51 protein-coding genes, 1 pseudogene and 2 riboswitches (1 of these 54 running past the window's edge) are annotated in these 55,997 nt (G+C 70.4%); of the genes and pseudogenes, 17 read left to right on the plus strand and 35 right to left on the minus strand.

Annotated features, from left to right (window positions below):
* The 6 genes from ACFYPC_RS29425 to ACFYPC_RS29450 form a co-directional block, all read right to left on the minus strand.
* Positions 1-217 (minus strand): SDR family NAD(P)-dependent oxidoreductase (locus ACFYPC_RS29425; RefSeq protein WP_391889085.1); only part of this gene is annotated, 217 nt, incomplete at its 3' end.
* 88 nt (positions 218-305) lie between these two features.
* Positions 306-1,433 carry an LLM class flavin-dependent oxidoreductase gene (locus ACFYPC_RS29430; RefSeq protein ID WP_388682277.1) on the minus strand — a complete coding sequence of 376 codons (1,128 nt, stop codon included), beginning with the start codon at positions 1,431-1,433 and terminating at the stop codon, positions 306-308.
* 14 nt (positions 1,434-1,447) lie between these two features.
* A complete protein-coding gene (locus ACFYPC_RS29435; RefSeq protein ID WP_388682279.1) occupies positions 1,448-2,650 on the minus strand; it encodes an LLM class flavin-dependent oxidoreductase in 1,203 nt (400 codons plus the stop codon).
* Positions 2,647-4,041: an NtaA/DmoA family FMN-dependent monooxygenase gene (locus ACFYPC_RS29440; protein ID WP_388682281.1), complete on the minus strand. Its 1,395-nt coding sequence runs from the start codon at positions 4,039-4,041 to the stop codon at positions 2,647-2,649. Before ACFYPC_RS29440 ends, ACFYPC_RS29435 begins: the two co-directional genes overlap by 4 nt.
* An 18-nt stretch (positions 4,042-4,059) precedes the next feature.
* On the minus strand, positions 4,060-5,307 hold the full coding sequence (locus tag ACFYPC_RS29445) for an LLM class flavin-dependent oxidoreductase (protein ID WP_388682284.1): 1,248 nt from the start codon (positions 5,305-5,307) through the stop codon (positions 4,060-4,062).
* 76 nt (positions 5,308-5,383) lie between these two features.
* Positions 5,384-5,500: a putative leader peptide gene (locus ACFYPC_RS29450; protein WP_388682287.1), complete on the minus strand. Its 117-nt coding sequence runs from the start codon at positions 5,498-5,500 to the stop codon at positions 5,384-5,386.
* 45 nt (positions 5,501-5,545) lie between these two features.
* A riboswitch (SAM riboswitch) is annotated at positions 5,546-5,659 on the minus strand.
* 217 nt (positions 5,660-5,876) lie between these two features.
* A riboswitch (SAM riboswitch) is annotated at positions 5,877-6,022 on the plus strand.
* A 36-nt stretch (positions 6,023-6,058) separates the two neighbouring features.
* On the opposite strand from ACFYPC_RS29450, the gene ACFYPC_RS29455 reads away from it, so the two are divergent.
* The gene (locus ACFYPC_RS29455; protein ID WP_365443830.1) at positions 6,059-6,124 is read left to right on the plus strand and encodes a putative leader peptide; all 66 of its coding nucleotides are present in this window, start codon (positions 6,059-6,061) and stop codon (positions 6,122-6,124) included.
* A 92-nt stretch (positions 6,125-6,216) separates the two neighbouring features.
* Positions 6,217-6,996, plus strand: coding sequence for a glutathione S-transferase family protein (locus ACFYPC_RS29460; protein WP_388682289.1), 780 nt, complete (start codon positions 6,217-6,219; stop codon positions 6,994-6,996).
* A 13-nt stretch (positions 6,997-7,009) separates the two neighbouring features.
* On the opposite strand, the gene ACFYPC_RS29465 is transcribed toward ACFYPC_RS29460, so the two are convergent.
* The 4 genes from ACFYPC_RS29465 to rpmF form a co-directional block, all read right to left on the minus strand.
* Entirely contained in the window at positions 7,010-7,720 is a 711-nt protein-coding gene (locus tag ACFYPC_RS29465; protein WP_388682292.1) for a peptidoglycan-binding protein, read from the minus strand.
* Positions 7,721-7,873: 153 nt separating this feature from the next.
* On the minus strand, positions 7,874-8,266 hold the full coding sequence (locus ACFYPC_RS29470; protein ID WP_388682294.1) for an SCO5389 family protein: 393 nt from the start codon (positions 8,264-8,266) through the stop codon (positions 7,874-7,876).
* 189 nt (positions 8,267-8,455) lie between these two features.
* Positions 8,456-9,418 carry an ATP-binding protein gene (locus ACFYPC_RS29475; protein WP_388682297.1) on the minus strand — a complete coding sequence of 321 codons (963 nt, stop codon included), beginning with the start codon at positions 9,416-9,418 and terminating at the stop codon, positions 8,456-8,458.
* A 1-nt stretch (position 9,419) separates the two neighbouring features.
* Entirely contained in the window at positions 9,420-9,590 is a 171-nt protein-coding gene (gene rpmF, locus ACFYPC_RS29480; RefSeq protein ID WP_365443787.1) for a 50S ribosomal protein L32, read from the minus strand.
* Positions 9,591-9,780: 190 nt separating this feature from the next.
* On the opposite strand from rpmF, the gene ACFYPC_RS29485 reads away from it, so the two are divergent.
* Positions 9,781-10,461 carry a DUF6445 family protein gene (locus ACFYPC_RS29485; RefSeq protein WP_388682300.1) on the plus strand — a complete coding sequence of 227 codons (681 nt, stop codon included), beginning with the start codon at positions 9,781-9,783 and terminating at the stop codon, positions 10,459-10,461.
* A 176-nt stretch (positions 10,462-10,637) separates the two neighbouring features.
* On the opposite strand, the gene ACFYPC_RS29490 is transcribed toward ACFYPC_RS29485, so the two are convergent.
* Together ACFYPC_RS29490 and ACFYPC_RS29495 are read right to left on the minus strand one after the other, a co-directional pair.
* Positions 10,638-11,360, minus strand: coding sequence for a transporter substrate-binding domain-containing protein (locus ACFYPC_RS29490; protein ID WP_388682309.1), 723 nt, complete (start codon positions 11,358-11,360; stop codon positions 10,638-10,640).
* 204 nt (positions 11,361-11,564) lie between these two features.
* Positions 11,565-12,503 (minus strand): LAETG motif-containing sortase-dependent surface protein, encoded by a 939-nt coding sequence (locus tag ACFYPC_RS29495; protein ID WP_391888677.1) that lies wholly within the window; start codon positions 12,501-12,503, stop codon positions 11,565-11,567.
* Between the two features lie 412 nt (positions 12,504-12,915).
* Here ACFYPC_RS29495 and ACFYPC_RS29500 point away from each other — a divergent pair, with 412 nt between their 5' ends.
* Positions 12,916-13,584: a TetR family transcriptional regulator gene (locus tag ACFYPC_RS29500; RefSeq protein WP_391889088.1), complete on the plus strand. Its 669-nt coding sequence runs from the start codon at positions 12,916-12,918 to the stop codon at positions 13,582-13,584.
* Positions 13,585-13,700: 116 nt separating this feature from the next.
* Positions 13,701-14,087 carry a Zn-ribbon domain-containing OB-fold protein gene (locus ACFYPC_RS29505; protein ID WP_391888680.1) on the plus strand — a complete coding sequence of 129 codons (387 nt, stop codon included), beginning with the start codon at positions 13,701-13,703 and terminating at the stop codon, positions 14,085-14,087.
* A 75-nt stretch (positions 14,088-14,162) separates the two neighbouring features.
* Here ACFYPC_RS29505 and ACFYPC_RS29510 read toward each other — a convergent pair whose 3' ends face one another.
* The gene (locus ACFYPC_RS29510; protein ID WP_391888683.1) at positions 14,163-14,549 is read right to left on the minus strand and encodes a PPOX class F420-dependent oxidoreductase; all 387 of its coding nucleotides are present in this window, start codon (positions 14,547-14,549) and stop codon (positions 14,163-14,165) included.
* A 56-nt stretch (positions 14,550-14,605) separates the two neighbouring features.
* Positions 14,606-15,244: an HAD family acid phosphatase gene (locus ACFYPC_RS29515; RefSeq protein WP_391888686.1), complete on the minus strand. Its 639-nt coding sequence runs from the start codon at positions 15,242-15,244 to the stop codon at positions 14,606-14,608.
* 244 nt (positions 15,245-15,488) lie between these two features.
* On the opposite strand from ACFYPC_RS29515, the gene ACFYPC_RS29520 reads away from it, so the two are divergent.
* Positions 15,489-16,835 carry an NAD(P)/FAD-dependent oxidoreductase gene (locus tag ACFYPC_RS29520; protein ID WP_391888688.1) on the plus strand — a complete coding sequence of 449 codons (1,347 nt, stop codon included), beginning with the start codon at positions 15,489-15,491 and terminating at the stop codon, positions 16,833-16,835.
* Between the two features lie 130 nt (positions 16,836-16,965).
* Entirely contained in the window at positions 16,966-18,345 is a 1,380-nt protein-coding gene (locus ACFYPC_RS29525; RefSeq protein ID WP_391888691.1) for a S1 family peptidase, read from the plus strand.
* A 148-nt stretch (positions 18,346-18,493) separates the two neighbouring features.
* Here ACFYPC_RS29525 and ACFYPC_RS29530 read toward each other — a convergent pair whose 3' ends face one another.
* Positions 18,494-18,682 (minus strand): hypothetical protein, encoded by a 189-nt coding sequence (locus ACFYPC_RS29530; protein ID WP_391888693.1) that lies wholly within the window; start codon positions 18,680-18,682, stop codon positions 18,494-18,496.
* Positions 18,683-18,783: 101 nt separating this feature from the next.
* Here ACFYPC_RS29530 and ACFYPC_RS29535 point away from each other — a divergent pair.
* Positions 18,784-18,921, plus strand: a pseudogene (locus tag ACFYPC_RS29535) (gfo/Idh/MocA family oxidoreductase); the annotation flags it as partial.
* A gap of 129 nt (positions 18,922-19,050) precedes the next feature.
* On the opposite strand, the gene ACFYPC_RS29540 reads toward ACFYPC_RS29535, so the two are convergent.
* The 12 genes from ACFYPC_RS29540 to ACFYPC_RS29595 form a co-directional block, all read right to left on the minus strand.
* On the minus strand, positions 19,051-19,746 hold the full coding sequence (locus tag ACFYPC_RS29540) for a L,D-transpeptidase (RefSeq protein WP_391888696.1): 696 nt from the start codon (positions 19,744-19,746) through the stop codon (positions 19,051-19,053).
* 307 nt (positions 19,747-20,053) lie between these two features.
* Positions 20,054-20,980 carry an SDR family oxidoreductase gene (locus tag ACFYPC_RS29545; RefSeq protein WP_391888698.1) on the minus strand — a complete coding sequence of 309 codons (927 nt, stop codon included), beginning with the start codon at positions 20,978-20,980 and terminating at the stop codon, positions 20,054-20,056.
* Between the two features lie 126 nt (positions 20,981-21,106).
* Positions 21,107-21,736: an MBL fold metallo-hydrolase gene (locus ACFYPC_RS29550; RefSeq protein WP_391888700.1), complete on the minus strand. Its 630-nt coding sequence runs from the start codon at positions 21,734-21,736 to the stop codon at positions 21,107-21,109.
* Positions 21,736-22,821 (minus strand): S-(hydroxymethyl)mycothiol dehydrogenase, encoded by a 1,086-nt coding sequence (locus tag ACFYPC_RS29555; RefSeq protein ID WP_391888703.1) that lies wholly within the window; start codon positions 22,819-22,821, stop codon positions 21,736-21,738. Before ACFYPC_RS29555 ends, ACFYPC_RS29550 begins: the two co-directional genes overlap by 1 nt.
* A gap of 85 nt (positions 22,822-22,906) precedes the next feature.
* Complete coding sequence (locus ACFYPC_RS29560) at positions 22,907-23,986, minus strand: MSMEG_0565 family glycosyltransferase (protein ID WP_391888706.1); 1,080 nt, start codon at positions 23,984-23,986, stop codon at positions 22,907-22,909.
* 100 nt (positions 23,987-24,086) lie between these two features.
* Positions 24,087-24,923 carry a carbon-nitrogen hydrolase family protein gene (locus ACFYPC_RS29565; protein WP_391888708.1) on the minus strand — a complete coding sequence of 279 codons (837 nt, stop codon included), beginning with the start codon at positions 24,921-24,923 and terminating at the stop codon, positions 24,087-24,089.
* Positions 24,920-25,825 carry a carbon-nitrogen hydrolase family protein gene (locus ACFYPC_RS29570; protein WP_391888711.1) on the minus strand — a complete coding sequence of 302 codons (906 nt, stop codon included), beginning with the start codon at positions 25,823-25,825 and terminating at the stop codon, positions 24,920-24,922. The genes ACFYPC_RS29565 and ACFYPC_RS29570 overlap by 4 nt, the downstream gene beginning before the upstream one ends.
* A complete protein-coding gene (locus ACFYPC_RS29575) occupies positions 25,822-27,261 on the minus strand; it encodes an MSMEG_0567/sll0787 family protein (RefSeq protein ID WP_391888714.1) in 1,440 nt (479 codons plus the stop codon). The genes ACFYPC_RS29570 and ACFYPC_RS29575 overlap by 4 nt, the downstream gene beginning before the upstream one ends.
* A 3-nt stretch (positions 27,262-27,264) precedes the next feature.
* The gene (locus ACFYPC_RS29580; protein ID WP_391888717.1) at positions 27,265-28,365 is read right to left on the minus strand and encodes an MSMEG_0568 family radical SAM protein; all 1,101 of its coding nucleotides are present in this window, start codon (positions 28,363-28,365) and stop codon (positions 27,265-27,267) included.
* Positions 28,366-28,375: 10 nt separating this feature from the next.
* On the minus strand, positions 28,376-28,897 hold the full coding sequence (locus ACFYPC_RS29585; protein ID WP_391888719.1) for an MSMEG_0572/Sll0783 family nitrogen starvation response protein: 522 nt from the start codon (positions 28,895-28,897) through the stop codon (positions 28,376-28,378).
* Positions 28,898-29,001: 104 nt separating this feature from the next.
* The gene (locus ACFYPC_RS29590; RefSeq protein WP_391888722.1) at positions 29,002-29,817 is read right to left on the minus strand and encodes an amidohydrolase family protein; all 816 of its coding nucleotides are present in this window, start codon (positions 29,815-29,817) and stop codon (positions 29,002-29,004) included.
* A gap of 10 nt (positions 29,818-29,827) precedes the next feature.
* Positions 29,828-31,135: an MSMEG_0569 family flavin-dependent oxidoreductase gene (locus ACFYPC_RS29595; protein ID WP_391888725.1), complete on the minus strand. Its 1,308-nt coding sequence runs from the start codon at positions 31,133-31,135 to the stop codon at positions 29,828-29,830.
* 297 nt (positions 31,136-31,432) lie between these two features.
* Between ACFYPC_RS29595 and ACFYPC_RS29600 the strand changes: the two genes are divergently transcribed.
* Complete coding sequence (locus tag ACFYPC_RS29600) at positions 31,433-33,187, plus strand: ABC transporter ATP-binding protein (RefSeq protein ID WP_391888738.1); 1,755 nt, start codon at positions 31,433-31,435, stop codon at positions 33,185-33,187.
* A gap of 50 nt (positions 33,188-33,237) precedes the next feature.
* Here the strand turns inward: ACFYPC_RS29600 and ACFYPC_RS29605 are convergent, their stop codons facing one another.
* Positions 33,238-34,698 (minus strand): aldehyde dehydrogenase family protein, encoded by a 1,461-nt coding sequence (locus tag ACFYPC_RS29605; protein WP_391888739.1) that lies wholly within the window; start codon positions 34,696-34,698, stop codon positions 33,238-33,240.
* A gap of 216 nt (positions 34,699-34,914) precedes the next feature.
* Positions 34,915-35,208, minus strand: a complete 294-nt coding sequence (locus tag ACFYPC_RS29610; protein WP_391888741.1) for a hypothetical protein — start codon at positions 35,206-35,208, stop codon at positions 34,915-34,917.
* A gap of 170 nt (positions 35,209-35,378) precedes the next feature.
* On the opposite strand from ACFYPC_RS29610, the gene ACFYPC_RS29615 reads away from it, so the two are divergent.
* Positions 35,379-35,744, plus strand: a complete 366-nt coding sequence (locus tag ACFYPC_RS29615; protein ID WP_391888743.1) for a nuclear transport factor 2 family protein — start codon at positions 35,379-35,381, stop codon at positions 35,742-35,744.
* 67 nt (positions 35,745-35,811) lie between these two features.
* On the opposite strand, the gene ACFYPC_RS29620 is transcribed toward ACFYPC_RS29615, so the two are convergent.
* The 3 genes from ACFYPC_RS29620 to ACFYPC_RS29630 form a co-directional block, all read right to left on the minus strand.
* On the minus strand, positions 35,812-36,741 hold the full coding sequence (locus tag ACFYPC_RS29620; RefSeq protein WP_391888746.1) for a carotenoid biosynthesis protein: 930 nt from the start codon (positions 36,739-36,741) through the stop codon (positions 35,812-35,814).
* Positions 36,738-37,406, minus strand: coding sequence for a TetR/AcrR family transcriptional regulator (locus ACFYPC_RS29625; RefSeq protein WP_391888749.1), 669 nt, complete (start codon positions 37,404-37,406; stop codon positions 36,738-36,740). The genes ACFYPC_RS29620 and ACFYPC_RS29625 overlap by 4 nt, the downstream gene beginning before the upstream one ends.
* A 191-nt stretch (positions 37,407-37,597) precedes the next feature.
* Positions 37,598-39,466 carry a cellulase family glycosylhydrolase gene (locus tag ACFYPC_RS29630; protein WP_391888751.1) on the minus strand — a complete coding sequence of 623 codons (1,869 nt, stop codon included), beginning with the start codon at positions 39,464-39,466 and terminating at the stop codon, positions 37,598-37,600.
* 373 nt (positions 39,467-39,839) lie between these two features.
* On the opposite strand from ACFYPC_RS29630, the gene ACFYPC_RS29635 reads away from it, so the two are divergent.
* Positions 39,840-40,967, plus strand: a complete 1,128-nt coding sequence (locus ACFYPC_RS29635; RefSeq protein ID WP_391888753.1) for an XdhC family protein — start codon at positions 39,840-39,842, stop codon at positions 40,965-40,967.
* A gap of 17 nt (positions 40,968-40,984) precedes the next feature.
* Here the strand turns inward: ACFYPC_RS29635 and ACFYPC_RS29640 are convergent, their stop codons facing one another.
* Both ACFYPC_RS29640 and ACFYPC_RS29645 read right to left on the minus strand, forming a co-directional pair.
* Positions 40,985-41,488, minus strand: coding sequence for a metallophosphoesterase family protein (locus ACFYPC_RS29640; RefSeq protein ID WP_391888755.1), 504 nt, complete (start codon positions 41,486-41,488; stop codon positions 40,985-40,987).
* Positions 41,489-41,583: 95 nt separating this feature from the next.
* Positions 41,584-43,986: a SpoIIE family protein phosphatase gene (locus ACFYPC_RS29645; RefSeq protein ID WP_391888757.1), complete on the minus strand. Its 2,403-nt coding sequence runs from the start codon at positions 43,984-43,986 to the stop codon at positions 41,584-41,586.
* Positions 43,987-44,204: 218 nt separating this feature from the next.
* On the opposite strand from ACFYPC_RS29645, the gene ACFYPC_RS29650 reads away from it, so the two are divergent.
* Positions 44,205-46,358, plus strand: coding sequence for a SpoIIE family protein phosphatase (locus ACFYPC_RS29650; protein WP_391888760.1), 2,154 nt, complete (start codon positions 44,205-44,207; stop codon positions 46,356-46,358).
* A 225-nt stretch (positions 46,359-46,583) separates the two neighbouring features.
* On the opposite strand, the gene ACFYPC_RS29655 is transcribed toward ACFYPC_RS29650, so the two are convergent.
* Positions 46,584-47,885, minus strand: coding sequence for a S1 family peptidase (locus ACFYPC_RS29655; protein ID WP_391888763.1), 1,302 nt, complete (start codon positions 47,883-47,885; stop codon positions 46,584-46,586).
* 674 nt (positions 47,886-48,559) lie between these two features.
* Between ACFYPC_RS29655 and ACFYPC_RS29660 the strand changes: the two genes are divergently transcribed.
* The 5 genes from ACFYPC_RS29660 to ACFYPC_RS29680 form a co-directional block, all read left to right on the plus strand.
* Complete coding sequence (locus ACFYPC_RS29660; protein ID WP_391888765.1) at positions 48,560-48,778, plus strand: type A2 lantipeptide; 219 nt, start codon at positions 48,560-48,562, stop codon at positions 48,776-48,778.
* 91 nt (positions 48,779-48,869) lie between these two features.
* Positions 48,870-49,679 (plus strand): HlyD family efflux transporter periplasmic adaptor subunit, encoded by an 810-nt coding sequence (locus ACFYPC_RS29665; protein WP_391888768.1) that lies wholly within the window; start codon positions 48,870-48,872, stop codon positions 49,677-49,679.
* On the plus strand, positions 49,676-51,898 hold the full coding sequence (locus ACFYPC_RS29670; RefSeq protein ID WP_391888770.1) for an NHLP family bacteriocin export ABC transporter peptidase/permease/ATPase subunit: 2,223 nt from the start codon (positions 49,676-49,678) through the stop codon (positions 51,896-51,898). Before ACFYPC_RS29665 ends, ACFYPC_RS29670 begins: the two co-directional genes overlap by 4 nt.
* Position 51,899: 1 nt before the next feature.
* Positions 51,900-54,716 carry an NHLP bacteriocin export ABC transporter permease/ATPase subunit gene (locus ACFYPC_RS29675; RefSeq protein WP_391888772.1) on the plus strand — a complete coding sequence of 939 codons (2,817 nt, stop codon included), beginning with the start codon at positions 51,900-51,902 and terminating at the stop codon, positions 54,714-54,716.
* Between the two features lie 255 nt (positions 54,717-54,971).
* Positions 54,972-55,997, plus strand: the 5' portion of a protein-coding gene (locus ACFYPC_RS29680; RefSeq protein WP_391888774.1) for an MFS transporter. The gene runs 474 nt beyond the window's last position; 1,026 of the gene's 1,500 nt are visible here — the first part of the coding sequence; the start codon lies at positions 54,972-54,974; its stop codon lies off the right edge, out of view.

The raw sequence follows: 55,997 nt of genomic DNA on the forward strand, positions 1-55,997 counted from the left end.
CCACCGCGTTGGCGAGTCCGGCGTTGTTGACCAGTCCGTACAGCCGGGTGCCGTCGCCGGTGAGGGTGGCGGCCAGGGCCGCGGCGGAGTCGGGGTCGGTGACGTCGAGCGGGTGGTAGTCCGCGGTGATGCCGTCGGCGCGCAGTTCGGCGGCGGCCTGCTGTCCGGTGGTGGCGTCGAGTTCGGCGATGACGACGCGGTGGCCGTCGTTGCCGATCCGGCGGGGGGGCGCCCCCGCCCCCGCGCCGGCCCCGCCCGGGCCGCCCCCCCGAGCGCCCCCCCCCCCACGCCCTGTGCGGGCCGTGTCACCTGCGCCGCCACTCCTCGGCCAGCAGCTCGTAGGAGCGCACCCGGTCGGCGTGGCCGTGGGTGATGGTGGTGATGAGCAACTCGTCGGCGCCGGTGGCCTCTTGGAGTTGCTCCAACTGGTCGGCAACCCTGGCCGGGGAGCCGACGAACTGGGTGTCGATGCGGTCCTGGACAAGTGACCGGTCCGCGTCGGTCCAGAGGTGGGCGCGCGCTTCCTCCGGCGTCGGGAACTCGATGGCGCCCTCGGCCGTACGGATGCTGCGAACCCACGCGCCATAGCCGGTGGCGAGTTCGCGGGCGGTGCTGTCGTCCTCGGCGACGACGACGTCCGCGGAGACACTGACGTACGGCTTGTCGAGTACCTCGGACGGCTGGAACGCCGCCCGGTACCCGTCCGCCGCCTCCAGCACCGTCCCCGGGCTGACGTGGTAGTTCGCCGCGAACCGCAGGCCGTTGCGGCCCGCGACCTCGGCGCTCTCTCCCCCGCTGCTGCCCAGGATCCACACCTGTACGTCGGCGCCCTCGCCCGGCACGACGTGCGCCTCGACGCCGTCCGTGGAGCGGTAGGTGCCTGCCAACAGCGCGAGGATGTCGTCGATCTGCTCGCCGTAGTCCTGCGACTCGGCGTTCGGCTGCTTGAGCAGCTTGATCTGGAGGGCGACGCGGGGTGAGCCGAGCAGGTGCTCGAAGGAGGACCGCGGTGGGATCCGCAGCCCGTTCGGGGCAAGGCCGTCGACGACCGGCGTGGCCGTCGGCAGCGGCTCGACGGGCCCTCCCGGCGGGCGCCCGCCGGAACGGCCGAGCCCCAGATCGAGGCGACCGGGGTGCAGCGCGTCGAGCAGGCCGAACTCCTCGACCGTGGACAGGGCGGTGCGGTGACCGAGCTGTACGGCACCGGAGCCGAGCCTGATCGTGGAGGTCGCGGAGGCGGTCAGGGCGAGGACGACCGCAGGTGAGGTGCCGGCCACGCCCGGGTTCAGGTGATGCTCGGCGAACCAGTAACGGGCGTATCCGAACCGCTCCGCCCGCTGGGCAAGGTCGATGGAGTTGCGCAGCGCCTGGCTCGCGGTGGAGCCGGACGAGATCGGGACGAGGTCGAGGACGCCGAGGGGGATGTCGGACATGAGAACGGTGCTCCTCAGCGGTCGGCGGACGCGGGTACGGACGCGGGTACGGAGTCGCGTGCTGACGCGGGTGCAGGGTCGGGTGCGGAGTCGGGTGTTGGCGCGGGTACGGCCTCAGGTGCTGACGCGGGCTCAGATGCACTCGTGCCCGCAGACGGTTCCGCGAACACCGGGCCCCACGCGAACGGCGGATCAGGAATCTCCCGTCGCAGCACGGGCGCGATGTCGGACTGGAAGAGTTCGAGGGAGGTGCGGTGCTGCGCCCCGGTCAGCCCGCTCGCGTCGGCGTGCAGGTGCAGCACGGTGTGCCCGAACTGCTCGTGGTAGCGGTGCACTTTCTCGATCACCTGCTGGGGGCTGCCGATCAGCGCCGAGCTGCGCTCCACGAAGTCCTCCAGGGTGCGGAACACCGGCTCCAGACCCAGCCTCTTCTGGAACGCCAACTGCCCCTCGAAGACCGGCCGGTAGGCGGCGATCGCCTGCTGCGACGTACGGGCGGCGTGGTAGCCCGCCGTTCCGGCACCCACCGCGATCTGCGCCGGGTCGTGGCCGTAGTGCTCCCAGCGCTCCCGGTAGTAGCGGATCAACTCGGCATACGGCTCTATGGGGTTGGTGACATTCGCCGAGAACAGCGGATCACCGAAGCGGGCGGCGAGGTCCACCGACTCCTTGCTGGTCGCGCTGCCGTGCCAGACCCGGACGGGCTGCTGGAACGGCCGGGGCCACACCTCGGCCTCGTGCAGCTCGGGGCGGAAGCGGGTCGCGGCGGTCACCTTGTCCTGCCGCCAGATCTGCCGGAACACCTCATAGCCCTCGGCGTTGCGATCCCACTGGTCCTCGGGCGTGACGTGGAACAGCAGGCGCTGGGCGGTGCCGTTGCCCTTGCCGATGATCAACTCCAGCCGCCCGCCGGACAGATGATCCAGGGTCGCGTAGTCCTCGTACGCGCGCACCGGGTCGAGGAGGCTGAGCGTGGTGACCGCCGTGAACAGACGGATCCGGGAGGTGAGCGCCGCGATGTGGCTGAGTACGACGGGCGGCGAGGAGGAGATGAACGGCCGCTCGTGCCGCTCCCCCACGCCGAAGCCGTCGAAGCCCAACTCCTCGGCCAGCAGCGCGTTGTCGATGACCTCACGAAATCGCGCGTTGGTCGGTTTCCGCACGCCGGTCACCGGGTCCGGCGCGTGCACGATCAGGGTGACGGCGAGGAACTTCATGACGCGGCCCGTTCGGTTCGCGCGTCGCCCCCGGCGTCGGGGTGGGCCAGGCCCAGGTGGTCGCGCAAGGTGGCGCCCTCGTACTCCGTGCGGAAGACGCCGCGTTCCTGGAGCAGCGGGACGACGGTGTCGGCGAAACCGTCGAGGCCGCCCGGAGTGATGTGCGGGACAAGGATGAAGCCGTCGCTCGCGTCCGTCTGAACGAATTCGTTGATGGTCTCGGCGACGGTGGCAGGGGAACCGATGAACGACTGACGGTTGCCTGTCTCGATGACGAGGTCGCGGATGGACCAGTTGTTGGCGGCCGCACGCTCGCGCCACTCACGGGCGGTGGCCAATGGGTCGCGGTACATCCGCACCTGGGCGCGGCCCCGGGCGATGGTGTGCTCGCCCGGGTCCGGATCGATGTCGGGAAGTGGCCCTTCCGGGTCGTACGCGGACAGGTCACGGTTCCAGACGAACTCGAGGTGCTTGATGGCGGTGGCGCCGCTGACCTGCTGGCGCCGTACCTCGCGGGAGATCTCCTCCGCCTCGGCGTCCGTGTCACCGAGGACGAAGGTGGCCGCGGGCAGGATCAGGAGCTGATCGTGGGTGCGGCCGTGCCGGGCGAGGCGGCCCTTGACGTCCGTGTAGAACGCCTGGCCCTCCTTGAGCGTGCTGTACCGGCTGAAGATCGCGTCCGCTCCGGCGGCGGCGAACTCGCGTCCTTCGTCGGAGTCCCCGGCCTGGAAGATGACCGGGCGGCCCTGCGGGCTGCGGGGTACGTTGAACTGCCCCTCGATGTCGAAGTGCTGTCCCTTGTGCACGAAGGCTCCGGCCGTCGCGTCCCGCAGGAAGGTGCCGCTCGCCTGGTCGGCGACGATCTCGTCCCCGTGCCAGGAGTCGAACAGTTCGTTGGTGGTGGCCAGGAACTCCTTGGCCCGGGAGTACCGCTCCTCCTGTGGGAGGAAGCCGCCGCGGCGGAAGTTCTCGCCGGTGAAGGCGTCCCAGGAGGTGACGACGTTCCAGGCGGCGCGCCCGCCGGAGAGGTGGTCGAGGCTCGCGAACTGGCGGGCCACCTCGTAGGGCTCGTTGAACGTGGAGTTGATGGTGCCGGTCAGTCCGAGGTGTTCGGTGACGGCGGCGAGCGCGCTCAGGACCGTGAAGGTGTCGGGACGTCCGACCACGTCCAAGTCGTATATTTTGCCGCCCTGTTCGCGCAGTCGCAGGCCTTCGGCGAGAAACAGGAAGTCGAACTTGGCGCGTTCGGCGGTCCGCGCGAAGTGTGCGAACGAGGTGAACTCGATGTGGCTGCCGGCCTCGGGGTCGCTCCACACGGTGGTGTTGTTGACGCCGGGGAAGTGCGCCGCGAGGTGGATCTGCTTGAGCGGCTTGTCCGTTGACTTGCTCATGAGTGAAGTCCCTCCGGCTCAGGCGTGTGCGGCGGCGTAGCGGTTGGCGGGGCGGGCGAGCCCCAGCAGCCCGCGCAGGGTGTCGGCCTCGTAGGAGTGCCGGAAGGCGTCGCGGCGCTGGAGTTCGGGGACCAGGCCCCGGGTGATCGCCGGGAGGTCGTGCCCGGCGACGGCCGGCCGAAGCCGGAAGCCGGTCAGCCCGGACTGCTGCAACTCCTGGAGCAGATCGGCCAGTTGTACGGGGGTGCCGGTAAACACCCGTGCGTCGCTGGTGTACGGGTAACCGGCAAGGGCGTCGAGCCTCTCTCGCCGGTCCGCAGCGGCGGCGGGGTCCTTGTCCAGGAACACCACCAGGTCACCGAAGAGGTGCAACGGCTCCTCGGCGCGTCCGGCCGCTTCCTGTTCGGTGCGGACCGCGGCGACGATGGCGCGCGCCTGCGCGGAGTCGTGCGGAGTGACGTATCCGATGTCGGTGCTGCGTCCGAGCAGCCGGAAGGGCGCCCCCGTCGTGGACTCGTGGGCCAGTGCGGTGACCAGGGGCTGACCCTGCGGTGGGCGGGGTGTGATGGAGGGGCCCTTGACGCTGAAGTGCTTGCCCTCGAAGTCGATGTAGTGCAGTTTGTCGCGGTCGACGAACCGGCCGGTGGCGACGTCCCGGATCTCCACGTCGTCCTCCCAGCTGTCCCACAGCCGGCGCACCGCCTCGACGTAGTCGGCGGTCTCGTCGAAGAGGTCGACGATCAACTCCTGCAGGGCCGGAGTCTCCAGGTCTTCGACACGGAGCTTGGGGAACTCACGGCGTCCGAAGTGAGCGGCCTCGTGTCGTCGCGCGGACGCCTGCACCCGCACGCCGGCACGGCCGGTGCTCACATAGTCGAGGGTGGCGATGGCCTTGGATATGTGGAAGGGCTCCGAGTGGGTGGTCACCACGCTCGGCACCAGCCCTATGTGGCTGGTCAGCGGCGCAACGCGGGCGGCGATGAGGACGGCGTCGAGTCGGCCGCGTACCTGGTCGGTGCGTGGGTCCGGTTCGCTGAGGCGCGCGGACTGCAGGCCGAGGCCGTCCTCGATGGTCACGAAGTCGAGCAGGCCACGCTCGGCCTCGGTGACCAGGTCGGTCCAGTACGAGGCGGTGAACAGGTCGTGGGGGCGGGCCACCGGCTCGCGCCAGGCGGCGGGGTGCCAGCCCGCGCCGTCGAGGGCGACAGCCAGGTGCAGTGCGGAGGGAGAAGAGGAGGACGAGGGCAACGACGTTGACGAGGACACGAAAGGGGTGCCTTCCTGATCGACCGTGTGAGATCGCCGGGCCTCGGCTGGGAGGGTGCGGCGGCGGGGTGACAGGTCAGGGACGACAGAGCGCGCCGGCCACGCGCTGAAGGTCGATGTGCGGCCGGGAGTACAGGTGCACGCGGCGGCGCGGGGCGAGAACCAGGACACGGAGACGGGGCACGGTCTGCACGTCCGTCACCTCCGCCCTTCCGGCTCGGCGGGCTGGAGGCCGCCGGCATCGCGCTTGCGGAACCCGGGGCGGGCACCGCCTGGTCGTCACCTGGAGCACCCCGCCGCGGAGGAGGGTTGCCGGTCAGCAAGCCAGGGCTTGACGCTGACGCTCATAACCTGCTGGGGACGTTACGGGAGGCCACAGCGGTGCGCAATGGGCCGGGGATCATGGTCGTGATCACGCCGCCGCGCGTCCTCAGGAGGGTCAACCACTGGGCTGCGCAATCTGTTCCACGCCTCCCGTACGGCCTGAGGCACGCTGGATGACCACCTGATGAGACTGCGCCGGAGGCCTTCTTGACGACCTCACGGAGCGCACCGACACTGACGGGGACGGTCACGATTGTCAGCGCCCTTCGGGCAGGTTCACCCTGCCTGTGAGGTCATCGGCCCCGGCCCGCTGGCAGGCAACCCTTCCACCGCGACGGGGTGCCCCGGGTGACGACCCGGTTCCGCCGGTGCGGCGGGACAAGCGTGGTCTCGCGTCTCGCGAGCCCCGAGTGCGGGACAGGTGGGAATGGCCAACAGCGGTTTGACGAGACGCCTGCACATCGATCTGTTGCGTGTCTCCAGCGCCTACTAGTCCGAGCGATCCGGACCAGTACGTAGCGCAGTCACTCCGTTCCGCCGCGGTGCCCACAAGGTGGCCGTGGCCTCCTCGTCCCATGGAGAGTCATGTCCGAGACAATCTCGCACGCCTCAAACACCGGTACGTCCAGCACGTGTACGTCAACTCCGTGCGCACCCAGCTCACTTGACGCGGTCCCCCATCCCCGGATCGCCGCGATCCCGTCCGCCCGCCCACACCGATTCCGCAGCCGTATCGGAGTGGGTCTCGCCGGCGGCTTCTACCCTGCCCCGCACCGCTACGAGCTGTATCTGTCCGCGCGCTGTCCCCTCTCGCTACGGGTTTCCATCACGCACGGCCTGCTGGGTCTCAAGGACTCGGTCGCCATCACACGGCTGGCGCTCCCCGCCGACACCCCCGCCGCGTTCGCCTCCCTGCGCGGGGTGTACGAGGCCACCTGGCACCACTACGACGGTCCGCTGACCGCCCCCGCGCTGTGCGACCGGTGGAGCGGACGTGTCGTCAGCAACCACACGCCCGACATCCTGCGCGACCTCGGCGATCTCTTCCCCGACCGCGCCGGATCCTGCCGCTCCCCGCTCCGCCCGTCGGAACTCGCCGCGGACGTCGACGCCCTGCGCGACCTCCTCGACCGGGATGTCACACCGGGCGCGCCGCTACAGGAACGGTCGGCCGCTCTCGACCTGCTGAACCGTCAACTCACCGCCGGTCCCTATGCGTTGGGCAAGGAACTGACCGCCGCAGACGTGGACCTCTGGGTCGCCCTGGTCCAACTCGAAGCGGTCCAGGACCTGTCCTCGTACGCACTCCTCCAGGACTACGTGCGACGTCTCGACGCCCACCCGGCCTTCCACCGGCACCTGTGAGCAGGCGGCTTCGTCAGGTACGGGATTCCAGGGCGGCCCGGGTGTCGTCGCCGTAGACGCCCGTCTCGTCACCCCGGATCCCGTACCAGAGCTGGAAGCGGGCCACGGCCGCGGTGAGGGTGGGGTCGTACGTTCCGCTCGTGACGCCGCTGTCGTAGACATCCGGGATGTGGAGCAGCCGTTCCTGGAGTTCCGCCACCTCGGGGCCGTTGTCTCCCTCCCGGAGGATGCCGGTGCCGTCCGGGTCCGCGGCGCCGGAAGGCGCCTGAGCGACGGGTGCCGTGGCGGACGAGGCGGCCCCGGCCTGCGATCGGCTGTCTCCGCCGGGCAGCAGCATGGCCACGGCGAATCCGACCAGCGCGGCCGCCACGACAGCGGCGACGACGGCGGCTCGGCGCAGGCCCGTAGCGTGTCCGTACCCTTGCCCGGCTGCACGCCCCGGTCGGCGCCCCGGCTCCTGCCGGGTCGGCGCCGCGGGCTTCGCCTCCTCGTAGGCGGCATAGTTCTCGCCCACCAGAACGGGCGGCAACTCCTCCGTCTCACCCAGGTGCGCCGAGGACAATCTGACCGACTCGTAGTTTTCGTCCGGGCCGACGGCCTGCTGATCCTCTCGGAACTCCCTCACCAGTTCCGCCAGGGCCTCCGTGCGGCGGCGCTGCTGGACGTAGGTGGGTTCGAGCGCCGGGCGGCGCATGGGCTGCTCGCGTTCGGGCGGTGTCGACACACTGCTCTCCTTCCGTGCGCGCGGTCTCCCGCCATCCCCGTGGAGAGATACGGAGGCACGGGCACGGGAGTTCAACCGCTGCCTACCACCTCGGTAGTGGGCTGCTCGGGTGACGGCCGCTCCGCCGAACGGCCCCCACCCGCAGCCGTCGGCTCAGCAGTCGCGGAACTCGGGTGACTGGTTGAGGATCTGGGAGCGCAGCGAGGTGAACCGGGTGTGGGTCTCGCCGCCCTGTGCCTCGGGGCGGAAGACGGCGACGCGATGGCAGTTCATGAAGGCGAGGGTGACGCCGAAGTGCCTCTCCAGGCTGGACCGGATCGCGTCACTGGCCAGCGCCCGCAGCAGCTGCCCGCGCTCCTTCTCCGAGGGGGGCGGTGTGTGGTTGTCGGCGAACTCCTTTGCCCCCGAACCCAGTTCACCGACCAGACCGGCGATGAGGTCGTAGGCGTACGGCAGGGACGTACGGACGGTTTCCACGAAGTCCTGTTCGCGGACCTGACCGCGTTCGGCTTCGGCGAGCAGCTTCGGGGAGACGTCGAGTGACATGAAGAGGCAGTCCTGTCGCTAGCTGGTTCGAGTGATGCGCGGTGAGGCGTCGGCGGGCGGTGTACGACGGCGTGGTGGGCCGTGTACGACGGGTTTGGTGCGCCGTGTACGACGGGTTTGGTGCGCCGTAAGCCGCCGCGCCGTGGACCGCCGCGCCGTGGGGCGGGTCCTGGTACTTCTTCGCCCCGTTCAGGCGGGGTTCGACTCCAGGGCGGCGGGGCCGTGCCGGAAGCCGGGGTCGATCTGTGCGGAGAGGTCGCTGCCGGTGGCCCGGTCGGCCCATGCCGCGGCGTTGCGCAGGTGGAAGGCGACGGCGTGCTCCTGGAAGGCCGCCCAGTCCTTGGTCCGGGCGTCCAGGGCGGTCCGCAACTGGCTCAGAGCGTGGCGGTTGTGCGGCTCCAGGTCGCCCTGCGGGCGACCCTGTTCGCGTGCCCGCACCCAGGAGGAATGCCGAAAATACGTCAGGAGGTCGTCACCCACGTGCTCTTTGAGGAACAGTACGTCGTCCTCGCCGGTGACCTTGTTGCCGATCACCGCGACCGGGATCCCGAACTCCTCGGCGTGGTCGCGGTATTGGCGGTACACCGAGACGCCCTTGCGGGTCGGCTCGGCGACCAGGAAGGTCATGTCGAACCGGGTGAAGAGGCCGGAGGCGAAGGCATCCGCGCCTGCGGTCATGTCGACGACGACGTACTCCCCGGGTCCGTCGACCAGATGGTTGAGGTACATCTCGACGGCTCCGAGCTTGGAGTGGTAGCAGGCAACTCCGAGATCGCTCTCGTCGAACTCACCCGTGACCATCAGGGGAACGCCGTCCACGTCCTGGACGTGATGGGAGTGCACGGCGTCGTCACCGAGGAGCCTCAGCAGGCGCGACCCCCGGCCCGGTGGGGTGGTCTTGATCATGGCCTCGCGTGAGGCGATGCGCGGGTTGCCGCCGCGCAGGAAGTCCTTGATCTCGCCCAGCCGTGCGCTGAGGGGCGGCACGGTGAGGGATTCGTCGTCATCGAGGCCCAGGGCCTGGGCCAGGTGCTGGTTGATGTCGCCGTCGATGGCGACGAGGGGCGCTCCGGAGTGCGCGAGGTGGCGGGCGAAGAGGGCGGACAGTGTGGTCTTGCCGCTGCCGCCCTTCCCGACGAAGGCAGCGCGCACGTCAGCCCTCCGGACGCAGCAGCCCGCGCTCGTACGCCTTGGCGAGCCGCTGCGGTACGAGGTACGACGAGCCGTCGACGGTGACAGGGACGAGCTGCACCGGGGCGGCCTTCCACTGTGCGCGGCGGTGGCGGGTGTTGCTGCGGGACATCTTCCGCTTGGGAACGGCCATATCGATCTCCTGTGAGGGGTGGGCTGGCAGAGCTCACGCTATCTGAAAATGGATCCCATTACCAAGCCAACACCGCAGGACACGACGCTACGAGACACCGCTTCCGAGTCCCGTGCGGGCGGCCCGAGTTGACGGAAGGTTGACCAAATCGCAGGAGATCACTGACGTTCCCGTCTATATGGTCTCCGGCATGCCCCCACAACCTCCGAGAACGCCGGCTCTCCCGGTTCTCCCCTACCGGAAGCCCACCCGCGACCGGGACTACTGGGTGTTCGACGACGTACTGCCCGACGTGGACGCCGTCCGGGCCCGGTGCCTCGCCAAGGACGACTGGATCAAGGGCCATCCCTACACCTCGGAGAGCTGGCCCGGCCTGCGCACGATGCCCGGGCTCGAACCCGCGGAACTGTCCCGCGTGGAACGGCTGATCAAGAAGGCCACCGGGGCGCGGGAACTGTGGCTGCAGAGCACGCCCTCCGGGGGCACCCTCAACCACAACTGCATCCAGGTGGTGGGCCGGGGCGAGGGAGAGCCGCGTCCGCACACCGACTCCCGCTCACTGTGCCGCTACGCCGCGGTGCTCTATCTCAACCCCGCCGCCCCCAAGGACTGCGGCACCAGCTTCTACCGGCAGAGCCTGCCCGGCGGCAGACTGGGCGGCAACATGGTGGCCGCGCCGCACAACAACCTGATCGACGCACTGGGGACCCGTTTCGTCCCGCCGGACTCCTTCGTCGAGGACATCCGCGTTCCCCACCGGTACAACCGCCTGCTCGCCTACAACGCCAACCTGATACACAGCGCCAGCGGCTACTGCGGCTCCACCATCGAGGACAAGCGCATGACAGCGGTCTTCTTCTGGATGGCATGAACGCGACATAATGACGCGGCAGGCGAATTGGCCGGACCTGACTGAGGCACTGCCGAGCTGCGGCACGGGACGGGCATTGCGCTCGGAGCAGGCCGGGGCCGGCCACTTCCATTGCGAACAGGACGTTGACCTGCGCCGTCGCCGGGGTGCACTGAGCACGCGGCATGGCGCTGCCCTTATACAGGCGGGGCGAGCAGTGCCTCCGACTGGTGTGCGCGGCGCAGCGCGTCGGCGATGAACCCTTCGGCCTTCAGTTCCTCGACGAGATCGCGCAGGAAGCGGACGGTCTCGGGCCGTCGGGTGGGTGTCGTGCCCACCGCCTGCCTGATCTGCATGAACCGGCCCTCGATCAGGCGGAGTTCCGGGTGCGCGGCGACGTACTCGGTCAGCGGCTGACGAATCCCGGCAGCCACCTCGACGCCCTGGGCGCGGAAGGCGTCGACCCCGTCCTCACCGCGCACCACCGTCGCGTGCTCGAGCGTGCGGGAGAGAAAGAGGTCGTACGCGGAACCGCGCTGCACACCGACGCGTACGCCCGCACGGTCGACGTCGGCGACCGTGGTGAGGTCCGAGTGACGGGGCACGGCGTACACGCCGTCGATCACGACGTACGGCGCGGTGAAGGCGACCTCGGCCTCCCGTGCGGGTTCGATGGCCAGGAAGCACAGATCGGCCCGGCCCGTCCGCAGCGCGTCGAACGACTTCCGCGCCGCGTCGAAGCAGACGAGATCCACCGGCAGGTCCAGCCGGGCCCCGATCTCACGCGCGATGTCGACGCTCACGCCGGTCGGCGCTGCCGGGGTGCCCTGCGCGAGGACCGGATTGCCCAGGTTGATCGACGCCCGCAGCACGCGCCGGGGAGCCAGGTCCTGAGCGAGGGCCGCGGTCGGGATCGTCATGAGCGGATATTAGGACACGCTTCTTGACCACCGTCACGCACCCGCCCGGCAGGGTCATCACGCCGGGCGAGGACTGGTCCAGCGTCCTGAGATCCAGGCTCGGCTGACGGCCGAGGAGGCTGCCACACGTGAACGGCCCCGGTACTCACCTACAGGGTGAGTACCGGGGCCTTCCAGAGCCGTCGAGGCCCGGGACGCCGAGCGTCAGGCTCGGGTGCCCGTGGCGCGTCGGCGGCGGGTGACGACGGTGATCGCGGCACCGGCCGCGAGGAGGGCCGCGGCGCCGGCGGCGATCGGCAGGGTGTTGCCGCCACCGGTCTCCGCGAGGTCGCCGGGCGCCGGGGTGCCGCCGTTGGGCGACGGAGCGGCAGGCGTGGTCGACTCGGACTGCGACGGAGTCGCCGAAGCGGTCGACTCGGCGGGCTCCGGCTCGGTCGGCGTGGCCGGCGCCGAGGCGGACGGCGAGGAGGCGGCAGGTGTGGAAGCCGGGGGCGTCGAGGCCGGAGGCGTCTGCGGGGTGGTCGGCGGCTGCGTCGTGCAGTCCTTCGTGCCGCCGTTCCACGCCGCGATCAGCTTGTCCTTGATGACCGCGCGGTCCGGGCCCTTGGGCAGGTCACCGTGCTCGAAGCCGTCGTTCGCGTCGAACCGGCCGTCGAACTTGACGGCACCGCGGTAGAGGTCGACCTGCGCGAAGCAGCCGACGTCGGGCACCGCGATGTCGAGGGAGTCCGTGCCGCCCGGCTTGACCGTGACCGTGTCGAAGTCGTGGAAGACCTGCTCGCCGGAGGTGTTGAAGGTGGCGCCGTGGGCGAGGTACGAGGCGAGCGAGGCGGTGCAGGTGGCCGCGTCGCCGGCGGTACGGACCTTGATGTGGACCTTGCCGTCGTCGGTGGGCTTGAGGGTCTGGTCGTCGACACGGACCGAGTCGTAGAAGTTCGTCCCGTCCAGGGAGAACTGGCAGCGATCGGTCTCGGTCTTCGTACCCGCGCCCTTGCCGGGCTTGTAGTCGCTGCCGGTCTTGTCCCAGCCGTCGCCACCGGGGGTGCCGGTGGCCCAGGCGCCGGTCGTCGACGCCGAGAGGGCGAGCGCCACCGCGCCCGTCCCCAGCAGGCAGCGGAGGGTGACACGTCTCGCTATGGACATGCAGATCCCATCTTGATGTGCAGGACCCGGTCGACAGCAACACGGCAGCGCGAAGCAGCCTTGGGCCGCACCGGGGGTGAATGGTCGAGGAAACACTGGGCGCATTGGTCACATGGGCCACAGCTCACCCACATAGTCAATCAGGGCGTGGAGGCTGTCAACCTCGCTGAATGCACGAGGACTTCACGGCTCGTCACATATTGGGCACATGAGGAATTCTGCGGTCCGGAGCTTGGGCGCACGGGCCGGGGCGGGAAGAGCAAGGAGGTGAGAGCGCCCCACCCACCGAAGGTACTGAGTTCCCCATCGGGCGCACTGAGTGCCACCTCTCGGCTTCGGTGCTACCTTCCCGTTCATGAACGACGGACCCCCGCCTCTCCAGAACGCAGAGTCGCCGACCGTGAAGCCGCCCATGCGGGACGCCCTGGTCGCTGCCGCGTTCCAGCTCTTCCTCGAGCGCGGCTACGAGCAGACCACGGTCGACGACATCGTGGCGCTCGCCGGAGTCGGCCGACGGTCGTTCTTCCGCTATTTCCCCTCCAAGGAGGACGTGGTCTTCCCCGACCACGAGCGGTGCCTGGCGGACATGACGGCCTTCCTGAGCACCGGGTCCGACGAGGACGACCCGGTACAGCGGGTGTGCGACGCCGTCCGGCTCGTGCTGCGCATGTACGCCGAGAACCCGACGTTCTCCGTCCAGCGGTACCGCCTCACCAAGAAGGTTCCCGGGCTGCGCGCGTACGAACTGTCGGTCGTCTGGCGCTACGAACGGGCCATGGCCGAGTATCTCCACCGGCGCTTCGCCGGTCGGCGGGACGGCGCCCTGCGCGCCGACGTGGCGGCCGCCGCCGTGGCCGCCGCACACAACAACGCCCTGCGTTCCTGGCTGCGCGCGGACGGACGGGGCGACGCGAGCGCGGCGGTGGACCACGCACTCGGGTACGTACGCGCCGCCTTCGGCGGCCCGGGGGACGACTCGGCCACCGAGGGCCAGGAGGACGTGGTGGTCGTGATCTCCCGGCGGGGGGCGCCGATGTGGCGCGTCGTTCAGGAGATCGAGTCCACCCTCGGGCCGAACTGACCCAATACGAGGGTACCGAGTGCCTTTACTGGCGGCACTCAGTGTCATATTCTGTGGCTCGTGCCGGGGCGGACCCGAGCACCTCAGGTTCCGGCCGAGCGCAGGGAGACGACATCGTGTACCTCATCGCCGCGGGCATCGACTCGCCGCCGCACGGGACTCCGGCCCAGCACGCACTCCTCTTCCAGCGCTGTCACTGGTGCGGCACCGCGATGTACCAACGGCTCCTGTGCCCGGTCTGCGCGGGCAGCGACCTGCGATCGGAAGCCAGCACGGGCACGGGAGTTGTGCGCCATGCCAACGTGGTTCACCGCAACACCCCGGCGGCGCGGAACGTCTCCCTCGTCGAGCTTGCGGAGGGATTCACCGTCCAGGGCCGGGTGATGGGCCCGCCGGCCGCCGTTCACCGGGGAGACCGCGTCCAACTCGCCACCGCCAAGGATGCGATACGCAGGCAGCCGGTGTTCCAGATCGTCGACGGCCCCTGTCGCGGCTGGAGTTGAGAGCCCCGGACAGGCGGGCCGCCTGTCCGCACCGGAGCTGTCGGAACCGGTGGACGCCGGCCCCTGGTGCGGGGGTCAGCCGGCCGGGGTGATGCGGATCCCGACCGTCCCCCTCTCTCCGCGCCGCAGGCGACTGCCCAGGAGGGTGATGCGGCCGAGAATGCCGTACTTGCGGGTGAGCAGCCGGCGGTAGTGGGCGGTTTCGGCCGCGTCGAGGATCTCGGCCGTTGCCGGGACCTGGTCACCGGTCGGCCTGCCGCGCACGTCGCAGGGGCCGACCAGGACGTCTGCCCGGTTGCGGATCCGCTTCACCTTCCAGCTGTCCGCGGGCGTCCAGACACCGAGCGTCCGGCCGTCCCGCACCACCCACACCGGCGTCGCAACTCCCGTGCCGTTCTTGCGGTAGCTGGTGATGAGCACGTACTTGCCCGAACCGAGCGTGTCCAGCGAGGCCTCGTCCATGACGGAAGTCTAAGCAGAGGAACCCGGGAAACAGTCCGGCTCAGCAAGCGACGGCCTCAGGACAGCTGGCCGTCGTAGTCGGGCAGCTTGAAGGTCCGCTCGGCGTGACCGCCGACGAGGTCGGTGTCGTTGTTTCCGACGTTGGCGATGATCGTGTAGCCCAGGGACTCGATCTCCGCGCGCTTGCCGGTCTTGTACGCGCTGACCTCGGCGAACAGGTCCGGCAGATCGCGGACGTACAGGCCGTCGACCGGGTAGCCCACGGACGCCAGGTTCGACTGGGTCAGGCTGTAGATGATGCCCGGGCGGGCGCTCACGAAGAAGATGGCGGCTCCGCGCGACTTCGCGTACTCGGCGAGTGCCAGCGAGGCCTGGACCGCCGGGGTGGGCAGCTCGTACCAGGGGTGGAAGTCCGTCTCCAGCGTGGTGTTGTCGATGTCGAAGACGAGGGCGAGCTGCTGCCCGTCCGCGTGCGCGGTGCGCTCCTCGACGTAGGGCGTGGCCTGGTCGATGACGGCCTGGACGTCCTGCTGCCAGGTGGCGTAGTCGACGTCGGCCTCCGCCGCAGTGACGCTCGCCGTCACCTGGGCAGGGGCCGCGGCTGCGGTCCCCGCGACGGTGACCGACCCCCCTATTCCCAGCGCCACGACCACCGACACAGCGCCCATCCGGCGCCCCACACCGCGTGCTGTCATTCCTGTCCCCTTTTCACGTCGAAGCGGCGAGCGAGCCTCGCCCGTCACCGCTCCTGACATGATCACGTCTATTGGTGTACGCCGGGCAAAGCTGAAATTACTCTTCGGTAGAGCATCTCCCGGCCACTCGCCGGGCCATGACCTCCACCCTCCTGATGCGGGGTGGCACGCGCGCGCTTCACGTGTGAGCCTGGGCTCGCGGTCCGCGGGCCGCAGTGTCTGCACACGGAGAGAGGCTGCTCGGATGGACACACCGAACATAGTGATCGTCGGCGCCGGATTCGCCGGAGTCGAGACCGCGCGAGGACTGGAGCGAGCGCTCGCCCCCGGCGACGCCCGGATCACCCTGATCAGCCCGAATGACTACCAGCTCTACCTGCCACTGCTGCCGCACGTCGCCGCCGGTGTCGTCACGCCGCAGTCAGTGGCCCCCTCGCTGCGCCGGATGCTGCGCCGCACCGAGCTGGTGCCGGGCGGGGTGGTCGGCATCGACCCGGCGGCCAAGGTGTGCGTCGTACACAAGATCACCGGCGAGCTCGTCGACCTGCCGTACGACTACCTGGTGCTCACGCCGGGCAGTGTGACCCGCACCTTCGACATCCCCGGTCTCCTCGACGAGGCGCGCGGGATGAAGACGCTGGCCCAGGCCGTGTATCTGCGCGACCACGTGATCGCCCAGCTCGACCTCGCGGCGGCCACACCGGACGAGGACGAGCGGGCGGCGCGGCTTCAGTTCGTGGTGGTGGGTGGCGGTTACGCGGGCACGGAGACGGCAGCCTGCCTGCAGCGGCTCACGACCGCGGCGGCCAGGCGGTACCACCCGCGCCTGGACCCCACCCTGATCAAGTGGCACCTGATCGATGTCGCGCCCAAGCTGCTCCCGGAGCTCGGCGACAAGCTGGGTTCGAGCGCGCTGCGCCTGCTGAGCGGGCGTGGGGTGCAGATCTCCCTGGAGACCTCCGTCGCCTCCGTCACCGAGGACAAGATCACCCTCACCGACGGACGGGTGCTGCCCTCTCGGACGCTGGTGTGGACGGCCGGTGTCGCGGCGAGCCCGCTCGTCGACTCGCTGGGCGCCGAGACCGTACGCGGGCGGATCGTCACCGAGGCCGACTTCCGGGTGCCCAACCTGGACGGGGTGTTCGCGCTCGGGGACGCCGCCGCCGTGCCCGACCTGGCCAAGGGCGACGGCTCCTACTGTGTGCCGACCGCCCAGCACGCGGCCCGGCAGGGCCGGCACGCGGCGAAGGTCCTCAAGGCGCTGCTGAGCGGGTTGCCCGTCACGCCGTACAAGCACAAGGACCTCGGTCTCGTCGTCGACCTCGGCGGTCACGACGCGGTGTCCAAGCCGCTCGGTGTCGGCCTCAAGGGTGTGCCCGCTCAGGTCGTGGCCCGCGGCTACCACCTGTACGCGCTGCGCACCGGCGCGGCCCGCTTCCGTACCGGCGCCAACTGGCTCCTCCACGCGGTCGCGGGCGACGACTTCGTCCGCACCGGCTTCCTTGCGGACCGTAAGGGAACACTGCGGGACTTCGAGCACACCGATGTGTATCTGACTCCCGAAGAGGTGGCCGCCCGAACTCGGGCCTGACACAAGGTTCTTGACGGGCGGGGTGAAGCCGTGAACGCCCGGACGTGGCCGCACGTATGAAGGGAGGGCTCTCGACCGGAGCCCCCGGCGGCGGTGAACGCCGGTGGTGTTCGGCTTCGGGAGCCCATGGATGAGGCACGCACGACGACGGATCGTCCAACGGGGGGCGCGGATCGCGGCCGTCGGGGGGCTGCTCTGCGGGGGCCTGATGGTGACGCGCGCGATGGCGAGCGAACCGTCCGGCACGTCGCGTGCCACGGAGAGTTCGGCCCAGGCCGCCGCGGACACGGGGGCCGAACTGGTCTCCACCCTGGGCACCTCCCGTACGGCGGGGAGCTGGATCGCCTCCGACGGGCAACCGGTCGTCGCGGTGACCGATACGGACGCGGCGGCCGAGGTGACGAAGGCGGGTGCCCGCCCCAAGGTCGTGGATCACAGCATGCAGGACCTCAAGTCCGCCACGCAGACACTGAGTTCGGCGCCCCGGGTCACAGGCACCGCCTGGGCCGTCGACTACACGAACAACGAGGTGGTGGTGCGGGCCGACAGCACGGTGTCCGCCTCCGACTGGTCGCGTATGACGTCCCTGGCCGAGGGCATCGGTGACTCCGTGCGCATGGAGCGGACCGAGGGTACGTTCACCACTCGGCTGAACGGCGCCGACCCCCTTCTCTCGACCGGTGGCCGCTGTTCGGCGGGCTTCAACGTGACCGACGCACAAGGTGAGTTCATCCTCACGGCCGGGCACTGCGGACCGGCCGGATCCCTGTGGTTCGCCGACAACCAGGGCACCCAGCAGGTCGGACAGACGATCACCACGTCCTTTCCCGGCGACGACTACTCCCTCGTTCAGTACGCCGACGGGCAAGCACCGCAGGGCGACAACATCGTGGCCATCGGCGGCGGAAAGGGCGTACGCATCACGGGCGTCGCCGATCCGGCCGTCGGCCAGCGGGTCTTCCGCAGCGGCAGCACCAGCGGACTGCGCGACGGCCAGGTCACGGCGTTGAACGCGACGGTGAACTACCCGGAGGGCACTGTCTCGGGGCTCATCGAGACCACCGTGTGCGCCGAACCGGGCGACAGCGGCGGCCCGTTGTTCTCGGAGGGCATCGCGCTCGGTGTGACTTCGGGCGGCAACGGCGACTGCACCACGGGCGGTACGACGTTCTTCCAGCCGGTCACCACGGCGCTGACGGAACTCGGTGTGACCCTGACGGGACAGTCGGAGGCCTCCGGCAGTCCCACGGCGCAGGCGTCCGCCCCTCCGTCCGCGGCGGCCCCGCAGGGCGCGGCGGCCGCGCCGGGCTCCGCCGCGCCAGGTTCTGTCGAGTCGGTCGGCGCGGCCGCCGCCGAGACGCTCATCACACGCCTCACGGATCCCAGGAACATAGGCCCGGGGCTCCTGGTCATCGCGGGAAGTATCGTCGCGCTGGTGGCGACCCGCTATATCCGCTCTGAGCAGGACCGCAGTCGCTATCGGCAGCAGTACTCACAGAGTTGGGGGTGAGACCCGGCTCACAGGGGATGGCGGGCGGTTCGCGGCGCGCGGGCCGAATCGCGGCTCATGCGGGACGGCCGACGATTCGCAGTGCGCGTTGTCGATGCCCGGCTCACACGGGACAGTGGGGGCAGGACGGCGGCTGATACCCGGCTCGTCACGCGGCCCGGATGGGCGAGTGCGGGGCCGCTTCCGACCACTCCAGGACGAGCCGCTGATACTCCCGCCGCTCGTCCATGCTCAGCGTCCCGCCGGTACGGAACCAGAGGGCTCGGATCTCCTCATTGACCTCGGTGGCGGACCGCTCGGAAGCGGGTTCAGGAGTGGTGGACATGGTGTGAAGCATACGGACCTTGACGTGAAGGCGATGTGAGTAAAGGTACGCCGGACGACATTCCGGACCGTGAAGCTCATCACTCACGCCCAGGATCAGCCAGTTCGGGAACGACTTCGGGGTCGGCGCCCGTGCACGACCGGACGCGGCTGCTCCGGGAGTTCGACCACCTCCCTGCCGGGCATCGTCGCGCACGAGTCCGCGCGGCAGGGTGGGTCAGGTTGGACATCCCCGACTTCGGGGACGCCCCGGCGTGGCCTCCGACCGGCGTGGCCTTCGGTCGGCGCGGGGGCCCACGACCCTCGACCGGCGCGGGGCCACCACGACCCTCGACCGGCGGGGGGCGACGCGGGCCTCGACCGGACTCGGGCCGGGTGCCGTCAGGTGCCCGGCTTGCGGCCGTAGACGTAGACGTCGTCGCCCGTCTTCAGCAGTGACCAGTACTTCTTGGCGGTGGCCGTGGTCATGTTGACGCAGCCGTGCGAGCCGGGCGGGTTCCACATGCTCACGCCCACCGAGTGGAAGGCCTGACCGCCGTCGAAGAACTGGCTGTAGGGCATGGGCACGTCGTAGATGCTGGAGACGTGGTCGATGTCCCGCCAGTAGATCTTCTCCAGGCCGGTACGGGTCTCGTAGTTGTTACGGCCCGTACGGACCGGCACCGGCCCATAGACGAGCTTGCTGCCGTCCTGGATCCAGCTCAGCTGGAGCGTGAGGTTGACGCAGGCGATGCGGCCCTTGTTGACCGGGCACTTGCCGTCCTTGTTGGGCTTGTTGCCGACGGCCTTCTGCTTGTTCATGAGGTCCATCACGCCCCAGGTGATGGACCCCGCGTACCCGATATTGGGGGTGATGCCGTGCTTGTTCTGGAAGGCTTGGATCGCCTTGCAGTCGGCGGTGGACTGCCGTCCGTCGACCGGGCGGCCGAGGAACTTCTCCACCTGCTTCTGGTACGGGCCGGCCTGTGTCGTACAGCTCGCGGCCTGCGCGGGCGCCGCGCCCAGCACGAGTGTCAGCGGCGCGATCAGCCCGGTGATGCCGAGCGCGACAGCTCCGCGTCTGCGTATGTCCCCCATGACGGACCTCTCTCTTACGTTCTCTTCGCATCCATCGCGATGTTCCGACTGCTAGACCCGCGTCGGGGGGTGCGCGTTGTAGGGCCGGCCGGGCTGCGACGAAACGGTGACATTGGCCGGCGTCGAGCAGGCCCCAGCCGATCCCCCGCCGGCGTGAGCCGCGCCCTGCACTGAACCGGTTTCCCGCAACTGGACCGGGATTCCCGTGCCGCCGTGCCCCGTCCGCCTACCCTGCCGCCATCACCGCACACTCACCGAGGACCTCGACCGGCTCCGGAGGTCCCGCCGCCCGGTAGGCGCGGTGACCTCAGCGGTACCCCGTCGCGTCTGCCGCCTTGCCCACGTCCTGGACCTCGACCATGTAGCGCCAGGCGTCCGGGCGGCTGCCGTCGCGGTCGCTGAAGCCGTACACCTGGGCGAGTCCGCCGCTGGAGAGCGAGTCGCCGTTCCAGCGGGCGACGTCCGGGTCGGCGGCCAGCGCGGCGACGGCTCGGCCGACGTAGAAGGGTGTCTCGGAGATGCCGAAGTGCGGGACGCGCTCCAGGGCGTCGCGCCAGTTCTCCTCGGTCACACCGAAGTTCTCGAGCATCATCTCCGAGCGGAGCCATCCGGGAGTGAGCGCGACCGCGGTGGCACCGCGCGGGCCCAGTTCGTGGCCCAGCGCGAACGCCATGCGCAGGACGGACGACTTGGCGAGGTCGTAGAAGAAGGAGACCCGGTAGGTGTTCCGGTTGTACTCGGCGGTGCCGTCGGTCATCTCCACCACCAGGCCGCCGGGGTTGCGGAGCAGCAGGGGAAGCGCGTGGTGGCTGGTGATCGCGTGGGTCTCGACAGCGAGACGCAGCAGCCTGAGGCCCTTGTCGAGGTCGTGTTCCCAGACCGTCGACTCCCACTCGAAGAGCGTCTCGCCGCCCCAGACGTCGTTGACCAGGACATCGAGGCGGCCCTGCTCGTCCGCGATACGGGAGACCAGGGACTCGACCTCGGACGGGACCAGATGATCGGTGGGGACCGCGATGCCGCGGCCTCCCGCCGCCGTGACCAGCTCCGCCGTTTCCTCGATCGTCTCGGGGCGGTCGTACTCCGATCGCTTCGCGCGCGTGCTGCGGCCGGTCACGTAGACGGTGGCGCCGGCCGCGCCGAGTTCCACGGCGATCCCGCGGCCGGCGCCTCGTGTCGCCCCGGCGACGAGTGCGACCTTGCCTTCCAAGGTGTGGTGCAGCGGCCCCGACATGTCCGACCTCCGTGCTCGTAGCGCTCACGCGATGCCTTCACGCGTGCGTCCCTACGAGGGTCCCGCAGAAGCCGGACATCCTCTGTCGTCTTTTTCCGGCGCGTCGAAGCCGGTGCCGCGTCGGGGTCAGTGACCGCGGGTGATCCACTCCTCCAGGTGCGGGGCCTCGGCTCCGATCGTGGTCGAGTCGCCGTGTCCCGTACGGACCGTGGTGTCCGCCGGGAGGGTGAGCAGCCGGTCGCGGATCGAATCGACGATCGTCGGGAAGTGGGAGTACGAGCGGCCGGTGGCTCCCGGGCCGCCCTGGAAGAGCGTGTCGCCGGTGAAGACGGTGCCCAGGCCCGGGTCGTACAGGCAGACAGCGCCGGGGGCGTGTCCCGGGGTGTGCAGCACGGTCAGGTCTGCGCCTGCGGCCTCGATCACCTGGCCGTCCTGGAGCCAGGCGTCGGGGAGGCGGTCCGGGTGGGTCTGCTTCCACAGCGGAAGGTCGTCGGGGTGGAGCCAGATCGTGGCGCCGGTGCGCTCGGCGAGGGCGGGAGCGGCGTCGATGTGATCGTTGTGGGCGTGTGTGCACACGATGGCCAGGAGGCGTCGGTCGCCCAGCGCCTCGGCGATGGCGTCGGCGTCGTGGGCGGCGTCGATGACGATCGCCTCGTGGTCGTTTCCGACGATCCACACGTTGTTGTCGACGTCCCAGGTGCCGCCGTCGAGCGAGAACGTGCCGGAGGTGACGAGCTGTTCGATACGCGCGGTCATCACAGCACCACCACCGAACGCAGCACGTCGCCGTGGTGCATCCGCTCGAAGGCGGGCTCCACCGCGTCCAGGGCGATCGTCTCGGTCACGAACGCGCCCAGATCCAGCCGCCCTTGCAGATGCAGGTCGATGAGCAACGGGAAGTCGCGGGAGGGCAGGCAGTCGCCGTACCAGGACGACTTGAGCGCTCCGCCGCGCCCGAAGACGTCGAGCAGCGGCAGTTCCAGCTTCATCTCCGGCGTCGGTACGCCGACGAGCACGACCGTGCCGGCGAGGTCACGGGCGTAGAACGCCTGCTTGTACGTCTCCGGACGGCCCACCGCATCGATGACGACATCGGCGCCGAAACCGCCGGTGAGCTCACGGATCGCCTCGACGGCGTCGGCCTTGGCGGAGTTGACGGTGTGCGTGGCGCCGATCTTCGAGGCGGTCGTCAGCTTCCGGTCGTCGATGTCGACGGCGATGATCTTCGCCGCGCCGGCCAGCCGGGCCCCCGCGATCGCCGCGTTGCCGACGCCGCCGCAGCCGATGACGGCGACGGAGTCGCCCCGGCCGACGTTACCGGTGTTGATCGCGGCGCCGATGCCCGCCATGACGCCGCAGCCGAGGAGGCCGGCCACCGCCGGGGACACGGCCGGGTCGACCTTGGTGCACTGTCCTGCGGCCACCAGCGTCTTCTCGGCGAACGCACCGATGCCCAGGGCCGGGGAGAGCTCGGTGCCGTCCGTGAGCGTCATCTTCTGCTCGGCGTTGTGCGTGTTGAAGCAGTACCAGGGCCGGCCGCGCAGACACGCACGGCAACTGCCGCAGACCGCACGCCAGTTGAGGATGACGAAGTCACCGGGCGCGACGTCCGTGACGCCTTCGCCGACCGACTCCACCACGCCCGCAGCCTCGTGGCCGAGCAGGAAGGGGAAGTCGTCGCTGATGCCGCCCTGCTTGTAGTGCAGGTCGGTGTGACAGACCCCGCAGGCCTGGACCTGGACGACGGCTTCTCCCGGCCCCGGATCCGGCACGACGATGGTCTCGATACGCACCGGCTCGTTCTTGCCCGGTGCGATCACGCCCCGTACTTCCTGCGCCATGTTGATCAGCCTTCCGTAGTTCGACGTTCCCTCGGAGCCCGCGCCCGATCCGACCGGCGGTCGGACACAGGTTCTGCGACCGACCCTATGGCGTGAGCGCCCGGTAGAAGGCCAGGTGGTGCGCGGCCGCCTCGGTCCAGGTGTGGCGGGCGGCCAGCTCCCGGCCGGCCTCCGCGCGGGCCGGGTCGTACGAGTCGAGCGCGCCGCCGAGTTCGGCGGCAAGGGTCTGCGGTGAGTCCCCGAACCGGGCGGCCGGGCCGAACACCTCGCGCAGCACGGGAAGGTCCCGCACGACCAGCGGGACGCCGGCCGCGAGCGCCTCCATCGCGGCCAGCCCGAAGCCCTCCTTCAGGGACGGGAAGGCGAAGGCGTCGGCGGCGGCGACGAGTGCGGGCAGTTCTTCGTCGGCCACGGGTCCCAGGACCATGGGCCGCACGCCCAGCTCCGCCGCCCGGGTTTCCCAGCGGGCGCGGTAGTCGCGGTAGTCGAAGAGGGTCTCGCCGCCCGCGATCACCAGTCGTACGCCGGGGTGCCCGGTACGCAGCGACGCGTACGCCTCCAGCAGGTCGAGCGATCCTTTTCGCGGCTCGATGCCGCCCACGGTCAGGACGTAGGGGCCGAGGCGGGAGCGCCAGGCGGCGCGCGCCGCCGGGTCCGTGGTGGCGAAGCGCTCGTACGCCACTCCGTTGGGGATGACCGCGGGTTTCAGGCCCCAGCCGTCGGAGAGTTCGTCGGCCACCGACCGCGAGACACAGATGTGCGCGTAGGGCTCGACGATGGCCCGTTCGTGGCAGGCGGCGAGTTCGGGGGTGGTGAAGTGGTCGAGGTGGTGGACGGTGCGGACGCAGCGGCCCGCGGCGTTGGCGCTGATGCAGTCCTGTGCGTGGACGATGTCGTAGGGGGTGGGGTCGAAGGCGTCGCGGAGAGTGGCGATGGAGCGCAGGATGCGCGCGCCGACGGTCTCGTCCGGCGGGCCGTCGGGGAACGGCACGACGCGTAGGCGCACGGCGGGGTCCACCGTCCGGAAGAAACCGTCGTCGCCGCCCCGGCCGAGCGTCCAGACGGTGACGTCCTCACCGGCCGCGGCCAGCGCCTCGGCGAGAGCGAGGGTGTGCACGACACCGCCGCGCGGCTTGGTGGAGTAACTGAGCAGGGCGATCCTCATGAGGGAACCTCCCGATAGGCGGCCGGACGACGCTCGTGGAAGTGACGCAGGGCACGGCGGGCGCGGTCCATCTCGGCCGCCACGCCAAACAGGGCAGCACTCACAACGAAACCTCCCGATAGGCGGCCGGACGACGCTCACCGAGGTGACGCAGGACACGGCGGGCTCGGTCCATCTCGGCGGCGACGTCGACCTCGGCGACGGCGAGGCCGGCCTTGGCCCAGGTGCGGGCGAGGATGTCGCCGCCGGGGCCGACGACCTTGGACTGGCCGAGGAAGCGCATGCCGCCCATGGTGCCGGTCTGGTTGGAGGAGGCGAGGACGACCTGGTTCTCGGCGGCGCGGGCCTGGTCGTACAGGTCGAAGAGTTTGGCCTGGCGGTCCTGGGCCATGCGCGGGGCGCGGTTGGTGATGCTGGTGGGCCAGGCGGAGAGGCAGGCGAGGATCTCGGCGCCGTCCAGGGCCAGTGAGCGGGCGGACTCCGGGAACGTCTTGTCGTAGTCGATGAGCATGCCGATCCGGCCCACCGGGGTGTCGAAGGCGTCGAAGCGGTCGCCCGGCGCATACGCGGCGACCTCCCCGGCGGGCAGGTGGACCTTGCGGTGGCGGCCGAGGACGCCGTCGCCGCTGACGCACACGGCGGCGTTGTAGTGCTCGGTGCCGCCGTCCTCGCAGTAACCGACGCAGACGACCATCTCGGCTGCGAGGCGGGCGACTTGGAGGATCAGTGGGTCGTCGGGCTTGAGCGCGGGCGGCAGCGCGTCGGGGTCGGGGTGGCGCAGGTCGGCGAGGTAGCCGCCGAGCGCGGCGTCGGGCAGGACGAGCAGTCCCGCACCCGATTTACGCGCGTCATCGATGAGTTTCGCGATGCGCGCGAGGTCGAACTCCAGGTCGCGGCCGAAGTGGGCGGCGGCGGCCGCGATCCGGATGGTGCTCATGCGCTGACTGCTCCTGCGTGCGTGTAGGTTTCCGGGCGCCGGTCGCGTAGGTGCCCCATCGAGCGGCGGGCGGTCTCCAGGGCCTGGGCGATGTCGAGTTCGGCGATCGCCAGACCGGATCCGACACCGGTGTCGGCGAGGATCTCGCCGCCCGGGTCGACGACCTTGGCGCTGCCGACGAAGCGTAGCGACCCGAAGGTACCCGCCTGGTTGGCGGAGATCCACACGATCTGGTTCTCCAGGGCGCGGGCCCGGTCGAAGAGGTCGAAACGGCGCTTCCAGCGGTCGTTGACCAGATCCGTGCTGGCGTGGGTCCTGGCGCCCGGCCAGGCCGAGACGCAGACGCCGATCTCGGCGCCGTCGAGGGCCAGCGCGCGTGCGGACTCCGGGAACGCCTTGTCGTAGCAGATCATCATGCCGATCCGGCCGACCGGTGTGTCGAAGGCGTGGAAACGGTCGCCGGACGCGTAGCTGACGTCCTCGCTGAGCGGCTGGTGAACCTTGCGGTGATTGCCGAGCACGCCGTCGCCGTTGACGCAGACGACGCTGTTGTAGCGGACGTCGCCGTCGGCCTCGCAGTATCCGGCGATCACGGTCAACTCCCCCGCCAGGGCAGCCAGTCGGCGGATCTCGGGGCCGTCGAGGGCGAGCGCGGGCGGGCCCTCGTCGGACGCGGAGTCGTCGAGGCTGAGCAGATAGCCGCCCAGGCAGGCCTCCGGGAGGGCGAGCAGCCCGACGCCCTCGGCCCGCGCTTCCTTGATCAGCCGTTCCACGACGGCGAAGTCCTCTTCGAGGTCGCGGCCGAACTCGGCTGAGGCGGCGGCCACACGAAGGGTGCCCGTGCGGTGGGTGCGTGTGCGGCTCACGCCTGTGGCATCGGTGGTCATGTCTTCGGTACTCATGCAGTCCCCATTCCGGTCACCGGTCCGGTGACAGCTTCGGTGATCTCTCCGTCGGGCCAGCGCAGCCCGACACCGTGTCCGACGGTCAGCTCTCCGCAGCGGGCCCCTGTGGCGGGGCCCGCGGGGAGGGGCGGCGCGTTCGGCTCGTCGGCGGTGAGCATGGCGAAGCCCGGGAAGCAGGTGAGCCAGTCCCCCATGGCTGCCGCTCCGGGGCGCGGCACGGCGGCCACGTCGAGCACGGCGCCGCAGCCGCTCGCTTCGGCGAGCATGCCAAGGGTCCCGGCGATGCCGGCCATCGACACGTCCTTCGCGGCGGCGGGCCGTGCCGCGGCCACCGCCCGGGTCATGGTGCGGAGTTCGTCCCCGCGACGGTGACTTGAGGAGTCCCACTGGCGCCCCCGGTAGCCCTGACGCCAGCCGCCTCCCAGGTCGGCGGTGAGTCGCACCGCATGCCCCGGCCGCCCGCCGCCGCCCGGCACGGGGTGGTCGGTACGGCCGAGCGCGGTCACGGACAGGGCGGCGGGCACGCCGAGTTGGGTGTGGCCGCCGAGCACCGGGACGCCGTAGGCCCGCGCCGCCCGGCCGAGTCCGGCGAGGATCCGGGACGCGTGCCAGGCATCCTTCGCGCCCACCGCGTCCAGCAGTCCGACAGGTGAAGCGCCCATCGCCGCAAGGTCGTTGACATTGACCAGGACCGAGCACCAGCCGGCCCAGTCGGGGTCCCGCTCGACCATGGACGGCACGATCGCGTCGCAGGCGGCGATCACATCCGTGCCGGCGACGGGTGCGCCGTCGTCGCCCACGTAGCCGAGGGGCGCCGGCGTCAGGGCGCGGAGCAGGGGGCCGAGCGGGGCCTTGGTGGCCTCGGCCTGCGCGGCGATGCGTCCGATCGGCCACCGCATGAGGACATGCGGACGGTCCGCGAGCACCACCTCTCTGACGTGCTGCCAGCCAAGTCGCTTGAACAGCAGTCGATTTCGGACCTGGACGGTGGCGTCGAAGCGCAGGACGCCCTCGGCCTCCGCCCGCGCGCAGGCAGCCCGTACGAGGGCGGCGCCGATCCCCTGCGGTCCCCTGGCGCCGGGCGCGACGACCAGCCGGCCGCCCGCCCACCAGCCGAGGTCCGGGCCGTCGTCCACCGGACCGAGCCGGACGCCTCCGAGGACGGCGCCGGAGCGGTCCTTGGCGACCAGGACCAGGGTGCGGGGGTCTTCGTCGCGGTCGTCGAGGTCATGACCCGCGAAGAGCCCCTGTTCGTGCACGAACGTGTCCCGCCGAAGCCGTTCGTAGGCTTTCAACTCGCCCTTGGCCGAGGCCTCTTCGATGTGGAAGCCGGGCTGCCGTGCGAGTGTGCTGTGGTCGCCGAGCAGCGCGAGGATGTCCTGCGCGCGCTCCACCACCACGGGCGCGGTCGTCGTCGATCCGTCGAGGTACACGGCTCAGCCACCCGCCGTCCGAAGCACACTGCACGCCCCGCAGGCCGCGCAACCGGCCTGCTGGTCCGCGCCGTTCATGTCCGCCGCACGCAGTTTCGCCGCGACACCCTCGGTGACGTACCGCAACAGCGCGGCACTCGGGGCCCCGGCGCCGTCGCGGGCGGCCAGCGTGCCGCCCATCGGGCGGAAGGGGACGACGAACGGGTAAACTCCTCGGTCGATCAACTTCCCTGCTCCGGCGATGAGTTCGTCCGGATCCTCACCGAGACCGACGAGCAGGTACGTGGAGACACGGTTGGGCCCGAACACCCGGACCGCCTCGTCCCAGGCGGCTTCGTACTCCGCCAGGGGCACGGTCGACTTGCCGGGCATCCAGCGCCGCCGTACCGCGTCGTCGAGGGACTCGACATGGATACCGATGGCCGTCGCCCCGGCTTCGTGCAGTTCACGGATCCACACCAGGTCGCCTGGTGGTTCGCACTGCACCTGGACGGGCAGGCCGGGCACGGCTTGGAGGACGGAGCGCAAGGACCGCACGAGATTGCGGGCGCCCCGGTCAGGGCCGGTCGTCGTGCCGGTGGTCATGACCATCTGCCGTACGCCGTCCAGGCGGACGGCCGCCTCGGCGACTTCGGCGAGTTGTGCCGGGGTCTTGGCGGCGACCGTCGCACCGGAGCGCAGTGACTCCTCGATGGTGCAGAAGCGGCAGCGGTCGGCCTCTGCGTAGCGGATACAGGTCTGCACGACCGTCGTGGCGAGGACGTCGGAGCCGTGGAGGCGGGCGATGTGCTCGTACGGGGTGCCGTCGGCGGTGGTCAGGTCGTAGAACCTGGGGCGCTGTACGGCGGTCAGAGTCAGGCCGGTGTCTTCGTCGCCGAGCCATACCCTGCCGTCCCGGACCGCGTACGGGCTGTCGGGGTTGCGGGGCAGCGCCGCGTTGGCACCGTCGACAAGGACGTGCCCGTCGTCGCTCGGGCCGGCGCCGTCCGGACGCTGCACGGGAGCCTCCGACCGGACTCCGTGGAGGGCGAGTTCGGCGCGGGTCGTGATCCGGACGTCGACCGGACCCGACCCCCTCGTCTGTGTGTCGGTGCCAACGCTCATGGCGTGCCCCTCAGAGCTGGTAGGTCGAGTTGATGATGGCGCCCTTGCGCGCGTAGTGGATCAGCGCGTCCTGGACGTCGAGCGGGTGGGTCGGGATGACGCCCTCGATCAGGTCCTCCTCGCGGGCCCCGTGCAGGGAGAGCCCGAAGCGGCAGCAGTAGACCTTGCCGCCCTCCCCGAGGAATGTCTTGAGCTGGTTGTTGATGTTGTGCTCGCCCGGGAAGGCCGAGTTGCCGACGGTCGGAAACCCGCGGGTGGCAAGGCAGTTCAGCGAGCCGGGCCCGTAGAAGTAGATGGCGGTCTCAAAGCCCTTGCGCAGGGCGCGTGTCGCCTGCAGGACGGCGACGAAGGAGACCGAGGACTCGTGGGCGATGCCGTGGACGAGGGTGAAGTACGTCTCGCCGTCCTCGGCCTTGTAGTCGGGGAAGACCTTGGTGTCGCCGTAGATGCTGGTGCCCTCGGGGAGGGACGGGTGCGGGATCTCGGTGAGGGACTTCTGCTCGATCTCGCTGAGTGCGACGGTTTCCGACATGGCTGTCTCCTTGGACGTGTGGGTGAGCGAGGGTGGTACGGGCGCGGAGAAGGTCGTATGTGGATGAGGGTGTGTGCGGGTGTGCGGGTGTGCGGGTGTGCGGGTCAGTCGTAGAGCGTGGCGAACGTGTCCCGGAAGACCCGCTCGCCCAGTTCGCCACCGCCGGCCGCGGCGGTCATCCGGGCGTACTCGCCCGCGAAGTCGCCCCAGGGCTGGTCGCTGGCGAAGAGCACCCGGTCGTGGCCGATACCGCGGTGCTCGATCTCCCGGGCCAGCCAGTACGGGGCGAAGCCGATGGCCCAGGAGAGGTCGGTGTAGACGCGCTTGCCCGACTCGATCCAGTCGAAGAAGCGGGAGCCCACGAGTTTGATGTGGCCGCTCATCCCGCCGCCGAAGTGCACGAGGTGGATGGCGACCTGATCGGCGTACCGGTCGACGAGGTGGCCGACCTCGTCGATGTCGGAGGCGGCGCCCGGCGAGGTGTGCACATGCACCACGAGGTCCAGGCGCTGAGCCTCGTGGAAGATCCGGTCGAGGAGCGGGCGGCAGTCGGGGTCGGTGGGGCTCCCGCCGAGCAGGAAGCTGAGCTTGAGGGCACGTACGCCGTCCTCACCGGCCAGGGCGAGGGCGTGCGCGGTGCGGTGCTCGTCCTCGGGGCGCGGGGAGACCCACAGGCCTGCCCGGATGCGGTCGTCGCTCTGGGCGGCCTCGATGGCCAACTCGTTGAAGGAGAAGGCGATGTCGGGGTCGGGGACGCCGTAGTTGGGGAGCACCAGCGCGCGTTCGGTGCCTTCGGCGTCGAGGTCGGCGAGGAGCTGCTTGACGGTGGCCCGGGCGGTGGTGTCCGGGTTGACGGGCGGTCCGCCGTAGAAGGGATACGCGGGGAGTACGCCGATGTGGCGGTGTGCGTCGAAGACCATGTCCGTGCTTTCAGCCGACGGGGAGGGCGGGAGCGAGCTCGGTGGGGGCGCCGGTGAGGGTGCCGCAGACGTCGGCGAGGCGGCGCGAGGCGTCGATGTGGTCCGCGAGGAACTCGGCGTCGCGGCCGACGGCCTCGAAGCGCCCCGAGCCCCACGAGAACTGCCAGGGCAGGCCCACGAAGTACAGGCCGGGAGTGCTCGTCACCCCTCGCCAGTGCATCGGGTAACCGCGGCCGTCGAAGACGGGTATCTCGATCCAGCGGTGGTCGCGGGTGAAGCCGGTGGACCAGATGACGGAGGTGACCTCGGCATCGGCCAGGTCGAGCGCGGCCGGTTGCTCGGACGGCTCCCACACGGGCACGTAGCGGGCCTCCTCGGGCGCCGGTATGCCACGTTCCAAGATGTGCGCGTCGATGGCGTCCTTGATGCCATCGGCCACGGCATCGGCCCGGTCGAGGTTGATCAACAGATCGTCGGCGAACTCCAGGATCCCGCCGTCGATGCCGGTCAGCCGCCCGTACAGGCGCATTCCGTCGCGGGCGAAGGCACGGAGGTCGATGTCCCTGCCGCCGTCGCGCCCGGTGACGTAGTGGTTGACGCGCATCCGGACGGCGGCCGCGTCGTCGAAGTGGTCGATGCCCTTCGCGTAGTGGCCCATCTCGTCGAGCCAGGCGACGCAGTCCCGGCCACGGTAGAAGCGGGCCACCCGGGGTGCGCTGCCGACGGCCAGGTGGACCCGGCGGCCCGCGAGGTGCAGGTCCTCGGCGATCTGACAGCCGGACTGTCCGGTACCCACCACGAGCACGGCCCCGTCGGGGAGCTGGGCCGGGTTGCGGTAGCGGGAGGAGTGGATCTGCTCGACGCCTACGGGCAGCCGCTCGGCCATCCGCGGGACGGCAGGCGTGTGGTAGGGGCCGGTGGCGACCACCACCTGATCGGCGGTGAACTCCCCCGCGCTGGTGGCCAGTTCGAAAATGCCGCTCGGGGAGCGGCGCAGCCCGGTGACGGACACGCCCTCGACCAGCGGCGGATCGAAGCGGGCGACGTACTCCTCCAGGTAGCGCACGATCTCCGCACGCACCATGAACCCGTCCGGATCGGGCCCCGCATAGGGGTGACCGGGCAGTCGGCACTGCCAGTTGGGAGTGACCAGGCAGAAGGAGTCCCAGCGCCGCTCGCGCCACTCGTGGCCGACCCTGTTGGCCTCGATCACCACGTGCTCGATACCACGCTCACGCAGACAGTGACTGACGGAAAGTCCCGCCTGGCCACCACCGACAACCACCACCGGATAATGGGATCCGTACAGCTCTGGCATGAAGTCCTCCCTGCGCGGGGCGAGGTTTTCGGGGAGAACCGTCTCCGGTCTCACTCCTCACCGCTGCTTGTGGGAACCACTTCAGCCACGGCTGATTACCGAATCGCGTCATCCGGAACAAAGCGGCGTTACCAAAACCTCACTTATTGCCTGGCAGGCAAGTTCCCCAGGAAAAGCCTTCGCCTCTTTGACGCCGGAGAGATGCCGTCGAGATGCCGTCGAGATGCCGAGGTCGATGGCCACCCCTTCCACCGACGTAGCCTGAACGCTCCGCACAGATCCCTCACAAGGAGCGCCGTGAGCACTACCGCAGCCAAGCCCGAGGCACCCGCGTGGCGCCTGTTGTTCGGGTACGTACGACCGCATCGATGGGCGCTCTTCGCGGGTGGGTTACTGGCCCTCGCGACCGGGGCCACAGGGCTGGTACTGCCGCTGGTGGCGCGCGGACTCATCGATGATCTGTCGCACGACCGCCCGATCACCGGGGCGCTGCTCGGCATGGCGGCGCTGGTGGTGACCAACGCGGCGGTGGGCGCGACGGGCTCGTACGTGCTGCGGCGCACCGCCGAGTCAGTGGTGCTCGGCGCGCGGCGCGCCCTGTCGTCGTATCTGCTGCGGCTGCGCATACCGGCCGTGGACCGCAGCGAGCCGGGCGACCTGATGGCCCGGATCACCTCCGACACGACTCTGCTGCGCGAGGTCACGACCGATTCGCTGGTCGGCTTCGGCACCGGAGGACTCACCCTTGTCGCGACGGTGGCGATGATGGGCCTGGTCGACCCCGTGCTCCTCGGCGTCACGCTGGCCGTGATCCTGTGCGCGGGCACTGTCCTCGGCGTGATCGTGCCGCGCATCAACCGGGCGAGCAAGCGGGCGCAGGACGCGGTCGGCGTGATGGGCGCCTCGCTGGAACGGATCCTGGGCGCGCTCCGCACGATCAAGGCCTCGGGTGCCGAGAGCCGCGAGGAGCAGGCCATCCACGCGGCCGCCGAGGAATCGTGGCGGCAGAGCGTGCACGCCGCCAAGTGGTCGGCAGCCGCGGGCAACACGGCCGGCCTGGCGATGCAGATCGCGTTCATCACGGTGCTCGCGGTGGGCGGCGCCCGCGTCGCGACCGGCGCCATCGACGTCGGCACGCTCGTCGCGTTCCTCCTCTACGTCTTCTACCTGATGTCGCCGATCCAGCAGCTCGTCGGTGCGATCACGCAGTACCAGACCGGCGCCGGCGCGCTCGCCCGTATCCAGGAGGCCCTGCGGCTCCCCGCCGAGCCCGCCGCCCTGCCCGCGCCGCTGCCGTCCCCGACCGCAGAACCCGCCGCCCTCGCCTTCGACGACGTGCGCTTCCGGTACGCCGACGATCTGCCGTACGTCCACCACGGCGTGACGTTCGCCGTCCCGGCCCGCGGCATGACGGCGTTCGTCGGACCCTCCGGCGCGGGCAAGACGACCGTCTTCTCCCTCATCGAGCGGTTCTACGACCCCGAGGCGGGCGTCATCACCTTCGACGGCCGGGGACTGGAGGACTGGGATCTGCCCGAGCTCCGTTCCTCGATCGGCTACGTGGAGCAGGACGCGCCCGTCCTGTCGGGCTCCCTCCTGGACAACCTGCTGCTCGGCAACCCGGACGCCGATGACACCGACGTCGCCCGCGTGCTGAAGACGACACGCCTGGACGGACTCGTGGCCCGGTTGCCGCGCGGCCTGGACACCCTGGTCGGCCACCGCGGCACCAAGCTGTCCGGCGGTGAGCGTCAGCGCGTCGCCATCGCCCGCGCCCTGCTGCGCCACCCCCGCCTGTTGCTTCTCGACGAGGCGACGTCGCAGCTCGACGCGGTGAACGAGGCCGCGCTGCGCGACACCGTCGCCGCTGTCGCCCGTACGACAACGGTCCTCGTGGTCGCGCACCGGCTGTCCACCGTCACGATGGCCGACCGGATCGTCGTCATGGACGCCGGCCGCGTCCGCGCGGTGGGCACCCACCGCGAACTCGTGGCCGGGGATCCGCTCTATGCGGAACTTGCGGCCACGCAGTTCCTCGCGACCGTCGGCTGACCGGCCGGCCCGTCCCCGGCACACCTGCCGGGGGCTCCCGCAGCCCACGTCTAGAACGGGTAGTGCGCCTGCTGCGTGGCGATGGTCACCCAGCGAGTGTTGGAGAACGCCTCCAGGCCCCAGCGGCCGCCGAAGCGCCCGTAGCCGGAGGCCTTGACGCCCCCGAAGGGCGCGTGCGGCTCGTCGGCGACGGACTGGTCGTTGATGTGCACGATGCCGGTGCGGATCCGGCGGGCGACGGCCAGCCCGTGCGTGGCGTTCTCGGTGATGACTCCGCAGGTCAGACCGTTGTCGGTGTCATTGGCCACGTCGACGGCGGCGCTGTCGTCGGCGAAGGTCTCGATCACGCAGACCGGGCCGAACGCCTCCGCGTAGTAGATGTCCGCGTCCTTGGTGACACCGGTGAGGACGGTCGCCGGGTGCACCGCGCCCTCCGGCTCCCCGCCACCGGTGAGGACCGTGGCGCCCTTGCCCACCGCGTCCTTGACGAGACCCGCGACCCGCTGTGCGGCGGCGGCGCTGACCAGCGGACCGACCACCGTGTGCGGGTGGGCGGGGTCGCCGGCCTGCAGCTGGGCGACCTTCGCGGCGAACTTCTGTGTGAACTCCTCGGCGAGCGAGTCGTGTACGAGGATCCGGTCGCCGGACATGCAGATCTGGCCGGAGTTCATGAACACACTGAAGGTGACCGCGTCGACCGCGTAGTCCACGTCGGCGTCGTCGAGGACGACGACCGCGTTCTTGCCGCCCAACTCCAGTACGGCGGGCTTGAGATGAGCGGCGGCGTGCGTGCCGATGATCCGGCCCACTCCCGTGGAGCCGGTGAAGTTGACGGCGCGGACACGCGGGTCGGCGATGAGCACCTCGGCGATCTCGGCGGCGTCCTCACGGGCGTTGGTGACCACGTTCAGCACACCGTCCGGCAGCCCGGCCTCGCGCAGTACGTCGGCGACGAGCAGCGCACACGCGATCGGCGCGTCCTCGCTGGGCTTCACGACGACGGTGTTGCCGGCGGCGAGGGGAGCCGCGACCGCCCGTACGCCGAGGATGACAGGCGCGTTCCAGGGCGCGAAGGCGGCGACGACACCCAGGGGTTCGCGGATCGCGAGGCCGAGCGCGCCCGCCTCCTGGGCGCTGAGCACCTCACCGCGCGGAGCGGTGATCGCGGCGGCCGCCTCGCGCAGGATGTTCGCGGCGAGGCCCACATTGAAGTACGCCCATGGGCGGGTGCCGCCCGCCTCGTGCGCCATCAGCTCGGCCACCTCCTCCCCCTTGGCGTCGAGGAGGTCGGCGGCCTTCAGGAATATCGCGCGGCGCGCGAAGGGCGCGAGCGCGGCCCAGTCGGCGAAGGCCGCGTCGGCGGCGTCCACAGCGCGGGTGACATCCTCGGGACCGGCCGCGGCGACGGTCGCGAACACCTCGCCGGTGTAGGGATTGATGTCCTCGGTGGTGCGGCCGGAGGCAGCCGGCACGTCCTTGCCGCCGATGAACAGTTCACGGGTGATGGCCATGGCGGGTTCCTCCGGTACGTAGCGACGGCGGTACGCAGGTGGTCAACAGCAGCAGTTGAGAGCTCACGACGGCAAACACTTGTTCGCCACGCGAATCCTACTTCACTAACCTACTAGGTAGGATGCTCGGACCGGGCCCCGTGAAAGTCAAGGGCATACACGTCTGCCCCCGGCACCGGATGCCGGGGGCAGACGAAGCTGTCGCGCGCCGAAAGGCTACGCCTCAAGGGCCGGTAGCACCCCGGCGACTGGTGCGAGCAGGTCGGTCACCTGGTGCAGCTGGTCGAGGCCCTCGTTCAGACGGTTGAGCCCGGCCAGCTGGGTGGAGACCTTCGGAATCGCGGCCTGGTACTTCGCGGGGATTTCACTCACAGCGAGCCGGTCGAGCTCGGCGATGGGGTTCAGCGGCTTCGGCGCCTCGGAGACGGCGGCGTTCGCCATCGGCGCGGCAAGACCCGTGACACCGACGGCGAGACCAACGGCGGCGGCAATACGTCGTGTTGAGATCATGCTTCAGCAACGGCTCCGGGCCCCGGGCGGACACGGCCGTTGCCCGCCGCTCACCCGTGAGGCTCAGGGCTGCGTTGCGCTTGCCGCGCGCCCCGCGAGGGAGGAGTCTCGAAGGAGAGGCCCTTCGCGGCCCGCTCCTCGCTGGGCCGCGGCCTCGCAAGGAGGTCATCATGAGCACCGCGGCACGCCCCACCTTCGACACCGAAGCGCTACGCCGGGGCATAGAGGGACGGAGCGCGGCAGATCTGCTGTCGCTCTACGCCGACGACGCGGAGGTCCGTGTCGTCGATCACAACACCCAGCCCAGCCATCCGATGGTCAAACGCGGTCGCGGCGAGATCGCCGCCATGCTCAACGACGTCTACAGCCGGGACATGACCCACAAGCTGGAGCAGTGCGTCGTCGACGGCGACCACGTCGCCTTCACCGAGTCCTGTCAGTACCCGGACGGCGTGAAGGTGCTGGCCAGCTCGATGATGTCGCTACGCGGCGGCAAGATCGTCGAACACACGCTGCTGCAGGCGTGGGACGAGTAGGAAGGGCCTGACGGCGGCGGTGTCCGCCTCCGTACCGGGCTCAACCCTGCGCGGAGCACCTGCTCGCTCAGCTCCTCACCCCGGGCACGGCGGATTCCGGCTGCCCGACTGCCGCGCTCTCCGCCGCGCTCTCCGCCGGGACCGGCGTCGCGGAGGGGGTGCGTCGCTGGGCGATGCGCAGCAGGGCGAGGAGGGCGATGAAGCACATGCCGTACACGGTGAGCAGGACCGATGACTCGTAGATGTCGGCGGTGCGCCAGGTCACGCCGGCCGCGTCGGTGACGGTGGTGTGCCTGCGGGTGAGGAAGTCCGTGAAGAACGAGATGGTCGTCGCGGCGTAGAGGAGTACGCCCTGCAGGTCACTGGCCGTGGTCGACTCCGGCTGCGCCGTCGGCAGCGGACCGCGGCTGCGCACGTAGAGGGCGAAGACCTGCATGAACAGGTAGACGGTGAACGTCCACCCGAGGAAGTTACCGAGGGGGACTCCGAAGAATCCGCCGCCGTTCTCCCACACCCAGTGGTGCTCGATCGTCGAGAACCCGGGGTCCATGGCAAGGTCCCAGGCGGTCATGGCGAACGCGGCGACGACGGGGGTTCCGATGGTGGTCAGCCAGCTCGAGTTGCGGCGCACGTCGTCGAGCAGCACGGTGGCCACGATCCAGGCGAGGTAGCCGGTGGCCAGGTAGGCCGGGCCGATGAACCACGGCACCTGGAAGATCTTGCCGTCGCCGGTGTAGTGGTAGTGGCCGAACGGGAAGCCGGTCTGGATGCTGAGGTTCTCCAGAGCGTTGCTGATCACGAGCCCACCGACGACGAAGACCCCGATGGCGCGCCGGCCGTAGCGCTGCGCCCCGTGCAGGAACACGAAGCCGACCTGCACCACGATCACGAGCATCGTCAGGCCGGGCACGAAGGCCGACAGCAGCTGCCCGAGGAGGACAACGGCCGTGAGGCACAACACCGTGGTGTTCTTGTGGGAGCGTGGGACGGCGGTCATCGGGGATCTCCGGCTTCTGTCGGGCTGTTGCACGTGAGCAGGCCGTTGAGGACCAGTGTGCTCATCAGGGTGTGGTCATCGGCGTCGTCGGTCCGGCCGAACATCCGCGCCAGCGGTGCCTGGCTGTACATGGCCATCGGCTTCGTGACGGCGAAGTGGAACAGGTACCAAGGGATGTCTCGCAGCGTCCCCTCCCGCACGAGCCGGTCGAAGGCCGGCCGGCCCATGTCGTTGAGCGGGCTCATCAGCGTGTAGAGGTGGGTCAGGCGCGGTGAGTCGCGGCCCGCTTCGTAGTCGATGACCCGCGAGAGGTGGGGACGGCGAGCGGCAGCCTGGTGGAAGGCCCGCACGCCGGCGATCAGCAGCGCGAGGTCGTCGACGGGCTCCTCCTTGGCAAGGGCCGCCATGACCTCGTCGGTCGTGTCGCGGATGGCGGTTTCCATGACCGCCCGCCAGAAGACTTCCTTGGACCCGTACCGGTCGTGGATGAAGGTGTGCCCCATGCCGAGGCGCTCGTTCAGCTGCCGTACGGACACCGCCTCGTAGCCCAGTTCCGCGAACGCCTCCAGGCCGCGCTGATGGATCTCCTCCAGGTCGGGCAGTGGCGCGTCGGCCGGCGGCCGGCCCGGCCCACGCGGTGACTGTGCACTCCGCCGGGTTGCCATGGAACCTCCTGAGCTGGGCGAGGCACCACCCACATTAATCAGCCAGTTGCCTGATTAACAACTCGGAGCGCGTCCGCGCACCTGCCGCTCCGGTCATGGAGCGGCAGGTGCGCGGTGAACCGGTCGGAACCGGTCGGACCCGTCGGACCCGTCGGACCCGTCGGACCCGTCGGACCCGTCGGACCCGTCGGTCAGCCGAACTCCGCCGCGGCCCATGACGCCAGCTCGGTCCGGGCCGCGCTCAGCAGACCGGCGGACGGAGCGGTCGCCCCGTTCGTGACCAGCGCGTAGTGCAGCGTCCCCGAGCCGGGAGCGGTGAGCAGGAGGCGGCGGCTGCCCGTGCCACCCGGTTCGAGCGCCACCGCGATCGGGGTTGTCGTGGTGTACGAGGGTGGCGTGGCCGTCGTGCCGAGGTCGGAGACGACCGTGGTGGCCGACGTCGGGAAGGACGCCGGGAGATGGAGTTCCGTGGGAGTGTTCGTGCCGTCGGAACGCCAGACCAGAAGGCTGTACTGGCCCGACCCCACGAGCTGGGAGACGTTGGGCAGGGAGCTCGGGACCGGGTTCCAGGTCAGGGTCGTGCTGCCGTCCCGGGAGCGGTCCTCGTAGGTGAAGGCGACCGCGGTGCCCGCGGTGGCGCTGGGGTAGACGCGGTCCAGCAGGCGGGCGTCCTGGCGCAGTACGGCCGCCCCCGAGTCGTCGAGGCCTACGGCGGAGAGGTCCTCGTCGTTCCAGGCGTCGCCGGTGGTCATGACCTGGGCGGGGTTGTCGTTCATCAGCTCGTGGTGGCGGCCGTTGTAGATGTCCCACTGCCACTGGCTGCCGGACAGGACCGCGCCGGAGGCAGCCGGGTCCGACCACCAGGTGGCGCCCTTCTGCCGGGAGTCGAGGGCCTGGTACATCGCCTTGAGGACCGTGGGCGCCTTGTCCGAGACCGATCCGGCCAGCGGGTGGCCGAACTCGCTGAGTATCGCCGTCGTACCGGCGGCCGAGGCGCGGTCGCGTAGCGTCCCGAAGTCGGTGACGTACTGACCGTCTTCGGCCTTGCCCCACATGAAGACGCCCGAGATGGCCTTCTGGTCGTAGAAGTGGCTGTTGAAGACATAGCGCGAGCCCAGGGTGCCCGCGTCGAGCAGTCCGCCCTCCTGCTTCTGGAAGTCGATGTTGGCGTTCCAGAAGAGGTTCGGCTCGACGAAGGCGGGTTTGTTCTGCCAGCCTGCCGCGTCCATCCTGGCCCGGAACTTCACGTAGAAGGGCCAGAGCACGTCACTTTCCCAGGCGCGGCTGGTCTGACCGGAGTCGTACGTCCCGGCATGCGGTTCGTTGAAGGGATCGAAGCCGACGACACCCGCGAACTGGTCGGTGGTGAGGTGCTGTCTGACGTAGGCCATCGTCGCCTCAGCCGTGGTGAGGAAGGCGTCCTGGATGCCGTACTCGTTGTGCCAGAAGTCGTACGACGCCTGCTTCACGGCCTCGTTCTGGGTGATGTTCTGGCCCCAGAGGATGCAGATCCCGCACGACTCCTGGGGGTAACCCCCCGCGTCCACGGCCCACTTGGGGGCGCCGTCGCCGGTGTACCAACTGCCCTGGTTGAACAGGTACCGGGAGTAGAGGTCCTGGTGGAAGTCCGGGTACACGCGGATTCCCGCGTCGAGGAAGGCGCCGATCTGGGCGGTGGCCGCCGCGAGATAGGTCGTGTCGACCTGGCCGCGCACGGGTTCGGCCTGCGCCCAGGAGAGCAGGAAGCGTACGGAGTTGCCGCCGCCGAGAGCGCGCAGCGCCGTCGCCGACCTCCTCGCGTCGGCGACGGACGCGAAGGGCAGCCCGTTGTTCTCCTCCAGCTTCGTTTCGCCGGAGACGTTGTAGCCGCGCAGTACGACCTCGCGGCCGAGCCCGTCGGTGAAGTGACCGTCCTCGACGGTGAGGGTGGCGGCCGCGGATTCGTCGAACCAGAGGGAGTCGGGGAGTCCGTCCGCAGTGGCGGGCTGAACGCCCGCCGCGGAGAGGAAGCCGGTGAGGAGTACGAGGACGCCGAGCAGACGCGCACGTAACTTCGACATGTTCATTACAGTGCGCGAGCGCATGCTGGACCGTCAACACCGCCTGACTCTTGAGTAGGTTTCAGTTTCACCGGCCGCCGTGACCTGCTCATCACCCAGACCGACGCGCGTCATGTTCAAGCCCCGACGCTCGTCGCGCGCCGCGCGTCTTCGTGGTCTGCGGGGCGGCCTGCTGCTTCGCGAGCACCGGCAGCACGGCGCCCAAAGCGTCGGCCGGGGCCTCCAGGCGGAACCGGAGCATCGGCTCGTTGTAAATCTCAGCGGCCGGTCGGCTTCGCCGGGAGTGTGGCGATCCTGCCCGGCTCGCGGGGCGGATGCGACGCTTGCACCTGCCGCATTCGTCAGATGCCCTCCGCGGCGAAGGGAGCCAGCGATGCGTGAGATCCTCCCGGCGCTCAACCGGTGGTACGCGGCGGGATCGCCGTTCGGGCTCGCCACCGTGGTCGCCGTCAGCCGCAGCGCGCCGCGCGACCCGGGCGCGGCCATGGCCGTGGGCCCCGGCGACGAGGCCGTGGGCAGTGTGTCCGGCGGCTGTGTCGAGGGCGCGGTCTTCGAGCTGGCCCAAGAGGTGGTGGAATCCGGCGAGGCACGCCTGGAGACCTTCGGGTACAGCGACGAGGACGCGTTCGCCGTGGGACTGACCTGCGGCGGGGAGATCACCCTCCTCGTACGCCGAGTGACGCGCGAGGACGATCCCACCTTCGGGGCGGTGGCCGAGTCGGTGGCCGCGGGCCGCCCGGTGACCGTGGCGACGGTGCTCGACGGTCCGGCAGCGCGCGGCGCCACACTCGCGGTGTGGCCGGACGAGGTGGCCGGCTCGCTCGGGTCGACCGGTCTGGACGTGGCGGTCACGGCCGACGCCCGAGGGGAACTGGCCCAGGGGGCCACCGGGCAGCGGCACTACGGCCCGGACGGTGAGCGCCGCGAGGACGATGTCACCGTCTTCCTGCACTCCTTCGCTCCGCCGCCCCGCATGCTGGTCTTCGGCGCGATCGACTACGCCGCCGCAGTGGCCCGTATCGGCGCCTTCCTCGGCTACCGCGTCACGGTCTGCGACGCCCGCCCGGTCTTCGCCACCGCGAAGCGGTTCCCGGCGGGCGTCGAGGTCGTCGTCGACTGGCCGCACCGCTACCTCAGCGGTACGACGACGGACGCGCGCACGGTGATCTGCGTCCTCACCCACGACCCGAAGTTCGACGTGCCGCTGTTGGAGGAGGCGCTGCGCCGCCCGGCCGCGTACATCGGTGCGATGGGCAGCCGGCGCACGCACGACCACCGGATGAGGCGGCTGGTGGAGGCGGGGCTCGGCGAGAGAGAACTGTCCCGGCTGCGCTCACCGGTCGGGCTCGACCTCGGGGCCCGTACGCCCGAAGAGGTGGCCGTGTCCGTCGCCGCGGAGATCGTGGCGCTGCGGTGGGGCGGCAGCGGAGAGCCGCTCACGGCGACGGGCGGGGCGATTCATCCGGGACCCGTCCATCCACCACGAGGAGAAACTCCGTAAGGCGGAGGGCTACGACGTCAACTGCGCGGGGGCAGCCGGTGATGACGTACCTCGCCCAACCGGCCGTCAGTCACCCGCGCCGTCATGTACGTGCAGTGGGGCCGGCGGCGACGGTCGGTCGGAGAACCGGGGTTGAGGAGGCGCAGGCCGGTGTCCGTGGTCGTGTCCCAGGGAATGTGGCTGTGGCCGAAGACCAGGACATCGAGGTCGGGGAACCGCTGGGCGCAGCGGAGTTCGCGGCCCTGGGCGGCACCCGTCTCATGGACGACACCGAGGCGCAGGCCGTCCAGGTCGAGGCGGGCGGTCTCGGGGAGGCGGGCGCGCAGATCCGGGCCGTCGTTGTTGCCGTGGACGCCGACGAGCCGGCGGGAGCGGGCCTCCAGGAGGTCGAGGGTGGCGGTGTCCACCCAGTCGCCCGCGTGGATGACCAGGTCGGCGAGCGGAAGTTCGGCAAGGAGCTGAGCTGGGAGTTCCTTGGCCCGCTTGGGGAGATGGGTGTCGGACATCAGCAGCAGACGCACGCCCTCAGGGTGCCACTCCGCGAGGGGTGTCGCTGCCGAGAGGTGTCAGTCCGCAAGAAGTGTCAGTCCCGATGGGGCCGGTCGACGCGAGCGTGTCAGTCGAGAAGGATCTCGCTCCATACCTGCTTCCCACCGCTGACGGGCACCGTCCCCCAGGCCGCCGACATCGCCTCGACGAGGAGGATGCCGCGGCCGCCGGTGGCCTCCCAGCCGATGTCGGTGGGCTTGATCGGGGTACGCGGAGAGTTGTCGGCCACCGCGATTCTGAAGCGGTTGTTGATGAGGGTGAGGTCGAGCCTGATCTGTCCGTCGGTGTGGACGAGGGCGTTGGTGACGAGTTCGGAGACGACGAGGAGTGCCGCGTCCGCGTCGCCGCGCATCCCCCAGGCACGCAGGGTGCGCCTGGTGAAGCGGCGGGCGTGCCGGACCGCCTCCGGGACGCGCCAGACCGTCCAGCTCTCGCGGAGCGGGCGCAGCTCCATACCGTCGTAGCGCATCAGGAGGAGGGCGACGTCGTCGCCGCGGTTGGCGCCGGCGAGGAGCCGGTCGGCCACGAGCCCGAGATGGGCTGGGTCGGCGGCGGCCAGCTCTCCGGCGAGCCGGTCCAGACCGTCCTCGATGTCGACCTCCGCGGACTCGACGAGACCGTCCGTGGTCAGGGCGACGATCGTGCCGGGCGGCAGGCGCAGCGGGCTCATGGGGAAGTCGGCCTGGGTGAGGACGCCGAGCGGCGGCCCGCCTTCGGACCAGGCGATCTCCGTACCGCCGTCCGGGTGGCGCAGCACCGGGGGCAGGTGCCCGGCACGTACGAACCACGCGAAGCCCTCCTCCATGTCCACGTCGACATAGCAGCAGGTCGCGAAGAGGTCGGTCTCCAGGTCCATGAGGAGCCGGTTGGCGTGCGAGACCACGACATCCGGGGGGTGACCTTCGACGGCGTAGGCGCGCAGGGCTGTGCGCATCTGGCCCATGAGCGTGGCGGCCGAGGCGTTGTGCCCCTGGACGTCGCCGATGACGAGTGCGACGTGGTTGTCGGGCAGTGGGATCACGTCGTACCAGTCGCCGCCGACCTCCAGGCCCGACGTCGTGGGCAGATAGCGGGCGACGGCGACCGCGCCGGGCAGCTTGGGCAGGCGGCGCGGGAGCAGGGTGCGCTGGAGCATGCCGATCAGTTCGTGTTCGGCGTCGAAGGCGTGGGCGCGCACCAGGGCCTGGCCGGTGAGGCCCGCGGCGGCGGTGAGCAGGGCACGCTCGTCGGGGCCGAAGTCGTGCGGCGTGTCCCAGCCGATCAGGCAGGCTCCGGCGATCCGTCCGGCGGCGGGCAGCGGCAGGACGGCGAGGCCGCCGGGACCCACGTCGGCGAGCGCGGGTTCCAGGTCCGTCCCAGCGGGCCAGACCGCGGCGCGCCCCTCGCTCAGGGCCGCGGCGAGGGTCGGCATCGCGCGTACGGGCGCGTCGGGCCACTCGGAGCGCCATTCGGCCCGCCACAGTTCGGGCCAGGCCTCCGGCTCGGGCGGGTCCAGGACGGTGACGACGAGGCGATCGCCCTCCAGCTCCGCGACGGCGATCCGGTCGGCCCGCAGGGGCTTGCGGAGGGCCTCGACAACGGCCCGGCCCACGTCACGGACGGTGCCTGCCGTGGCGAGGGCGGCGGCGAGCCGCTGGACGCGGGCGACCTCGTTGCCCCCCGAGCGCAGTTTCGAGGCGTCGGAGACGGTGCCCACGAGCCGTCCGGGGAGGCCCTCCCCGCCGGGCAGGAGGTGACCGCGCAGCCGCAGCCATTTCTGCTCGCCGGAGGGCTGGAGGATCCGGAACTCCAGCTCGCGGTCTCCGGTGGACATGTGGTCCGCCTCCACCACGGACATCAGCGAGGGCAGGTCCTCCGGAACGGTCAGCGACAGCAGTGTCTCCACCTTGCCGTCGAAGTCGGCCGGGCTCAGGCCGAAGAGCTCCAGCATCTCCTCGTCGACCTCGACACGCCCGGTGTCCATGGCGAGGCTGAACGAGCTGGCGGGCAGTTCGTCGGCGTCCGCCTCGGTGGCGGGCGGCGGACAGACGACGGCCTCGGCGATGAGGGCCAGGCACTCCCGGTCCTCGATGCCGAAGCCGGCGGGGTGCTCGCTGACGGCGAGCAGACAGCCGTCGTCGCGCAGCGGCAGGACGGCCAGCGAGAAGTCCTGGGAGGACAGCCGCCGGGCGTCGGCGCGCCGGTCGACCTCCTGGGGGCCCAGCCACAGCGGCCGGCCCGAGCGGTGCGCGTCGGCGACCGGGGATCCGCCGGCTACGGGATAGCCGTCGCGCAGCCCGTAGAGCGTTCTCGGCACGCCCGCGGACTCGGCGAGGCGCAGTTCCTCGCCGCCCCGGGTCGGTGAGTAGACCACTACGACGGTCGCGCCGGTGAAGACAAGGGCCTGTTCGAGTACGCGGCGGAGCCGCTCGCGGGGTTCGAGATCGGTTGTGAGCGTCTTGAGGGCAATTTCGGCGCGTGGCGTTCTCATTCTGCGTCCCGCGATGTCCTCACTGACCACGTCCGTAATTACAGCGCTTCCGGGGCTCCGGCGCAGCCCCTGTGACCGTTCCGGGCCTGCCAGACCTGTGACAAGGCCCGCCTCCGTGGTCCGTACGCGGTCCCCGGTGGCTTCCGCTCGCCGTGCGCGCGGAGCCGCCAGGAGAGAGTCTTGACGTCAGGGACCTGATCACGCGGCCCTGCGAGGAGGTGGCCGACGTGTCCGACTTGCAGGGATCCGGACAGGCACCGGCCGCTCGAACAGTGCCGTCGGGAACCCCGCTGCTGTCTCTGGCTCTGGCCGCGATGATGGACGAGGTCCACGCCCATTCCGGCGCCGTGTACCTGCTGGCGCCCGGTGAAACGGTCCTGGAGATGGCGGTGATGGCGGGGCTGCCCAGAGCCTTCGCCGCCCCGTGGGAGCGGGTGGGGCTCAGCGCGCCGATCCCGGTCGCCGAGGCGGCAAGGGAGCGGCGGCTGATCTGGGTCAGCGGCGAGGAGCAGATGGCCGGCCGCTACCCCCGGGTTGCGGTGGTGCTCCCGTATCCCTTCGCGCTGGCCGCGCTCCCGGTGGCGACCGAGCACACCGTGTACGGCGCCGTCTACGTGACCTGGCCCGGATCCCGTCCACCGGAACTGTCCGACCGGGAGCGCGGCCGGCTCACCGCGGCCTGCGACCGGCTCGCGCTGCGCCTTGAGCGAGCCGCCGCGGCGGGCCATCCGGTGCGCCCCGAGGCGGATCTGCTCGCCACGGCCGCGTCGGCGACGGTGTCCGGCACGCTCGGCACGGTGGAGGCGGCACGGATGGTGGCGCGGCTGCCGTACGGGCTGTGTGCGCTGGACCTGCACGGGCGCCTCAGTTTCGCCAACGCGGCGACCGCGGAGCTGCTCGGCGTCCCGGTCGGCGAACTGCTGGGCACCCAGTTGTGGGCGTCCGTGCCCTGGCTCAACGACCCGGTCTACGAGGACCGCTACCGCGCCGCACTGATCAGCCAGCACGTGACGTCCTTCGTGGCGCTGCGGCCGCCCGGCGACTGGCTGTCGTTCCGTCTCTACCCCAGTAAGAACGGGCTGAGCATACGGATCTCGCGGGCGCGGGCGGTGTCCGAGATGCGGCGGGCCGAACCGGAACACAGCGACGATCCCGCCCCGGGGCTGGTGACCATCTCCCATGTGCTGAGCCTGGCCAGCGCGCTGACAGAGGCGGCGAGTGTGCAGGACGTGGTGCAACTCGTCGCCGACGAGATCGCGCCCGCCGTCGGCAGTCAGGCCTTGGCGGTACTCGGGACGCGGGCCGGACGTCTGCACGTGCTCGGGCATCGGGGGTACCCCGACGCGCGTGTCGTGGAGCGCTTCGACGGGCTGCCGCTCGACGCGGAGACGCCGGGTGCTCAGGCGTTGAGCAGCGGTGTTCCCGCCTTCTTCGACTCCCGTACGGAGTTGGAGCGCCTCTATCCGGCCCGGCACACCACACCCGACGGCATGGCGGCGTGGGCGTATCTGCCTCTCATCGCCTCCGGTCGTCCGGTGGGCGTCTGCGTCCTCGGGTACCCGGAATCGCATTCCTTCCCCGCGGACGAGCGTGCCGTGCTGACGAGCCTGGGCGGTCTGATCGCGCAGGCACTGGCGCGGGCCCTCCTCTATGACGCCAAGCTCCGGCTGGCACACGGTCTGCAGGCCGCGCTTCTGCCGCATTCCCTGCCGTCGGTGCCCTCGATCGAGGCGGCCGCGCGCTATCTCCCGGCAACCCAGGGCATGGACATCGGCGGGGACTTCTACGACCTGGTCCTCTCGCAGGGCCGGGCGGCGGCCGTGATCGGGGACGTGCAGGGGCACAACGTCACGGCGGCGGGCCTGATGGGGCAGATCCGTACTGCTGTACGCGCGTACACGACCGTCGGCCAGCCGCCCGAGGAGGTCATGCGCAGCACCAACCGGATGCTGATCGACCTGGGAAGTGAGCTGTTCGCGAGCTGTCTCTATCTGCGGCTCGACCCCGCGCGCGGGGTGGCCGTCATGGCGCGGGCGGGCCATCCGCCTCCGCTGCTGCGACGGCCTGACGGCAAGGTCCGGGTGCTCGACCTGGCCGGGGGACCACTGCTCGGGATCGACGACTCGGCGACGTATCCGACGACCGAGGTCCAACTCCCCCCGGGTTCCGTGCTCGCTCTCTACACCGACGGCCTGATCGAATCCCCGGGCGTCGACATCGAGGACGCTCTCGCCGCTCTCGGGAGACAGCTCGCCGACAAGGGCGACCAGCCGCTCGACGCGCTGGCCGACAGTCTCGTCCAGTTCGATGAGGCGGCGACGCAGAAACGGTTCGACGATGTCGCACTGCTGCTTCTGCGGGCACGCGGCTGACAGCCGCCGCCCGGACGCGCAGTGGCCCGGCGACAGCCCGCATGCGGAGTGAGTGGCCCCGCGGCAGCCCGCACGTGGGGTGAGTGGCCCGGCCCTCCCGCCGGAGGGCCGGACCTTTCCACTGCCGACCGGGGCCGCTGTATGCCGCGGCCGGGTCAGTGGCTCTGAGACACCGGGGGTGGGGGCACCGGTGTGGGGGGCACCAGTGTCAGGCGGTCACCGGTGTCAGGGGTTGATGTTCACGAGCCCTGAGCCGTCGTCCAGGCCGGAGCCGGAGTCGTCACCCGTGTCTCCCGACTGGTCCCCGGCGCCACCGAGCTCGTCGCCGCCGGCCCCGGGGGCACTGGCGCCGTCGCCGGGCTCCACCGCTCCGGGATCCGCTGCGCCGGCACCGGCGTCTCCGGCCGCGTCACCCGCGCCGAGCGTCGCGCCGACCGCTTCCAGCGCGGTGGTGACGGGCTGGAAGAAGGTCTCGCCACCGACGGTGCAGTCGCCGCTGCCGCCGGAGGTCAGGCCGATCGCACTGCCGTCCTGGGTGAAGAGGGAGCCGCCGCTGTCGCCGGGCTCGGCGCAGACATCGGTCTGGATGAGACCGGTGACCGTGCCCTCGGGGTAGTTGACGGTGGCGTCGAGGCCCAGGACGGTGCCGTCGAAGAGACCCGTGGTGCTGCCCATGCGGAAGACCTGCTGGCCCACGGCGGCTTCGGCGGCCTGGCCGATCTCGACGGTCTGGCCATCGCCGATGTCGACCACGCTTGCGGTCACGGTGGCCGGGTCGTCGTACTTCACGAGGGCGAAGTCGCCGTCGCCGGGGAAGGTGGCCTGGTCGACGGTGGCGATCGGGGCGCCGCCCTGGGCGTCCGACCACTCGGCGACCGCGACCCCGCAGTGGCCCGCGGTGAGGAAGGCGGGGGTGCCGTCGCCCGCGGTGACGTTGAAGCCGAGGGAGCAGCGGGCGCCGCCGCCGAAGATGGCGTCACCGCCGTCGACGAAGGTCCTGAACGTGCCCGCGGACTTCGTGATGGTCGCCACGCCCGAGCCGAGGCCCTCGACCGTCGACTCCAGCGTGTCCCAGCTGGTTCCCGTGACGGTGGAGTCGGCGGTGACGCGGATCTCGTTGGTCTTGGGGTCGACGGACCATGCCGTGCCCGGGATCGTCGCGTCGGCCTTGAGCGTCGCGGCTGCGTTCTCGAGCGTGTCGGTGCTGTTCTGCACCTGGTTGGGGACCGCGCCGGCCGCCTTGATCTCATTGATCACATTGCTGTTGTCACCGACGACGTTGATGATGATCTGCTGATTGGCCGCGTCGTAGTAGGACCCGGCGAAGGCGTCACCCAGCTGGGAGGCGAGCTGCGAGGCCAGGTCCGACACGTCGGCCGCCTTGAACGTTCTGGCGCTCGCGGTGGCGTCGTCCGAGCCGGTCTGGGACGCCATGGCGTTGGGCAGGAAGAGTGCCGCCGCTCCGAGCGCCGCCACGCTGCCTGCCGCTATCGCGGCCTTGCGCTTGGGTATGCGTTTGTGACTCAACTTCTGACCTCCTGGGGACGGGGTCCGTTGCCACCGTCTTGCGGCTGAACTGGGGGCGCCTGGATGCCTGTTGATACGCACGCGTCACATGGGGCGTTCAACTCCGTTTACACATGGCGTGAGTCAGCCAGGCCAAAGGCGTGGATTGCGAGGCATTCGGGTCCTCCTGTGCGCCCATCCCGGCCGAGGAACCCCCTCGGTGAGCCATCCGGCACGCTCCGCGCGTGTCCGGTCACAGGCCGTCGAAAACTCCGAGCGGAATCCCGGATTCTGCGAATCTGCACATCGAATGCGCAACCAGGTCACCCCGCGCGACGGATCTCCACAGCGTGCCGGGAGGTGCGGGGCCATTGGGGCGGGAGTGTCCAGTTCGGGAACCGGATGCCGACGGCACACAGCCGGTGATGGCGGGCGGACTGTGAAGGACTCGCCGTCGAACAGTGCACGATCCTGCACGGATGACCGGTTTTGTAGATCAACTGCCCTGGTGAGAGCGCCGGTTGATTGGAAGCGCGCCGCGACCGCGTGCTTTGATCCGTGGCACCGCGGGGGTCACGGGTCATTCCGGGCTTCCGGCAACGGGTGCCTGACACCCGCGGTCGCGGCCGACCATCTGTCCTCAGAGGGGGGCCGCTCTCCCCCTTATGAATACGCATACGAAGGGAAGTTCCATCATGAACTCCATCCCCCAGGTTGCCACCGCCGAGATCTCGGACGCCGACCTCGACGCCGTTTCGGGCGGTCTCACCCTGAACGCCGTTGGCACCGTCACGGGCATCGTGGACGACATCGCCCCGGGCGTCCTCCCGCTGGTCGGTTCGGTCGTCGGCACCGTCGAGGGTGTCACCGGCCTGAACACCGCCGGTGTCACCGGCCTGGTCGCCGGTCTCTGATCTCCATCAGAACCGTCGAGTCCCGGAACCGCTCCATGGTTCCGGGACTCTCGGGTGCCGTAAACCTATCGAATCAGGTGAGGGAAGTCGCGTGCAGTTCCGCCAACAGGCCCTCGCCAAGCTGCAGTCACCGGAGGAACTCGACCTTCCGGTGCGTTTCGCCCGCCCCCAGGGCTGGCTCGTCCTGTCCGTGACGGTCCTCGTCATGGCGGCGGCCTCCGTGTGGGCCGTGACGGGCACCGTGGCGTCCACGGTCGGCGCACCCGCCATCCTCACGCACGGGCAGGGCAGTTACGTGTTGCAGAGCCCGGTCGCCGGGCAGGTCACCGCGGTCCTCGCCACGGAGGGCGAACGGCTCGCCGCCAACGCCCCCCTGCTCCAGGTCCGTACCGCGCAGGGCGAGACGGCCGTCGTCCGCACGGTCGCGGCCGGGCGCGTCACCGCTCTGGCCGCCACCATCGGCGCGATCATCTCGACCGGTGCGAACGTCGCGGCTGTGGAGAAGGTCGCCCACGCGAGCGATCCGCTGTACGCGACGGTGTACGTCCCCGCGGAGAACGCCGCCACGATCCCCGAGAACGCCGCGGTGGACCTCACCGTCCAGTCGGTACCGACCCAGCAGTACGGAGTGCTCCGCGGCCATGTGAAGGCGGTCGGCCGGACGGTCCAGACCCAGCAGCAGATCGCCGCCTTTCTCGGCGACAACCAGCTGGGCGAGCAGTTCACCAAGGACGGCAGGCCGGTGGCCGTACTGGTCCGTCTCGACCCGAGGTCCAGCACGAAGAGCGGCCTCAAGTGGTCCTCGGCGGACGGGCCGCCGTTCGCGCTGACCTCCATGACCCTGGCCACGGCTTCGATCCGGCTGGCCGACCAGCGCCCCGTCGATTGGCTCCTCCCGTGACCACCGCGCAGGACACCCACGGCAGACGCCGCGCCACCCCGCCCAAACGCCCGGTCCCCAAAGGGAGGCGCAGGACCGTGCGCACCCCGACCGTGCTCCAGATGGAAGCGGTGGAGTGCGGCGCGGCCTCGCTCGCCATGGTGCTCGGCCACTACGGCCGGCACATCCCCCTCGAAGAGCTGCGCATCGCCTGCGGTGTCTCCCGCGACGGCTCGCGCGCCAGCAACCTGCTGAAGGCGGCGCGCAGTTACGGCCTGACCGCCAAGGGCATGCAGATGGACACGGTCGCACTCGCCGAGGTGCGGGCGCCCGCGATCCTGTTCTGGGAGTTCAACCACTACGTCGTGTACGACGGCATGGGGCGCCGGTTCGGACGACGCGGCGTGCATATCAACGACCCGGGCAAGGGCCGTCGTTTCGTGCCGATGGAGGACTTCGACACCAGCTTCACCGGCGTCGTCCTGGTCATGGAACCGGGCCCCGACTTCCACAAGGGCGGCCGCAAGCCGGGCGTCCTTGGCGCCATGCCGGCACGGCTGCGCGGGACCTCGGGCACCATGCCCGCGGCCGTCCTCGCGAGTCTGCTGCTCGTGGTGGTCGGCGCGGCGGTGCCCGCGCTCAGCCGGACGTACATCGACAGCTATCTGATCGGTGGTCAGTCCTCGCTGCTCGGCGTGCTGTTCGCGTCGATGGGCGCCTCGGTGGCGCTGACGGTGGTGCTGACCTGGCTGCAACAGGCGAATCTGCTGCGCGGCCGCATCATCTCCTCGACGCTCTCCAGCGCCCGCTTCCTGCGCCATCTGCTGCGCCTGCCGGTGACGTTCTTCTCCCAGCGCAGCCCGGCCGACCTGGTGCAGCGGCTCCAGTCGAACGACGCGGTGGCCGAGACCCTGTCCCGTGACCTCGCGGCGGCCGGGGTGGACGCGGTCGTGGTCGTGCTCTACGCGGTGCTCCTCTACACCTACGACCCACAGCTCACGGCCGTCGGCATCGGCGTCGCGCTGCTCAACGTGGTCGCGATGCGGGTGGTGATCCGGCTGCGCTCGACGCGCACGGCGAAGCTGCGTGCGGACAGCGCCCGGCTGACCAACACGGCATACAGCGGACTCCAGTTGATCGAGACGATGAAGGCCACCGGCGGCGAGGACGGCTACTTCCGCAAGTGGGCCGGGCAGCACGCGACCACGCTGGAGGAGGAGCAGCGCCTCGGCGTGCCGAGCGCCTGGCTCGGCGTGGTCGCTCCGATGCTCGCGACGCTCAACAGCGCCCTGATCCTGTGGATCGGCGGGATGCGTGCCATCGAGGGAGGCATCTCGGTCGGTCTGCTGGTCGCCTTCCAGTCCCTGGTGACGCGCTTCACCGCGCCGATCACCCGCCTCAACGGTGTCGCGGGCCGCATCCAGGACTTCGCGGCCGACGTCGCGCGTCTCAAGGACGTCGAGAACTTCCAGGCGGACCCGCTGTACGACCGTCCCGGCTCCGGCGACTCCACCCGCCGTCTGCACGGCCATGTCGAGCTGGAGAACATCACCTTCGGCTACAGCCCGCTCGACAAGCCACTGCTGACCGGCTTCTCCCTGACGGTCGGGCCGGGCCAGCAGGTGGCGCTGGTCGGCGGCTCGGGCAGCGGCAAGTCGACGGTGTCCCGGCTGATTTCGGGCCTGTACGCGCCGTGGGAGGGCACGATCCGTATCGACGGCCGGCGCCTGGAGGACATTCCGCGCGGCGCCCTCGCCTCCTCCGTCTCCTTCGTCGACCAGGACGTCTTCCTCTTCGAGGGAACGGTCCGCGACAACGTGGCGCTGTGGGACCCGTCGATCCCGGACGACGCGGTCGTCGCGGCGCTGGAGGACGCGGCGCTGTACGACGTCATCACGCGCCGGCCGGGCGGCATCCAGAGCCGGGTCGAGCAGGACGGCCGGAACTTCTCCGGCGGCCAGCGTCAACGCCTGGAGATCGCCCGGGCGCTGGTGCGCAGGCCCAGCATCCTGGTGCTCGACGAGGTGACCAGCGCGCTGGACGCGGAGACCGAGCAGACCGTCATCGACAACCTGCGCAAGCGCGGCTGCGCGTGTGTGGTGATCGCGCACCGGCTCAGCACCGTGCGTGACAGCGACGAGATCGTCGTACTGCAGCACGGCACGATCGTGGAACGCGGGCGGCACGACGCCCTGGTGGCGGCCGGTGGCCCGTACGCCCAGCTGGTCAAGGAGCGATGAGATGACGACGGTCAACGAGGGCGATGTCGTCCTCGGCGCGCTCGGCGGCATGGGCATCCCTGTCGACTGCTCCGCCCTCAACCGCCTTGACCTGGAGGGGCCGCAGGTCCTGTGGCTCGTCGCGGCGGGCGCCGTCGACCTGTTCGCGGTCGACGCCGTCCAGCAGGGGCACTGGCACCACCTCGGCCGCCTCGAAGCGGGCTCCCTGCTCCTCGGTCCGGTCACCGGCCCCCAACACACCCTGGTCGGGCGGCCGTTGCGCGACTGCGTGGTGCGCCGGATCGGCCTGCGCGAGCTGTACCAGCAGGCCGGCACCCAGACCTGGTCCTACGACGAGTACGGCAACGCCCAGTACGTGCCGCCGACTTCGAGCCCGCTGGAGTACGCCCTCGCGCTCGGCGTGGGCCGCAGCCTCTCCATCCTCTTCCAGGCGCCGATGGCACACGAGAACGCCGCCGCCCTCACGGACGACGACGTCTTCTGGATGCAGGTGCCGCCGGGCAGTGTGCAGTACGGCTCCCTGTACGGCGCGGAGGCGGCGGCCGACCTGCTGATGGACTCCGGTGTCTGGCAGCGCATGGTCGACCAGCAGTACCGGCTCCTGACCACGCTCGACCGCTGGATCGAGCGGCTGGAGTCACGCCACGAGGACCGTACGGCAGCGGGCATCAAGGCGGGCGAGGCCGTCCGCGCCCAGGCCGACCGGACCCTTCTCGCGTCGATCGGCAAGCAGTCGGGGAGGCGCCCGACGGCCGCCGACGCGGACGCCACGTACGCGGCCTGCAAGGTGGTCGCCGACGCGGCCGGGATCACCCTCGCGCAGACGGTCCAGAGCGGCGTGGAGAGCGACCGGATCGACCCGGTCGAGCGGATCGCGATCGCCTCACGCGTCCGCGCCCGTGCCGTACGTCTCGACGGGCACTGGTGGCACGACAACATCGGCCCCTTGGTGGGCCATCGCGCCGTCTCGGGCAGTCCGGTCGCCCTGCTGTGGCGCGGCGGCGGATATGTCGCCGTACAGCCGTCCTCGGGACGCGAGACGCCGGTCGAGAAGGCCAACGCGGGCGAGTTCGAACCGCAGGCCGTGATGTTCTACCGACCCTTGCCCGAACAGAAGTTGAGCCCGCTTCGGCTGATGCGGTTCTGCCTCCGGGGCACCGGCGGCGACATGCGCAACCTCGCGATCAGCGGTCTGGTGACCGTCGCGATCGGCGCGATCGTGCCGATCGCCACCGGCAAGGTGCTGGGCGAGTACGTACCCAAAGCCCAGCACAGCCTCATCGTGCAGGTCTGCCTCGCCATCATGATCACCAGCGTCGTGTCGGCGGCGTTCACGCTGCTGCAGAACCTCACCATCCTCCGGCTGGAGGGCCGGATCGAGGCAACGCTCCAACCTGCCGTGTGGGACCGGCTGTTGCGCCTGCCCACGAAGTTCTTCACCTCCCGCTCCACGGGTGAACTCGCCAGTGCGGCGATGGGGATCAGCGCGATCCGCCGCCTCCTCGCCGGCGTCGGCCCGACCCTCGCCCAGGCGGGCACCATCGGCGCGATGAACCTGGGTCTGCTGCTCTGGTACAGCGTCCCCATGGCGCTGGCCGCGATCGGCATGCTCGTCGTCATCGCCGCCGTGTTCCTGGGACTCGGCCTGTGGCAGGTGCGCTGGCAGCGCCACCTGGTCGTGCTCAGCAACAAGCTGAACAACCAGGCCTTCCAGACCCTGCGCGGCCTGCCCAAACTGCGGGTCGCGGCGGCCGAGAACTACGCGTACGCCGCCTGGGCGGGCGAGTTCGCGCGCAGCCGTGAACTCCAGCAGAAGGTCGGCCGGATCAAGAACCTCACCACGGTGATGGGCGCGGTCTATCTGCCGCTCTGCTCCCTGCTGATGTTCATGCTGCTCGCGGGCCCGGCGCGCGACTCGCTGTCGGCCGCCGAGTTCCTCACCTTCAACACGTCCATGACGATGCTGCTGACCTCGGTCACCTCGATCACCGGCGCGTTCGTCTCGGCGGCGGCCGCCCTGCCGATGTTCGAGGAGATCAGGCCGGTGTTCGACGCGACGCCCGAGGTGCGCGTGGCGAGCACCCGCCCCGGAGTCCTGTCCGGCGCGATCGAGGCCCGTGGGCTGTCCTTCCGCTACACCGACGACGGCCCGCTGGTCCTGGACGAGGTGTCCTTCGACGTGAAGCCGGGCGAGTTCGTGGCGATCGTCGGCCCCAGCGGCTGCGGCAAGTCCACGCTGCTGCGGCTGCTCATCGGCTTCGACAAGCCGGTGTCGGGCAGCGTCCTGTACGACGGCCAGGATCTGGCGGCCCTGGACCAGTCCGCCGTACGCCGCCAGTGCGGTGTCGTCCTCCAGCACGCGCAGCCGTTCACCGGCTCGATCCTGGACTGCATCTGCGGCACCGAGCCGTACACGCCCGAGGAGGCGATGGCGGCGGCCGAGATGGCGGGCCTCGCCGAGGACATCAAGCGCATGCCGATGGGCCTGCACACCATCGTCGCCGGCAGCGGCGCGATCTCCGGCGGCCAGCGCCAGCGCCTGATGATCGCCCAGGCGCTGATACGCCGTCCACGCATCCTCTTCTTCGACGAGGCGACCAGCGCACTGGACAACGAGACCCAGCGGACGGTCATCGAGAGCACCCGGGCACTCAACGCCAGCCGTGTGGTGATCGCGCACCGCCTTTCCACCGTGATGGACGCGGACCGCGTCATCGTGATGGAGAACGGCAAGGTCGCCCAGCAGGGGCCGCCGGCGCAGCTCCTCGCGGACACGGGCGGGCGGCTGCACGAGCTGGTGCGGCGGCAGATGCGGTGATCGGTCGGTCGATCTCTGGGACCGGCGCTCGGGAGGGAATCCCGGGCTTGACGTACCGGCGGTAGATCTCCTGGCGTCGGGCTCGGTCACGGAATACCCCGCCGGTCACAGCCCGTCCGCGACGCGGCCCTCCGACGAGATCTGGGTCACTCATCGAAACGTTGCAGTTTCGATAAAAGGGGTCTAGCCTCTAGGTGTACGAAACGGTTTCGTTTACCTGCACGAAACCTTATGCGACTTCCCTGGAGTTCCCTGATGCCTCAGACCGTGACCGAAGGTGCCCGTACAGGCGCCGTGGACGCCCCGGCGGCGAATTCGTCGAAGCGCTGGTGGATCCTCGCGATCATCGGGATCGCGCAGCTGATGGTGGTCCTGGACGCCACCATCGTGAACATCGCCCTGCCGTCCGCCCAGGCGGACCTGGGCTTCTCCGACGGCAACCGGCAGTGGATCGTCACCGCCTACTCGCTGGCGTTCGCCTCACTGCTCCTGCTCGGCGGACGCATCGCCGACCTCTTCGGGCGCAAGCCCGCATTCCTCATCGGCGTCTCCGGATTCGCCGCGGCCTCCGTGCTGGGCGGCGCGTCCACCAGCTTCGGGATGCTGGTCACCGCACGCGCCCTCCAGGGCATCTTCGGTGCGCTGCTCGCTCCGGCCGCGCTCTCCCTGCTGAACACGACGTTCCCCGAGGCGAAGGACCGGGCCAAGGCGTTCAGCGTGTTCGGCGCGATCGCCGGCGCCGGGGGCGCGCTGGGGCTGCTGCTCGGCGGTGTACTGACGGACGCGCTCGACTGGCGCTGGACTCTGTACGTCAACCTCATCTTCGCGATCATCGCTTTCGCCGGCGGCTGGGTGCTGCTGAACAACCACCGCGACGCCGCGAACTCCAAGCTGGACCTGCCGGGCACCCTGCTGGTCTCCTCCGGACTCTTCGCCCTGGTCTACGGATTCTCCAACGCCGAGACGCACAACTGGAGTTCGCCCGAAACCTGGGGCTTCCTGGCCGCGGGCGGCGTCCTGCTGATCGCCTTCGCCCGCTGGCAGACCCGTGCCAAGCACCCGCTGCTCCCGCTGCGGGTACTGCTCGACCGCAACCGCGCCGCCTCGTTCATCGCCGTTCTGGTCACCGGCGCGGGCATGTTCGGCGTCTTCCTCTTCCTGACCTACTACCTCCAGCTGAACCTGGGCTTCAGCCCGACCAAGACGGGCCTGTCGTTCCTGCCGATGATGGCGGCCCTGATGGTCATGGCACAGATCTCCACCACGATCCTGGTGCCGCGT

The organism is Streptomyces sp. NPDC005808 (assembly GCF_042871385.1).
Lineage (GTDB): Bacteria > Actinomycetota > Actinomycetes > Streptomycetales > Streptomycetaceae > Streptomyces.

Coding starts and splice junctions, on each gene's coding strand:
- ACFYPC_RS29595 (WP_391888725.1), bottom strand. CDS start 31,135: ATGCCAGAGCTGTACGGATCCCATTATCCGGTGGTGGTTGTCGGTGGT.
- ACFYPC_RS29500 (WP_391889088.1), top strand. CDS start 12,916: ATGCGGGACGCCCTGGTCGCTGCCGCGTTCCAGCTCTTCCTCGAGCGC.
- ACFYPC_RS29470 (WP_388682294.1), bottom strand. CDS start 8,266: ATGTCACTCGACGTCTCCCCGAAGCTGCTCGCCGAAGCCGAACGCGGT.
- ACFYPC_RS29560 (WP_391888706.1), bottom strand. CDS start 23,986: ATGAGGATCGCCCTGCTCAGTTACTCCACCAAGCCGCGCGGCGGTGTC.
- ACFYPC_RS29490 (WP_388682309.1), bottom strand. CDS start 11,360: ATGACGATCCCGACCGCGGCCCTCGCTCAGGACCTGGCTCCCCGGCGC.
- ACFYPC_RS29645 (WP_391888757.1), bottom strand. CDS start 43,986: ATGAGAACGCCACGCGCCGAAATTGCCCTCAAGACGCTCACAACCGAT.
- ACFYPC_RS29630 (WP_391888751.1), bottom strand. CDS start 39,466: ATGTCGAAGTTACGTGCGCGTCTGCTCGGCGTCCTCGTACTCCTCACC.
- ACFYPC_RS29525 (WP_391888691.1), top strand. CDS start 16,966: ATGAGGCACGCACGACGACGGATCGTCCAACGGGGGGCGCGGATCGCG.
- ACFYPC_RS29585 (WP_391888719.1), bottom strand. CDS start 28,897: ATGTCGGAAACCGTCGCACTCAGCGAGATCGAGCAGAAGTCCCTCACC.
- ACFYPC_RS29495 (WP_391888677.1), bottom strand. CDS start 12,503: ATGTCCATAGCGAGACGTGTCACCCTCCGCTGCCTGCTGGGGACGGGC.
- ACFYPC_RS29440 (WP_388682281.1), bottom strand. CDS start 4,041: ATGAGCAAGTCAACGGACAAGCCGCTCAAGCAGATCCACCTCGCGGCG.
- ACFYPC_RS29580 (WP_391888717.1), bottom strand. CDS start 28,365: ATGAGCGTTGGCACCGACACACAGACGAGGGGGTCGGGTCCGGTCGAC.
- ACFYPC_RS29675 (WP_391888772.1), top strand. CDS start 51,900: ATGACGACGGTCAACGAGGGCGATGTCGTCCTCGGCGCGCTCGGCGGC.
- ACFYPC_RS29540 (WP_391888696.1), bottom strand. CDS start 19,746: ATGGGGGACATACGCAGACGCGGAGCTGTCGCGCTCGGCATCACCGGG.
- ACFYPC_RS29625 (WP_391888749.1), bottom strand. CDS start 37,406: ATGGCAACCCGGCGGAGTGCACAGTCACCGCGTGGGCCGGGCCGGCCG.
- rpmF (WP_365443787.1), bottom strand. CDS start 9,590: ATGGCCGTTCCCAAGCGGAAGATGTCCCGCAGCAACACCCGCCACCGC.
- ACFYPC_RS29605 (WP_391888739.1), bottom strand. CDS start 34,698: ATGGCCATCACCCGTGAACTGTTCATCGGCGGCAAGGACGTGCCGGCT.
- ACFYPC_RS29635 (WP_391888753.1), top strand. CDS start 39,840: ATGCGTGAGATCCTCCCGGCGCTCAACCGGTGGTACGCGGCGGGATCG.
- ACFYPC_RS29570 (WP_391888711.1), bottom strand. CDS start 25,825: ATGAGTACCGAAGACATGACCACCGATGCCACAGGCGTGAGCCGCACA.
- ACFYPC_RS29565 (WP_391888708.1), bottom strand. CDS start 24,923: ATGAGCACCATCCGGATCGCGGCCGCCGCCGCCCACTTCGGCCGCGAC.
- ACFYPC_RS29620 (WP_391888746.1), bottom strand. CDS start 36,741: ATGACCGCCGTCCCACGCTCCCACAAGAACACCACGGTGTTGTGCCTC.
- ACFYPC_RS29590 (WP_391888722.1), bottom strand. CDS start 29,817: ATGGTCTTCGACGCACACCGCCACATCGGCGTACTCCCCGCGTATCCC.
- ACFYPC_RS29660 (WP_391888765.1), top strand. CDS start 48,560: ATGAACTCCATCCCCCAGGTTGCCACCGCCGAGATCTCGGACGCCGAC.
- ACFYPC_RS29555 (WP_391888703.1), bottom strand. CDS start 22,821: ATGGCGCAGGAAGTACGGGGCGTGATCGCACCGGGCAAGAACGAGCCG.
- ACFYPC_RS29435 (WP_388682279.1), bottom strand. CDS start 2,650: ATGAAGTTCCTCGCCGTCACCCTGATCGTGCACGCGCCGGACCCGGTG.
- ACFYPC_RS29510 (WP_391888683.1), bottom strand. CDS start 14,549: ATGGACGAGGCCTCGCTGGACACGCTCGGTTCGGGCAAGTACGTGCTC.
- ACFYPC_RS29520 (WP_391888688.1), top strand. CDS start 15,489: ATGGACACACCGAACATAGTGATCGTCGGCGCCGGATTCGCCGGAGTC.
- ACFYPC_RS29545 (WP_391888698.1), bottom strand. CDS start 20,980: ATGTCGGGGCCGCTGCACCACACCTTGGAAGGCAAGGTCGCACTCGTC.
- ACFYPC_RS29610 (WP_391888741.1), bottom strand. CDS start 35,208: ATGATCTCAACACGACGTATTGCCGCCGCCGTTGGTCTCGCCGTCGGT.
- ACFYPC_RS29485 (WP_388682300.1), top strand. CDS start 9,781: ATGCCCCCACAACCTCCGAGAACGCCGGCTCTCCCGGTTCTCCCCTAC.
- ACFYPC_RS29530 (WP_391888693.1), bottom strand. CDS start 18,682: ATGCTTCACACCATGTCCACCACTCCTGAACCCGCTTCCGAGCGGTCC.
- ACFYPC_RS29615 (WP_391888743.1), top strand. CDS start 35,379: ATGAGCACCGCGGCACGCCCCACCTTCGACACCGAAGCGCTACGCCGG.
- ACFYPC_RS29550 (WP_391888700.1), bottom strand. CDS start 21,736: ATGACCGCGCGTATCGAACAGCTCGTCACCTCCGGCACGTTCTCGCTC.
- ACFYPC_RS29515 (WP_391888686.1), bottom strand. CDS start 15,244: ATGACAGCACGCGGTGTGGGGCGCCGGATGGGCGCTGTGTCGGTGGTC.
- ACFYPC_RS29430 (WP_388682277.1), bottom strand. CDS start 1,433: ATGTCCGACATCCCCCTCGGCGTCCTCGACCTCGTCCCGATCTCGTCC.
- ACFYPC_RS29460 (WP_388682289.1), top strand. CDS start 6,217: ATGTCCGAGACAATCTCGCACGCCTCAAACACCGGTACGTCCAGCACG.